Here is a 56,502-nt window from a genome sequence, read left to right as displayed (position 1 = left end):
CTCCACCGCCCGCGCCCGCACCGACATCACCACCGTGTGGGCCATCGTCGCCGCCGGAGCGCTCGCCGCCATGGCCGTCTGCACCGGCCTCGCCCTGCTCGTCAGCCGCTGGGTACTGCGACCTCTCGCCCGCCTGTCCGACGCCGTCGCCGCCCTCACCGCCACCCTGCCCAAACCGCGCAGCAGCGCGCCCATGACCCGCCGCTACGGCGGACCGCCCGAAGTCCGCGCCGTCGCCGAATCCGTCGACACCATGGCCCTCGCCGTCCGCGACTCCCTCGACGCCCAACAGCGCCTCATCGCCGACACCGCCCACGCCATGCGCAACCCCCTCGCCGCGTTGACCATTCGCCTCGACTCCCTCCAACCCGCCATCCCCGACACCGCCGCCACCACCTTCACCGGCGCCACCCGCGAGGTCGAACGCCTCACCGCCCTGCTCGATGACCTGCTCACCCTCGCCGTCGCCGAAGAAGCCGACTTCGACACCACCCCCACCGGGTGCGACGCCACCCACATCGCCCAGGACCGCGCCGACGCCTGGCACACCGCCTTCACCCACGCCGGACTCACCCTCACCACCACCGCCCCCACCCACGCCGACACCACCGTCCCCGCCACCACCCTCACCCAAATCCTCGACATCGCCCTGAGCAACTCCAGCCGCTACGCCGGACCTGGCGCACACACTCGGATCCTCGTCGAGCTCGTGGGGGAGCAGGCCGAGCGGCAACGCGGACAGCGGGGGAGAAGCGCGACCGCCGCCGCGCCGCCACCGTCGCGGCGCGCCACCGTCGCGCAGGACACGGGCGACAGTGTGGGGGAGCGGGTCGCCATCACAGTCGTCGACGACGGCGTCGGCGTCTCCGCCACTGAACTGGATCGCCTCACCACGCGCTTCTTCCGCGGCGAATCCGCTTCCGGCACAGGCGGATCCGGGCTCGGTCTGCCCATCGCGGCGGCGCTCACCAAAACCAACCACGGCACCCTGCGGGTTTCGGCGGTCGAACCGCACGGCCTCGCGGTCCGGGTCGAATTCCCGGCGGCGGCGCGCCCATGACCAGCCTCGGCCGAACTCCGCACCGCGGGACTCCCATGATCAATCGCCGCCAATTCCTCACCAGCACAGGCGCTGTCGCGGCTGTCGCGGCGATGAGCGCGTGTGCGAGCACCGCGCCGCCGACCATCCGGCTGGCGGCGGGGGAGACCGGCGGCTTCTATCACGCCTTCGCCCAACTGCTCGCCGCCACCGCCGCCCGCACCGACACCCTGCGCATCGAACCCGTCACCACCGCGGGCTCGCTGTCGAATCTGGAGTTGCTGACCCGCGGCGAGGTCGACACCGCACTCGCGTTGGCCGATTCGGTCGTCGCCGCCGCGCCGGGCCCCCTGGCCATCGGCCGCGTCTACGAGAACTACCTGCAACTCGTGGTCCGCGCCGACAGCCCGATCCAGCGCGTCGCCGACCTGCGCGGCACCCGTATCAACCTCGGCAATATCGGCTCCGGCGCCACCGCCATCGGCGAAAAACTGCTCCGCACCGTCGATCTCGACCCCGCCACCGCCGTCACCGCCACCCACCTCCCACTGCGCGACGCCGTCACCGCCCTGCTCGACCACCGCATCGACGCCCTGCTGTGGGCGGGCGGGGTCCCCACCGCCGCGCTCGACATCCCCGCCACCATGCGCCTGATCGACCTGGCCGACGTCACCGCCACCATGCGCACCCGCTTCGGCTACCTCTACGACCCCGTCCTCGTCCCCGCCGACGCCTACCCGCACACCCCCGCCGTACACACCATCGGCGTCGCCAACCTCCTCATCGCCACACCCACCCTCACCACCTCGACCGCCGCCGCCCTCACCGACCTGCTGGTAGCCCACCCCGACACCCTGATCCCCACCGAAGCCGCCGGAACCCAATTCCTCGACGTGCGTTCCCTCATCGACACCGCCACGGTGCCCCTGCACCCCGGCGCAGCCCAGGTGTACCGCCGCTGGCACGGCTGACCACCACGAACACGGTTGTGAAGGTCGACAGTGGCGGACGCCGCGCCGTTATGGGTTCCACGGGATCTCGCCCTCGATTCGGGAATTGTGCAGCGACCCAGTAATTTTCGGCCGTGGTTAGAGCCGCTACCAGAATTCTGGTCCTGTTGTTGTGCACCGTGTCGGTTTGTCTGCTGGCCTCGCCGGTCAGCGCCCAACCGCTGTATCCGACTCCCGATCCCGACCCCTTCTATCACCCACCCGCCGAGCTGGCCGAACTGAAACCCGGACAGGTGGTGCGGGTGCGCACGATCGACACCGGCCTGTACGTGGGCACCGACGGCTATCAGGTGGCGTTCCGCTCCACCAATTCCGGCGGCCACCCGATCATGGGCGTCACCACCGTGCTGATGCCGCGGGGTGTGAAGAATCCGCCGCTGGTCTCGTATCAGGCGCTGGTGAATTCACTGGGTTCGCAATGCAATCCGTCACGCTCACTGTTCAACGGCGAACTCCAGGACGCGGTGGGGGCCATGCTCCCCATCGGCCGCGGCTGGGCCATCTCACTGCCCGACTACCTGGGCCCCCATGTCGCCTACGGCGCGGCCAAACTCAGCGGCATGGTGACCCTCGACAGTGTGCGGGCCGTGCGACAGGTCGCCGAACTCGGCCTCGCCGAGGTGCCCGCCGTGCTGGCCGGATACTCCGGCGGCGGAATGGCCACCGCCTGGGCGGGCGCGCTCCAGCCGACGTACGCACCGGAATTGCGGCTCACCGCCGTGGTGGCGGGCGGTATCCCGGCCGACCTGAAGGAGATGGCCTTCGCCCTCGGCTTCGACCCGCACCCCGGTTTCGGGCTGGCCTTCGCGGCCGCCATGGGGTTGGAGCGCGAATACCCCGACCGACTACCGATCTCCGACCAGCTCAACGAGAACGGGCTCTGGTTCCGGGATTTCACCAAGGACGCCTGCCGCCGCTTCCTGCTCTTCCACGGCATCACACGCAATGCCGAACAATTGGCCGCCTCCAAGGACATGATGAACAGTCCCGAGGCGCACGCGGTGTTGCGCGAGAACAGCCTGCGCTTCCACGACGGCGTACCGACCGTGCCGACCTTCCTGTGGCAGGGCCGCTTCGACACCATGACCTTCTTCGGTCCGGTGCAGGAGGTGGTGAACCGATGGTGTGCGGCGGGCGCGCCGATCACCTTCCACCCCTACGACATCGCCGAACATCTCACCACGGCCGTGGTGGGCTTCCCCGATGCGTGGGCATACGTGGAGGCTCGATTCCGCGGTGACCCCCTGCCTGCCACCTGCTGACCGCGACCCCGGTGGCGGTCAGCTGAGCCGAACCCTGGACAGCGGGTCAGTGCACGCTCGTACACTGACCCTCGGGAGATCGCACAGTGAACTGCACAAACGGGGACCGCAGGAAGCTCACCACCGTGCACTCTTTTCGTGCTACCTTCCGTAACGTTAAGTTGTGGTTCGTGATGGAGGTCTGTGGTGCCCGACACCGTGCACGGGAATATCACCCGGCTCGCCCAAACCGGTAGCGAAGGCGGCGGCGCGGCCCTCGACCAGGTAGCGCTGATGTCCGGATCGGCAGGCGTGGTCGGCCTCATCCTGCTGTGGATCGGCTACCTACATCGCACCCGCCGCATCAGCTGGCTCGGGCGCGCCGCCGACAGCCTGGGGCGCTTGTTCAACCGTCCCGGCTGGGTGGCGCTACCGGTGGCGTTGTTCCTGGCCACCATCCTCACCGCACTGCTCGGCTTCATCTGGGACGTCAGCCTGCACATCGGCAACGGCCGCGACGAAGGGCCACTGGCCAATCCAGCGCACTACTTCATCCTCGTCGGACTGTTCTTCCTGTTCACCGCCGGAATGGCGGCGATCGTCCTACCCCTCGACGAGAAACCGGGCGCGGCGGCTGTGCGAATCACCCGCACCTGGTACGCACCCGTCGGCGGCATCCTCATCGCCGGGGCCGGACTCTACGCACTCATCGGATTCCCGCTCGACGACATCTGGCATCGCCTGTTCGGCCAAGACGTCACACTCTGGGGCCCCACGCATCTGATGCTCATCGGCGGCGCGGGACTGTCCCTCGTCGGAGTCCTGCTACTCGAGTTCGAAGGCCGCCGCAACCGACCCGACCCCAGCCGCCCCGAAGGCGGATGGCTGATCCGCGCGTTCGCCTTCGGCGGACTGCTGATCGGACTGTCGGTATTCCAGGTGGAGTTCGACTTCGGCGTCGAACAGTTCCGACTGGTCTTGCAGCCGATGCTGATCGTCGCGGCCGCCGCCATCGCCCTCACAGCGGCGCGAATGACGCTCGGGCCATTCAGCACCCTCGTGGTGGTGGCCTTCGCGGCACTCGTCCGCGGCATCGTCGCGTGGCTGGTGAGCGGACCGATCATCGACGCACCACGCACCGTATTTCCCCTCTACCTGGGCGCGGCGATCGTCGTCGAAGTCCTCGCGCTGCTGCCGTTGACGCGACGACACCCGATCTGGTGGGGCGCGATGGCCGGGCTCGGCATCGCCACCGTAGGGCTGCTGCTCGAATCGTGGTGGATCGACGCGATGTTCGTCGACGCCTGGCCCGCCGGGATGCGGCCCGAACTGCTCGCCATGGCGGTCCCCGTCGGGATCGCCGCAGGCGTGGTCGGCGCGTTGCTGGCGATCGTCCTACGCGGCGAACGACTTCCACGACCATCCCTGCGCCGTGGCCTCGTGACCGCGGCCGTACTGGTCGCCGCCGCCGCGACGGCCAATGGGCTGATCATCCAGGTCCCGCGGCACGCCGCGGCCGCGGTCACCTTGACCGAGTCCGAACCGGACAACGGGCGGATGGTGCACGCCGAAATCCGACTCACCCCAGCCGACCTCGCCGACGCGAATCCGGAATGGGTACAGATCCTCGCCTGGCAAGGCGGCGTCGGCAGCGACAGCCCCGGCCGCGGTCTGGTCGTCGACCACCTCGAACGACTGGGCCCGGGCCACTACCGCACCACCCGGCCGGTTCCGGTCCACGGCACCTGGAAGACGGTTCTGCGCGTCCAGGACGGGCGCGTACAAACCGCGCTGCCGATCTACATGGCCGCCGACCCGGGAATCGGCGCCGAGGAGGTACCCGCACTGGAATCGTTCCACAGGGACTTCGTCGCCGAAATCACCGTGCTACAGCGCGAACGCTCCTTCGACCACTCGACGTGGTTGTTCACCGCCGCCGCACTGGTCGTGCTGCTGTGCAGCCTCGCGCTCATCGCCGCCCTGTCGTGGGGAGCAGCCCGCATCAACGACCGATACCTCACGGCCCCGGCCCAAGCGCCCGACTCGGTGCGTTCGTCATGACAACCCGGCCCGGCGACCCCGACGTCGAGATCCTCGCCGATCACTCGGTCCTACTGGCGATCCCGGCCTTCGGTCCAGCGTTGATCATCGTCGCCGTCATCGTGTTCATCGCGGTACGCGACCGGCGCGCCGAACGCCACGACGACACTCACTCCGACAACTCAACTGACACCGACAAGGAGAACTGAATTGGCATCGGCACGAAGCGGATTCGCGCTCCTCCTGCTGAGTTGCTGCCTGACGACCCTCGGCTGCGCGGCACGCGAACACGACAACCACAGCTCCGCGACAACCACCACCACGGCACCGGAGACCGACGCGGCACTCGTCATCGACGTACGGATCGCCGGTGGCTCCGTCACACCCACGGACGCCCGCCTGGACGCACAGGTCAATACCCCGATCGACGTCGTCGTCGACAGCGACACCCACGACGAACTACACGTCCACGGCACCCCCGAGCACACCTTCGCGGTCGTGCCCGGCACCGGACAGCGCTTCCGGTTCACCATCGACGTCCCCGGCCGGGTCGAACTGGAACTGCACGAGGCCGGGCGAACCGTGGCGACCCTCCTCGTACGCTGATGGCCTGGCTCGCTCATGGCATCGGCGGTGCCACCGATCTACCGATACCGCTGTCCTACGCGCTCGTCGGCGCGGCCTGGGCCCTGACCTTCTCGTTCGCGCTCTTGGCTTTCGCGTGGAAGCACCCTCGACTCGATCCACTGTCGCCCGGGATCCCGCTCCCCGCCAGTCTCCGGGCGATCATCGACTGCCCCACACTGCGTGGGGGACTGGCCGCCCTGAGTGTGACCGCGACAGTAATCGTCACGGCCATAGCGCTTTTCGGTTCCCACGACCCGGCACGCAACCCCGCGCCCGGCGTCCTCTACGTATTCCTGTGGGTCGGCGTCATGGCCGCATCGCTACTGGTCGGGCCGGTGTGGAAGGTCCTGTCACCGGCACGCGCGATGCACCGCCTGCTCTGCCACCTGCGCCGCAGGCCGACGACGACGGGACCGATCGACTACCCCGAATCCTGGGGCTACTGGCCCGCGGCCGCCGCCTTGTTCTCGTTCGTCTGGCTCGAACTGGTCTACCCGAACCCGGGAGCGGTGGCCGCGGTGACCATCTGGTTCCTCGGCTATCTCACGATCACCACGACCGGACTCCTCCTATTCGGCACCGTCTGGGCAGAGCGCGCCGACCCGCTCGAGGTCTACAGCTCGCTACTGGGTCGACTCAGCCCACTCGGACGCTCCAAAACCGGTGCGCCAGTGCTGCGTTCACCACTGGCCAACCTCGCCGGAACCCCGAAACACACCGGATCGGTCGCGGTCGCCGCAACCCTGCTCGGCTCCACCGCATTCGACAGCTTCACCATGTTCCCGTCCTGGCGGGCCCTGCTGGCCAACGCCGCCACCACCTCGCAACTCTGGTCGACAACCCTGGCAACCCTCGGCCTACTCGGTTTCATCGGCATCGTCGGCGGCACCTTCTGGCTGGCGGCACGCGCCACCGGCGGCCTGACCCCCACAGCCCGAGCCCACCTACCAACCGAACTCGCCCACAGCATCACCCCGATCATCGCCGGTTACCTCATCGCCCACTACCTGACCTTCCTGGTGGAAAAAGGCCAAGCGACCATCATCCTGTTCGCCGACCCCTTCCAACGCGGCTGGAACCTAGCCGGACTGGCCGACCGCGACATCGCCTACCTCCTCTCCACCCACCCAGCCCTACTGGGAGCGATCAAAGTCCTCGCAGTCCTCCTAGGCCACATCCTCGGCGTCACAGCAGCACACGACCGCTGCCTCCGACTACTACCACCCGCCCACCGCCTCACCGGCCAACTCGCCTTGATGCTGACGATGGTCGGCTTCACCTTCACCGGCCTCTACCTATTGTTCGAGGCCTAACCAACACGGCAGCCCAACGACAACGAACCCCACCCCAATTCGTCACTGTGACAAAACAATTCGATAATCCGAGACCCAGCCAGGGGAGTAGCACCCGATCTACCAACCCCAACCAGCCCCGATCGGCATCACGAGCCCGATCAGGAAAATTTCCGCCCAATCCGCAAGCACACGAAAACTTTCCACAGCAGCGGTCAGCCATCGCCACGCAGCAACCGAACAACATCCGAGGAAGACCGCAGCCCACCGAGCGGACCCGACACGAACCGACGGCACAACACACGAAGACGCGTGCCACACAACGGATTCCACCGCAAAACCCCATGTCGTAATTACGCCGATAATCGACATTATGTAAACCTGTAGTTCGGTAGGCACTCCCCACCGGCCTCGCCTATCGTCGATCACATGACCCGGTACCGCCTCCGCAAGGTGCACAGTTGCGAGCACTGCGGTACCGAGGAACAGTCGCTCGACACCCACGCCACTGTCGATGACGCTCGAGCGGCGGCTGCGGCCGATGCTCACCGACCGCTGACTTGGGACCGCTTCTCCGTCGACGACCCGTGGCCTCTCGTCGCCGATCCCGAAGATGGCGTCTGGAGCTACATGATCGACCGTGTAGCGCAATAGCTGGTCCCCTGGACGATTCCCCAGCGATCGCCGAGTGGCCTCGCGGCTGAGTCGTAGGGACGCACAAAGGTTTGCTCGAACCGTGTTCCTTGCAGAGTGGAATGAGTAATACTTCTGAACAGGTCCAGGCCGTGGTGGCCGCTTGTCCACATCAGGGTCGTGATCGTCGTTGTACTCCCCCGAAAGGAAAACTGGCGTGGCAGAAGAACATCCGCCGATCGGTGAAGCCAATACCGAGCCCGCGCAGGGCGGTTGCCCGGTGGCGCACGGTCGCTTGAAGCCCCCGGTGCAGGGTGGCAGCAACCGGGATTGGTGGCCGAACCAGCTGAACTTGAAGATCCTGCAGAAGAATCCGGCTGAGATCAGCCCGTTCGGTGCGGACTTCGATTACGCGGCGGCGTTCAAGACGCTGGATCTGGCCGCGGTCAAGCGCGACATCGTCGAGGTGATGACCACCTCGCAGGAGTGGTGGCCCGCCGATTACGGCCATTACGGGCCGTTCTTCGTGCGCATGGCCTGGCATGCGGCCGGTACCTACCGCATCAGTGACGGCCGCGGCGGTGCGGGCGCGGGGATGCAGCGGTTCGCTCCCCTGAACTCCTGGCCCGACAATGCCAGCCTGGACAAGGCGCGGCGGCTGCTGTGGCCGGTGAAGCGCAAGTACGGCAACAAGCTGTCGTGGGCCGATCTGATCGTGTACGCGGGCAATGTGGCGCTCGAGGACATGGGTTTCGAGACCTTCGGGTTCGGTGGCGGACGCGAGGATCAGTGGGAGCCCGAGGAGGACGTGTACTGGGGTCCCGAGCAAACCTGGCTCGGCGGCGATGAGCGCTACTCCGGTGTCCGCGATCTGGAGAACCCGCTGGCCGCGGTGCAGATGGGTCTGATCTATGTGAATCCGGAAGGCCCCAACGGCAATCCGGATCCGCAGCTGGCCGCGATCGATATTCGTGAGACGTTCCATCGGATGGCGATGAACGATGTGGAGACCGCGGCGTTGATCGTGGGCGGCCACACCTTCGGCAAGACCCACGGTGCGGGCCCGGCCGATCATGTCGGCCCGGAGCCGGAAGCGGCCCCGCTCGAGGAGCAGGGTCTGGGTTGGCGTTCCAGCTTCGGCACCGGTGTCGGCAAGGACGCCATCACCTCCGGTCTGGAGGGTGCGTGGACGCCGACGCCGACCAAGTGGGACAACACCTTCCTGGAGACCCTGTACGGCTACGAGTGGGAGCTGACCAAGTCCCCCGCCGGTGCCCACCAGTGGATTCCGAAGGGCGGCGCGGGCCAGGGCACGGTCCCGGACGCGCACGAATCGGGTAAGACCCACACACCGGTCATGTTGACCACGGACCTGTCGATGCGCGTGGATCCGATCTACGCCGAGATCACCCGCCGCTGGCTCGATCACCCCGAGGAGTTGGCGCGCGAGTTCGCCAAGGCCTGGTACAAGCTGACCCACCGCGATATGGGTCCGATCGTGCGCTACCTGGGCCCGGAGGTGCCGAACGAGGTGCTGCTGTGGCAGGACCCGGTGCCCGCGGTGGATCACGAGCTCATCGACGCCGCTGATATCGCCGATCTGAAGGCGCGGCTGCTGAACTCGAATCTGTCCGTGGCGCAACTGGTGTCGACGGCGTGGGCGGCGGCGGCGTCGTTCCGCGGCTCGGACAAGCGCGGCGGCGCGAACGGCGGCCGTATTCGTTTGCAGCCGCAGGCCGGGTGGGAGGTGAACGAGCCCGACGCGCTCGCGCAGGTGATTCACGCCTTGGAGGCCATCCAGGAGTCGTTCAATGCCGCCCAGTCGGGCAACAAGCGGGTCTCCTTCGCCGATCTGGTGGTGTTGGCGGGGTCGTTCGCGGTCGAGAAGGCCGCCAAGGACGCCGGTTTCGAGGTGGAGGTGCCGTTCACGCCGGGCCGCACCGATGCCACGCAGGAGCAGACCGATGTGGAGTCCTTCGCCGCGTTGGAGCCGACCGCGGACGGGTTCCGCAACTATGTCGGCAAGGGTCTGCGGCTGCCCGCGGAGTTCGCGTTGATCGATCGCGCGAATCTGCTGACGTTGACCGCGCCGGAGATGACGGTGCTGGTGGGTGGCCTGCGCGTGTTGGGCGCCAATTACCAGCAGTCGTCGGTGGGCGCGTTCACCGCCACCCCGGGCGCGTTGACCACCGATTTCTTCGTGAACCTGCTCGATATGGGCACGGTGTGGGAGCCGTCGGCGGCCGAGGACGGCACCTATGTGGGCAAGGACCGCGCCACCGGTGAGGTGGTGTGGACCGGTAGCCGCGTGGATCTGGTGTTCGGTTCGAATTCGCAGTTGCGGGCGTTGGCCGAGGTGTACGCCCAAGACGACAACAAGGGCAAGTTCGTCGCGGACTTCGTGCGCGCCTGGACCAAGGTGATGAACCTGGACCGGTTCGAACTGGCCTGAGTGTGCTCGATCAGCGCCCCCGCGATCCCGTCGCGGGGGTGCTGTCGTTCTAGAAGACGAGGGTTTCGCCGCGGGCGCGCACTTTCCCGAAGAACCGTTTGTCGATGTCGGAGCCGTCGTGGTTGTAGGCGTTCATGATGTCGGTGAGTTCGTCGGCGAGCGCGCGCAGGGCGGGGCTGACGGTTTCGATGCCGTCCTCGCTGACCCACCCCCAGTCGTCGGGGATGCCGTCGATGCTGACGACGATGGTCCCGAAGTAGGGCGTTTCGACGCTGTAGGTGATGGAGTCGGGCGCGTCGGCGATGGGATGGCTGACCGCGACCTCCCCGGGGTGTCCGGCATTGGCGAACACGACACGGGCGAGGGCGATATCGGCGCGCACCATATCGGCGACGCTGTCGAGGGTGGCGTGTTTGCCGACCTGGTGGTAGCGCGAACCGTAGGACCGGTCGCCGACGGGTTCGGTCTGTCCCATTTTCTCGAGCAGCCGTTCCAGCATGCGTTGGGCGGCCGCCCGTTCGCTCTCGCCCGTCCGGGGATGCTCGATCAGGCTTCGTAGCCGAGAGATCCGCTTCGCATTGCTTGGCACCTTCGCAGACTATCGTTCCGCGGCGACAGTGCGTCCGACCGACGGTACCTCGAGTTTTCGGGGACACACTGGCGTCGGGGTGTGACGGTAGCCTGCTGGGATGACTCTCGATCACGGTGACCCCGGTGACGCGCCCTCGGTTCCTCCCCCGTTGACCGCGGTGGCGAACGCGGCGCGTCCGTCGGCGGCCGAGGAGGCCAGAACCGTTGCGGCGGCGACGAATACGGGCACGCTGGCGAGTTTGACGGCCGACGGCGCGCCGTGGGCGTCGTTCGTCACCTACGGGCTGCTGGAGGGGCAGCCGGTGCTGTGTGTGTCGCGGATGGCCGAGCACGGCCGCAATCTGCTCGCCGATCCGCGCGCGAGTATCGCGGTGGTGGCTCCGGATGCTCCGGCCGATCCGTTGGCGGGTGCGCGTGTCACGCTGGCGGGTGTGGTGGAGGCTCCGACGGGTGCGGAGGCCGAGGCGGCGCGGGAGGCGCATCTGGCGGCGGTGCCCGCGGCGAAGTACTACATCGATTACAGCGATTTCACGCTGTGGGTGTTGCGGGTGCGGCGGGTGCGCTGGGTCGGCGGGTACGGGCGCATGGATTCGGCGTCGGCGCAGGAGTACGCGGCGGCCGCGCCGGATCCGGTGATTCCGAACGCGCGGCGTGCGGTGGCGCATCTCAATGACGATCACGCCGACGCGCTGTTGGCGATGACGCGGGTGTTCGGCGGCTATCCGGATGCGACGGCCGCGACCTGTGAACGCGCCGACCGCTATGGCCTGGATCTGCGGGTCACGACGCCGCGCGGGATGGTGGTGACCCGGGTCGGCTACTTCTCCCCCATCGATTCGATCGGTGAATTGCGTTCGGCCACGGTCGAATTGACGCGCCGAGCCCGCGAGGCCTGAGCGTTAGTCGAGGACGGCGGTGGCTTCGACCTCCACGAGCAGGTCGGGTTCCCCCAGTGCCGCGACGCCGAGCAGGGTGATGGGTTTGACCGGGTCGATGCCGAGTTTCTCGGCGGCCCGCGTCACCCCTTCGCCCAGCAGCGGCATCTTCTCGGGACTCCAGTCGACGACGTAGATGGTCAGTTTGGCGACGTCGTCGAACGAGCCGCCGATCTCGGCCAGCGCGGTCGCGATGTTCAGGTACGCCTGTTCGACCTGCGCCGCGAAGTCCCCTTCGCCGACCTTGTTGCCGTCGGCGTCGCGCGCGACCTGTCCGGCGAGGAATACCAGCCGTGATCCGGTGGCGATGGACAGTTGCCGGTACACCTCGGGTTGGGGCAGTCCGGTGGGGTTCAGCAGGGTGACGGCCATGGCGGCTCCTTCGTGGCTCGATACGCGCCCGCTAACCATAACAGTGTTATATATTGTGGCGCTATGGTCCGGACGAAAGACCCCGCCGTGCGCGCGCTGCTCATCGACCGCGCCGCGCAGATGCTGCGCGCCCGCGAACCGATCACCCTGCGTGCCCTCGTCGCCGGAACCGGCGTGTCCACCATGGCGGTCTACACCTACTTCGGCGGCCTGGACGGCCTGTGGCGGGCCATGCGCCAGGAGGGCTTCACGCGCCTGGCCGCCGCACTCGCCCGCGTGCGCGCCACCGACGATCCGGTGCGGGATCTGGCGGCCCTCGGCGCGGCGTACGCCGCCAACGCGCTCGCCAACCCCGACCTCTACCGCGTCATGTTCGATACCGCCGCCGACCTCGAGGACCTCGCCGCCGCCGACCAGACCCTGCACGCTCTCGTCACCGCGATCGAACGAGCCAAGTCCGACAAGCGTTTTCGCGCCGACGTCGCGCCCGTGGAGTTGGCGACCCAGAGTTGGGCCATCGGCCACGGCTTGGTCTCGCTCGTGGCCACCGGCCCGCTGCCGCGCGAGCTGCTCGACCAGGCGGTACCGATGCTGACCGCCCTGTTCACCGCCGCGGGCGACGAGCCGCGACGCTGCCTCGCCTCGGTACGCCGGGGTTGGCGCGTGGACTGATCGCCGCGAGCACAGCCCCCGCATGTAACGAACTTTGCGGTTTCGTGATGTGCCTTACATGCCCGCCGATGACGCACTCACCGCCCAACTCGCCAGCGCCGCGCGACAATTCGGGACGGAAGAGACAAATCAGGCGAACAGGGTGCGTGTGCTGTACCCCGGCAGCGACGAACCCACCATGGCCGCCACCCACCCCGGCGGCGGCGACCCCCTCGACGAAATCACCGCCGGAACCACCATCGACGAATTCGACCTCGTCCTCCCCCTCGGCCACGGCGCCTTCGGCAAAGTCTTCCTCGCCCGCCAACACGCCATGCAACGCTACGTCGCCGTCAAGATCTCCCGCGACAACAGCCGCGAATCCCAAACCCTCGCCCAACTCGACCACGACAACATCGTCCGCATCTTCGACCAACGCCAACTCGGCGACTCCGGACTGCGGCTCATGTACATGCAATACGTCCCCGGCGGCACCCTCGACAACCTCCTCGGCCTCCTGCGCCGCATCCCCGTCGACAACCGCTCCGGCGCCGTCCTTCTCGACGCCGTCGCCGCCGCGGCCGTCGGCGGCGCCCTCGAAACCCACTCCGCCGCCACCCGCGCCGAACTCACCCGCCTCAGCTGGCCCGAAACCGTCGCCTGGCTCGGCAGCCGACTCGCCCGCGCCCTCGACTACGCCGACAGCTGCGGCGTCCTACACCGCGACATCAAACCCGCCAACATCCTGCTCGCCGCCGACGGCCAACCCAAACTCGCCGACTTCGGCATCAGCTTCAGCCGCGCCCTCCCCGGACACAGCCCCGCCGCCTACTTCGGCGGCTCCCTGCGCTACATGTCCCCCGAACAACTCGAAGCCTGCCACCCCGACCTCCACAAAAGCCCCGCCGACCTCGACACCCGCAGCGACCTCTACGCCCTCGCCGTCGTGCTGTGGGAACTGCTCACCGGACGCCTACCCTTCGACGACGACGACCACTTCGGCGAATCCGGCACCGCCCTCGACCGCATGATCGCGCTACGCCGCCGACCCATCAACACCCGCTTCGAAGCCGACCTCCCCCGCGACTGCCCACCCGTACTACGCCACGCCCTACTCACCTGCCTGTCCCCCGACCCCGCCGCCCGCTTCCGCCGCGGCGACGAATTCGCCCACCAACTCGACCTCGCCCTCGACCGCACCGCCCGCGACCTCGTCGACCCACCCGACAGCAGCATCCGCGCCCGCTTCCGCATGAAACCCATGCCCGTCGTGACCCTGTCCAGCGCCCTGGGCCAACTCCTCGCCGGGTACTACCTGCACGCACACAACACCAATGTCCTCGCCCACGACCTCACCCCCGCCCAACGCGACCAACTCACCGACCTCGCCTTCGCGCTCGCCCTCGTCGCCTACCCCGCCGGAATCGCGATCCTGCTCTACTGGTGTCGCCGCGTCATCCAAATCCCCTACGGCCTGCGCCGCGGCCGCCACTACGACGAAGACACCCTCGCCCGCGCCCGCGCCGACACCCTCGCCTGCGGCGACCGCATCGCCGTCGTCGCCTGCGGCGGCTGGACCGTCACCCTCGCCGTACTGCTGACCTACCTGATGACCGTCACCGAACTGTCCACCGGCGTACTCGTCAACATCATCGCGTCGAGTCTCGTCGCCGCCGCGCTGGCCGTGTCCTACACGTACTTCCCCGTCACCTTCTACGTACTGCGCTGGTACTACCCCGGGCTCCTGGAACGCGGACACACCGCCCGCCACGACCGCGCCCGGATACGCCGCGTAGCCCGCCGCAACCGCGCCTACCTCGCCGCCGCCACCACCGTCCCCCTGGTCGGCGCGGCCGCCGGACTCGCATTCCTGCCCGCCGCACAACAACAGGCCGCCATCGGCTCGGTCATCGCGCTGTGCCTGGGCGGATGCTTCGGAGTCGCGGTGTCGCTCTACATCTTCCACGCGCTCTCCGCGGACCTCGCCGCCTTCGAACGACTGCTCACACGGTCGGGCGAGAGGTAAACAGAACGGCCGTCGCCGAGCCCACACGGGTTCGGCGACGGCCCCTGGGTCAAAGCGCTACCGGCGCGCGAAAACCGCTTCGTCGCAAGCCTTCACCAGCGCCACCAACTCCGCGCCCTCGGCCGCGCTCAACACCGCGAACGCCGGATCGATGAGCTCACCGGTGATCTGCTCCGCCTGCTCCCACCGCCGCGTCAACTCCGGACCGACCTCCTCGAACGGCTCCGCCCACCCGAACAGAAGCGCCTGCTGCGCACCGGAATTCAACGGCGAACCCTTCACCAGCACCGCCTGCAACGGCGTCAAACCCGCCGACCGCACCGCCATCAGATGCAACCCGCCGCGCAACTCGCGCAGCGCGTGAATCAACTGCAACACCCGACCCGGCGCATCCGCCGCCAACGGCATCGCCCGCCACCCCGCGAACAAGGCGACACCGGCCGAATCCGCCGCCGCCACAACCGCTTCCAACAGCGCCGCCAATCGCTCCGACTGCTCGAACCCGGCCAGCTTGCGCCGCCCGAAATCCTGACACGCCCCCAAATAACCCTCCGCGCCCTTCGCCGCGGGCACCGACGCCGTCGCCTCCCACGCGGCCCGAATCGTCACCGGATTGAAGAACCCGAACGCCGCGCTCACCACATCGGCGTCCACATCGCCGAGCACCCCGCCCCGGCCCCGCGTGTACCCGCCCATGAAGCCGTCCACACCGGTACTCGCCGCGAACTCCCGCGCCTCCCGGGAGAACATGAATCCTCCACCGATGCGCTGAATCTCATCACTCACCGCGGCCGCGACCGACATATCCGAACCCTTCCCAACGACAGCACTGTCCCTCCGAGACTATTTCACCCTGCCGCGCGTACCGTCCACAGGTCCGCCCACACACCGGAAACCAGCGCTCCCGGATGCGAAAGATTCGCCGCCCCAGCATCTTTCGCCGCACCAGCCCTCGCCATATGCTGAACTATCGACGGAAACCCCTGTCGCCCAACGTGCCTGCCCTCACACGGCGACACGAACGCACTACCAATTAGATCGGCTAACCTTCTCGCGGTGCTAGGACATTCACACGCGACCAGCGGCGCACTAGCCTGGTCGGCCGCCGCCGCGGCGCTCCCCCTCACCCTCATCACCTACCCCGCCATGCAGACCGGCACCATCGGCGCCGTCGACCTCGTGATGGGCACCTTCCTCACCGCCGGAGCCGCCCTGCTCCCCGACGCCGACCACCCCAACGGCACCATCTCCCACGTACTCGGCCCCGTCTCGCACTACGCCTGCCGCCTCATCTCCTGGATCTCCGGCGGCCACCGCCACGGCACCCACTCCCTGCTCTTCGTCGCCGCCGTCACCTACGGCACCTGGGCCGGAGAACACTGGATCGGCCGCAACTTCACCCTCGCCCTCGTCTTCTTCCTGCTCGCCCTCGCCGTCCGCGCCCTCAACCTCGCACCCACCGGCGACAGCGTCAAAGCCTGGGGCACCGTCGTCGTCCTCGCCACCTGCGGCACCTTCGCCATCGACCACTGGATCAGCGACAAACCCGCCTGGCTACCCTTCTGCGTCGGCCTCGGCGCACTCGCCCACCTCGTCGGCGACTGCCTCACCGAACGCGGCTGCCGCCTGCTGTGGCCCCTCAAGGTGCGCACCCGCTTCCCGATCATCGACCGCACCGGCAACAAGATGGAAACCCTTGTCGTAGTGCCACTTTTCGTCCTCGGCACGCTCGCCCTGCTCTGGTACACCATCACCCACCAGCCCTAGCGAAAACGGCATCTCGCCACCGCGACCACACCCCCGTGCCATATCGTTGGCACCGCAACCCCACGGCGACAACAGGAAAGGCGACCACGCATGGCGGAGCGCGAAGAACTCACCTGGCAGCTGTTCGGCGACGCCAGCCGCGACCTGGCCCACACCATCGCCGACGACGGCTTCGAACCCGACCTCATCCTGTCCATCGCCCGCGGCGGACTCTTCGTCGCCGGAGCCCTCGGCTACGCCCTCGACGTCAAGAACCTGCACGTCATGAACGTCGAGTTCTACACCGGCGTCGACCAGCGCCTGGACATGCCCGTCATGCTCCCGCCCGTCCCCGCCCCCATCGACCTCGCGGGCGCGACCGTCCTGGTCGCCGACGACGTCGCCGACACCGGCAAAACCCTCAAACTGGTCCGCGACTTCTGCGCCGACCACGTCGCCGAGGTGCGCTGCGCGGTCATCTACCAGAAACCGCACTCCGAGGTCGACTGCGAATACGTGTGGAAGCGCACCGACAAGTGGATCAACTTCCCCTGGTCGGTGCTGCCGCCCGTCATCACCCGCGAAAAGCAGGTCCTCGACGCCTGAGCGCGCCGAAAGCCAAGGGGCCCGGAACCATTCGGTTCCGGGCCCCTCGCATCAGGTTCGCGGGCCCGAGCGGGCCCTCGACGGAAAACTCAGACCAGCTCGGCCGACAGGATCGTCACGGCCTCGACCGGCACATCCTGATGCCCGGCCTTGGAACCGGTCCGCACACCCTCGATGGCATCCACCACGTCGGTGCCCTCGACCACGCGACCGAAGGACGCGTAACCCCAGCCGTCCTGGCCCGGGTAGTTCAAGAAGTCGTTGTTACCGGTATTGATGAAGAACTGGGCGCTGGCCGAATGCGGATCCATGGTCCGCGCCATCGCCACCGTGTACTTGTCGTTCTTGAGACCGTTGTTCGCCTCGTTCTCGACACGATTCGGCGCGGGCTTCTGCGCCATGTCGGCGGTCATCCCGCCACCCTGGATCATGAAGCCCCGGATCACCCGGTGGAACACGGTGTCCGTGTAGTGGCCCGCCTTGACGTAGTCGACGAAATTCGCGACGGTCTTGGGCGCCTTGGCCTCATCGAGTTCCAGGGTGATATCCCCGGCGGAGGTCTTCAGGAGCACTTTGGTCATGCGAGCCATCCTATGGGAGGGTCCACTCCCCTCTTCTCGGGGCCGAATAGTGATGGGCTGGAACGCTGGTTTGTCGAGGTGGTGACCCCAGGATCGGTCTTGCATGGAATACATGTCTAGATGCGCATATTCCCATTTTCTAATCACATCTCATACAACTCCAATGGCAGCCCGTCAGGGTCGGCGAAGAACGCGAACCGCTTGCCCGTGTACTCGTCGACGCGGATCTCCTCGGTGCGAATTCCCCGCTCCCCCAGCTCCTTCAGGGCCGCGGCCACATCCGGTACGAGGAAGGCCAAGTGCCGTAGGCCCGCCGCCTCGGGCCGTGAGGGCCGAGGCGGCGGATCCGGGAAGGAGAACAGCTCCAGCTGGCCACCGTCGGGCAGCGCCAAATCCAGCTTGTACGAGCGCCTTTCGGCACGATAGTGCTCGGCAAGGACCCGCAGGCCGAGCACCTCGGTGTAGAACGCCTTCGACTTCTCGTAATCCGACGCGATGAGCGCCACGTGATGGATCCGCCGCAGTTCCATACGCGCGACGCTATCCCACTCCCCTCCCCCACCGGGGTCAGGACACATTGCCGCCGATACTGAATTGCGCACCCGTCGGATCCGCGACGGCCACCATGCGCCCGAACGGCGTATCCATCATCGGCGCGACCACCGAACCGCCGAGCTCCACCACCCGCTGGGCCGCCTTCTCGACATCGTCGGCACCGAAGTAGACCCGCCAACATCCGTGCGCGCCCTCCGGCAGGAAGGTGTGCGCGTCGAGCACCCCACCCAGCATCGGCGTCTCGGAATGGATTGTGGTGTAACCGATATCACCCTCCCCCGGGATCGCCATCCGGAACGGGTCCTGCCAGTCGAACACATCCGTGTAGAAGGTGAGCGCGGCATCGTAATCGGGGGTGTGCAGCTCGAACCAGGTCGGCACGCCCGCGTGGCCGGTCCAGTGCCCGCCCGAAGCGATCCCGATCGTCTCGAAACCGCGGTGCGCACCGGACTGCCACAGCCCGACGCCCGCACCGGTGACATCACCGATCACCGCCATCGCACCCAGATTCCCGACATCCATCGCGGGCACCTCGATCGTGCCGCCTTCGGTCACCGCCTTCGCCGCGGTCGCCCGGGCGTCGTCGACCGACAGATACACCGTCCACTGATCGGGCGCCGCGTCATCGCCTTCGGCCTTCCCCATCCCACCGGCTACGGCCTTACCGTCCTTGCGGAAGGTGATGTAGCCACCGAACTCCTCCCCCGCACGCTCGGCCGTCCACCCGAACAGCTCGCCGTAGAAGGCGATACTGCGCTCCGGATCAGCGGTGTACAGGTCGATCCAGATCGGATCCCCGTGCTTGAAAGTAGGCAGGTCAGTGGTCATAGCGAGCTCCTGAAGGGCAGGGAAAGACAGACACTGTGTAGACGAACCCGGCCGACGGAACTCATCGGCCGACCGCACCCCTCCTCTCCTCATTGCGCTCTTTGTTCCAGTATCGATCGGGACCGCCCCCGTGACATGAGGCGGACACATAGTTAGATGCGCATATTTCCATGTAGGTATTTTAGAAACTTGCTTGTGCCTGTCCACTGCGGAAGTCACCCCGGCCTTAACGGCTCAGCACCGCCGATGCCGCTGCCAACGTCATTGCCGTGTAGGAGCTCCCGAAGAGGACGACGTGGACGAGGAGCGGGTGCAGTTGGTGGAGCGGAATGCGTTGGGGCCAGCCCGCTTTCAGCGGGGAGCACTCCTGGTACGCGTCGAGGATGCGGTCCAGGTGGGGCGCGCCGAAGAGGGCGAGCATGGCCAGATCGGTTTCGCGGTGGCCGCCGTGGGCGGCCGGGTCGATGAGCATGGCGCGACCGTCGGTCCAGTGCAGATTGCCCGACCAGAGGTCGCCGTGGATGCGGCTGGGTGGTTCCGACGGGCCCGCGAGGTCGTCGATGCGGTGCATTACCGATTCGATGAGACGGACGCCGTCGTCGCCGAGGTGTGGCGCGGCGGCGGGCAAGTACGGTGCCAGGCGGCGTTCGGCGTACCAGGTCCCCCACTCCCCCGTCGACGGCGAATTGTCCAGGGGCAGTGTGGCTATGCGGCCGGGCCAGGGCGCGCCGAAGTATTCCGCTCCCGCGCTGTGCAGTGTCGCGAGATCACGCCCGAAGCGTTCGGCGGCGGCGGGCGAGGCGGAACCTGGGGGCAGCCAGGGCAGGACGAGCATGCGGTCGTCGGCCGCGACGACCCGTGGCACCAGCTCGCCGGGATCGGCTTCGGCGAGCCAGCGCAGACCGGCGACTTCCGCGTCGAAGACACCACTCCCCTCCCCCACGGCCGATTCGTCCAGGGCTTTGACGAAAACCGCTCGGCCGTCGGCGAGTTCCGCGTGGTGAAGTGTCCAGGCGTGGCTGTGTCCGGTCGCGCGGAGCCGGACGGCCGGGGTTCCTACCAACTTCTCCACGTGGGCGGCGACGTCCATGAACGACATTCTGCCGTTTGTCCGATCAGGTGGTCGGCACGGTGATTCGTTCGCGGAGCAGAGTGGCGGTGGCCGGGTCGGCGGGGAAGAAGGCTTCGATGGCGAGTTCCGCGACGGTGACGTTCATCGGCGTGCCGAAGACGGTGGTGATGCTGATGAAGGCGAGGTCGTGGCCGTCGAGGCGCAGGCGCAGCGGTACGACGGCCTGGTCGGGATCGGGCAGGCCGGGGTGGTCTTCGCCGCCCGGGTAGGCGCGGAGTTCGTCGCGCAGGTCGGCGAGTTCGGGTGAGCCGCTGACGTCGATCTGGCGTTGTAGGCGTTCGAGGATGTGGCCGCGCCATTCGGGGAGGTTGGTGATTCGTGGGGCGAGGCCCTTGGGGTGCAGGCTGAGGCGCAGCGCGTTGACGGGTTCGGCGAGCAGGCTCGGGTCGACGCCATCGAGGAAGAGCGCGATTCCGGCGTTGGCGTCGACCATGTTCCAGTTGGCGTCGACGGCGAGGGCGGGGTGGGGCTCGTGGCCGGTGAGTATTTGGCGCAGGGCGGTCCGAATGGGTTCCATGGCCGGGGTGTCCAGTGCGGGTTCGGTGTAGACGGGGGCGTATCCGGCGGCGAGGAGCATGCGGTTGCGTTCGCGCAGCGGGATGTCGAGTTCCTCGGCGAGGTGCAGGATCATGGCGCGGCTGGGGGTGGCGCGTCCGGTTTCGATGAAACTGAGGTGCCGCGTAGAGGTTTCGGCGCGACCGGCCAGTTCGAGCTGGCTGAGGCGCCGGGTCGTGCGCCACTGTCGAAGAAGATCACCTGCGGTCTGCGTTGCCATGCCCCTGATCGTACGAATTCCGAAGCACCACAACCATTACCCGCGAGGTTATGCCCGCCTCCCGCACCGGGCCGCGGGTCTGGACAGCCGATCAGGGGGAACTGGTGGCGGCTACGTGCGAGAGCGGAACGCCACCAGTTCCCCCTCGTGGGTTGCGGCGCGACCCCCGTCGTGGGTTAGTGGGCTGGGGTGCGGTGGGTGGCGAAGGCTTCGAGGGTGGTGGGTGGGTGGCCGCCGTACTGTTCGATGGTGGGGGTGGTTTGGTAGCGGTTTGTGCCTTCGCCGAGGAGGCGGAAGATCTCCCAGAGTTTGGTGAGGTGGTCGGCGGCGTGGGGGCTGCGGTAGAAGTCGAGGGCCCAGCGGTGCCAGGTGGCGGGGTCGGTGTCGCGGTAGGTGCGGCCGAGGGCGCGGGCGGCGTCGCCGATGGTTTGGACGTCGCCGGTGAGGAGGAGGACGGGGTCGCAGGGGCGCTGGGGGTCGGCGAGGAGTCCGGCGGCCACGCGGGCGACGTCGGCGGCGGCGACGAGGGGTAGTTCGGTGTGTTCGGGGCCCATGGGGAGAGTGAGGAGTTCGCCGTCGCCGGTGTCGGCGATGCGGGCGAGGTTTTCGTGGAAGACGGCGGCGCGTAGGTGGATCGCGCCGATATCGGCCCAGTCGAGGATTTGTTCGGCGGCCCAGTGTTGGCGCATGCGCGGGGTGAGGGCTTGGGGTCCGGCGGCGAGTTGGGAGATGGCGACGACGCGTTCGACTCCGGCTTCGTGGGCGGCGACGGCGAAGGCTCCGGTGGCTTCGAGGAAGCCGTCGATGACGGGGTAGGTGAAGTAGGCGCGTTGGATGCCGTGCAGGGCGTCGCGGGTGGTGTCGAGGTCGCGCAGGTCGCCGACGACGACGTCGGCGCCGAGGGCGCGCAGGGTGGTGGCGCGTTCGTCGTTGGTGTGGACGAGGGCGCGGACGGGGATGCCGCGGCCGAGGAGTTGGGCGGTGAGGTGTCTGCCGGTGGATCCTTGGCGTCCTCCGGCGGCTCCGGTGACGAGTACTGGCTCCATTGTTCAACGGTACGGCCGTGGGTCTTGGGGCACAGGACGATTCGGGCAATGTGCCGGTCGGTCGGCATGGCGGGCGATCGGGTCGGCTGCTTGGGTGGTGTCGCCACCGCGTTGCGCAGACCCCTACTCGGCATCGTGTGCGTGTTCGCTGTGGGGGTTAGGGCGTTGTCGGACAGCAGGTTTCGTGTGGCCGCGATGGTGAAAATGCTACCGAGGTAGGACGACAACGCCGCTGGGCTGTGGAAGGGTGGACGGGCATGAAGACGATCCTGATCACGGGGGCGACGTCAGGAATCGGTTTGGCGGCCGCGCGGCAGCTCGGCGCGCAGGGGCATCATCTGATTCTGGTCGGTCGCAATCCGGAGAAGTTGGCCGCCACCGCCGAGGCGGTGCGGGCGGCGGGTGCGGGCGGGGTGGACACGCTCGAATGCGATATGAGTTCGCAGGCCCAGGTGCGTCGGCTGGCGAAGACGGTGCAGGCGAACTATTCCCGGCTCGATGTGCTGGCCAACAACGCGGGCGCGTTCCATATGCGCCGCACCGAGACCGAGGACGGTGTGGAGGCGACGTTCGCGGTGAATCATCTCGCGGGGTTCCTGCTCACCGAGTCGCTGTTGGATCTGTTGCTGCACTCCTCCCCCGCGCGCATTCTGTTCACCTCGTCGGTGATGCATTTCGGGTCGCGGCTGGATTTCGACGATCTGGGGTTGCGCGAGGGGTACAGCCCGCAGCGGGCCTACGGGGCGTCGAAGTTGGCGAACATCCTGTATGTGCGGGAGCTTTCGCGGCGGTTGGAGGGTACGGGCGTGACCGCGAATGCCTTCCATCCGGGCGCGGTGGCGACGAATATCTGGGACAACGCGCCGGTGATCGTGCGTCCGGCGATGGCGTTGCTGAAGCGGATTTTCATGATCACGCCGGAGCAGGGCGGTGAGACGCTCACGTATTTGGCGACCGACCCGCTGGTGGTGGCGGTGTCGGGGTGTTATTTCCAGCGCAATCGGGTGAAGACGCCCGGCCGCGCCGCGCAGGACGACGAGGCCGCGCGGCGGTTGCAGCGAGCGTGTGAGGAACTGGTCGGGTTGTCGTGAGGGGCGTCAGAGTTCGCGGATGACGCGGCAGGGGTTGCCCGCGGCGAAGACCTTCGCGGGGATGTCGCGGGTGACGACGCTGCCCGCGCCGATCACGGTATTCGCGCCGATGGTGATGCCCGGGCAGACGATGACGCCGCCGCCGAACCACACGTTGTCGCCAATGGTGATGGGGGCGGCCGATTCCCAGCGTTGCCGTCGCCGTTCGTGGTCTTCCATGGGGTGCAGCGCGGTGAGGAGTTGGACGCGGGGTCCGATGGAGACGTCGTCGCCGATGGTGACGGGTGCGCAGTCGAGGATGATGGCGTCGTAGTTGAGGAAGCTGTTCGCGCCGATCCGGATGTGTGAGCCGTAGTCGCATTGGAAGCGCGGCATGATCCAGGAGCCTTCGCCGATCGCGCCGAGCAGGTCTTCGAGGACGGCGCGGCGTTGCTGGTCCTGCCCCGCGCCGGTGGCGTTGAACGTGTCGAGGAGGCGTTGGCAGCGCTGGCGTTCGGCGACGAGTTCGGGGTCGTTGTCTCGGTAGAGCTCGCCGCTGAGCATGCGCTGTTTGTGATCACCCATGGGTCCATCCTGGCGGGTGGCGCGGATCTTCCGGATTCGGGTGGTGTATCGGCTGGTCGCGGCGCTGGAGTCGCGGGCGGCGGGGTGGGTTTGCCGGGCGGTGGCCGACCCTTGCACTTGCGCGCGGCGGGCGAGCCCGTCAGAGTGCGGGTTTGGTCGGGTCGTGGGTTTCAGGGAGTGCCCGGCCGCGAGACGAGGTGAGTGATGTTCGAGGAAGCCGCCCGCAAGACCGGGGCGTGGCGTGGGAAAAAGTATGTGGCGCTGGGGAGTTCGTTCGCCGCCGGTCCGGGTATCGCGCCGCGGGTGCCGGGGTCGCCGCGGCGGGCGGGGCGCTCGCGCGGGAACTATCCGCATTTGGTGGCGGCGGCGGCCGGGTTGGAGTTGACCGATGTGACGTGCAGTGGGGCGACGTGTGCACATCTGCTGCGTGAATCGCTGTTCGGGTTGCCGCCGCAGTTGTCGGCGGTGGGGGCGGATACCGATCTGGTGACGGTCACCATCGGCGGCAATGACATCGGGCTGACGCCGTATCTGTTGGCGCGGCGGGCTCCCGCGCCGGTGCGGTTGTTGCCCGCGGTCGCGCGGGCCGCTGACGCGGAGGCGGCGTTGGGGCGGTTGGCGGGTGTGGAGGATCGGCTCGTGGAGGTGTTGGAGGCCGCGCAGGCGCGGGCTCCGTGGGCGCGGGTGCTGGTGGTGAACTATCTGTCGGTGCTGGGTCCGCCCGGTCCGCGTGACGGCGCGGTGGATCGCACGTATCGGGCGTTGGCGGAAGGTCTTGCGGCGCGGACCGTCTCGGCGGTGGAACGCACCGGCACGGAGTTGATCGATGTGCGCACCCCTAGTCTGGCGCATCCGCCGGGTAGTGCGGAGGCGTGGACGTTGGACTTCTTCGTGCCGATTCCGGGTCGCCGGTACCAGGGTGCGCCGTGTCATCCGACGGAGTCGGGGATGGCGGCGACGGCGGCTTTGGTTCTGGACCGGTTGATCACCGTGCCGCCGGTGCGTTGAATCGCGGGTGATCGCGCGGTGATGGATCGGTGATGGCGTGGCGGCGGTGTGGCAGTGGCGTTCTGGTATCACGGAATGGTGAAAATCGGGTTCTCTCTTCCGCAGCACGGCGCGCAGGCGCATCAGGCGACCGAGGTGGCGCGGTTCGCCGCCGAGGCCGAGCAGGCGGGGGCGGACAGTCTCTGGGTGGGTGAGCGGCTGCTCGCGGCGACGAATCCGAAGGTCGGCTACGCGGGCAAGGACACCATTCCCGACGAATTCAATGCGGTGCTGGACCCTTTCGTGCTGCTCGGTATCGCGGGCGCGGTGACCGAGCGGGTGCGGTTGGGTACGAATGTGCTGATCGCGCCGCTGTATTCGCCCACCGTGCTGGCGCGTTCGCTGACCACGATCGATGTGACCAGTGGCGGGCGGCTGGTGCCGGGCTTCGGAATCGGTTGGTCGCCCGAGGAGTACGAGGCGGCGGGGGTGCCGTTCGCGCGGCGCGGGGCGCGGTTGGACGAGATTCTCGATGCGTTGGAGGTCATCTGGACCAGTGACCCGGCGAGCTATCGGGGCGAGTTGGTGACGGTGCCGGAGCATCGCAGTGAGTTGAAGCCGGTGCGGCGGCCGCGGGTGCATCTCGGGGCGTTCGGTGCGGCGGGGTTGGCGCGAATCGGGCGGCGCGCGGACGGGTGGTTGCCGGTGGTGCCGGTGCCGGGGCCGCCCGCGTGGGGACAGCAGTTGTTGAAGATGCGGGCGGTGGTCGATCGGGCGGCCGAGCAGGCGGGGCGCGATCCCGGCACGATCGATACCGTGGTGCGGGTGAATGTGGCGGCGGGGACGGAGCCGGAGCTCATCGCGAAGGCCATCGAGCAGGTGGCGGGCGAGACCGGGTTCGATGATTTCTTCGTCGACATGATGTACATCGCGGATTCGGTGGACGGCATGCTCGATACCGCGATCGGGCTGTTGGATCGGTTGCGCGGCTGAGCGAGTCGTGGCGGTCGAGCGCTGCGGAGGAGCCCGTCTGCTCGGCTCTCCGCGCGGCGGGGTTGCGCGTCTACCGGCGCGCTGCCGAGCGGGACATGTTCCAGCCCCGCCACGGATCGTCCTCGAGGTCGGCGAGGATCGGGTTCACCACCTTCGAGCGCAGCGGTTCGGGCAGGCGCTCGGCGGCCGGGAGCACATCGGCGGAGAGCTGACTCAGATACCAGGTGTCGAGCCGCTCACCCGCCTCCCAGCTGTCGATATTGCGTTCGGCGACAAAGCGTTCCGGGTTGAGGATGGCCAGCACCAGCAGTGTCGCCGCGCCCGCGCCGACAGCGGCGCGCGGCAGCCAGTGGTGGCGCAGACGCACCAGGCTGGCCAGCAGCAGCAGGTACAGCAGCGCGATCCACAGCTCGAACACCTCGACCAGCAGTCGCATGACGGTGAAGCCGTAGGCCTGCTGATAGAGCCACATGCGTGAGAGCGCCGACGCCACGATCACCAGGGTCAGCAGGCTCACGGCGGTGAGGGCGATCCGCAGCCAGGTGCGGTCGGCGGTGGACTCCTGCGCGGCCAGCCGCTGCACCACCGCGATGACCGCGAGGGTCAGGATGCTGACGATCGACAGCTGCCAGAAGCCGCTGCGCGCGTACTCCGCGTAGGTCAGATCCGAGGTGCGCTGCACATAGCCGTCGCCGCCGAACAGCACCGCCAGCTGGGTGGCGACGAACACCGCGAACAGCGCCGTCAACGCGCCGACCGGCAGACCCCACTCCACGCGCGACAGGCGACGCGACACCGACGCTGCGCCAGGGGATTTCGCCGGAAGCGGCGGACCCGCGAGCAGATACAGCGCACCCGCCACGCCGAGCGCCCCGAACGGGAACAGCACCGCCCAGCGCCGCACCTCGTCCATATCCAGCGCGGGAACGACACTGTCGACCAAGGTCGCGAACACCGCGTCGGCACCGGCCAGCAGCGGAACGAAGACCACCAGCAGCAGCACGGTCACGCCGAGCGACCACCACACCCGCTGATTCGACGACATCCGCGTCTGCCGCACCCGCTCCACCCCTCGGTAGAGCCACGGTATGGCGGTCAGGGCGGCCACTGGCACCGCACACATATCGAAGAACACGCCGTGCACCGAACGCCGCACCACCGCGAGCGATCCGGCCACCATCGCCGTCAGCAGACAGCAGACGAACAGCCACTCCGCCGCCCGGAACGTGCCGACCGCGAGCAGCGCCAGCGCCAACGCCGACCACCCGATGCGCGCCCAATCGCGGGTGAATGGAGAGGGATTGGCGGAAGGTACGGACTCCGCCTGCTGCGGAGTCGTGGCAGGCGCGGACTCCGCAGCGGACATCGACTCCGCTCCGGAAGTCGTCGACTGCGCTGCGGGGTCCGCCGATGTCGCAAGGCTTGGCGACGTCGTTGCCTCGGCCTCTTGATCCGCAGGGTTCGCGGGCTCAGCGATTGCCGATGCCTCGCTCAAGGCCTGGTCGGAAGAGTCAGCACCGGAGGTGGATTCGGCGGAGATCTCCGCCGGGGTTGTCGAGGTTTCGTCATCGGTCTGCGCCGAGTCGGATGTGACGGCGGGAACCGTCGCACCGTCGTCGGCGGCCGATGGTGACTCGGCGGCTGGCTGGTCGGATGTGTCGGCCTGTGCGGTGGGGTCGCTCGGACGATCGTTTGTAGCGGAAGCGGAAGCAGCAGCCGTCGCGGCGGGAGCGGCCAGAGGCTCCGCCTCCTCTTCTGTCGTCTTGGCTTGCGCGGTGGACATATTCGCGTCGGGCGTCGGCTGGTGCGCGACTGGTGTGCGCCCTGCCCGGTAGTGCACGGCCACAATGGCGGCCGCGGCGACCAGACCGAAGAGGAACCAGCCGATACCGGGGCGGTCGGCGGGAATCAGGAGCGCGGCGGCGATACCCGACGCGGCGGTGGCCGCGAGGACACCATTCGGGAAGGCCACGCGCATCGAGCGGGGCGGCTGGCGGACCGGCTGGGACCCCTTGGCTATGAGCAGACCGCCCGCGACCTGGGTTGGTGCGGGAGTGGGTGGTGTTGCGGGAGGCGGGGTTACCGCCTCGGTGAGTGAGGTTTCGGGCATGGAATCGGCTCCATCAGGGTGTGCGGGATCCGCCCGGTACGCGGGCTGAACCGTTATGGGGCGAAATGGTCGGTGCTCGGTGTGGTCGGAGATGGCGGCTGTCGCGGTGAGGTCAGTGGCCCGGCAAGGTGATTCGGATGCGCGAGCCGGGGTCGGCGACGGTGATCGAGCCGCCGTGTAGTTCGACGATCCAGCGGGCGATGGCGAGGCCGAGGCCGGTGCCGCCGCCGGTGGTGCCGCCTCGGGTGAATCGTTCGAAGATGCGGGAACGTTCCGGGGCGGGGATGCCGGGGCCGTCGTCGTGGACCTCGAGGACGCAGGTGTCGCGGACGGCGCGGGCGCGGGCGCGGACCTCGCCGCCGACGGGGCCGTGGCGAATCGCGTTGTCGCACAGGTTGATCAGGACCTGGTGTAGGCGGGCGCGGTCGGCGGGGACGGTGAGGTGGGCGGGGACGTCGACGGTGAAGCGGGCGTCGCGGTCGAGGGCGGCGGCGATCACCTCGGCTTCGGCGACGACCTCTTTGACCAGGGGTGCGAGTGGGACGGGTTCGATATCGAGGCGGACCGCGCCCGCTTCGATACTGGACAGGGCGAGCAGTTCGGAGACCAGCAGGCTCAAGCGTTCGGTCTGCGCGAGCGCGGTGCGCAGGGTCGCCGGATCCGGTTCGGCGACACCGTCGACGAGGTTCTCCAGCACCGCGCCCAATGCCGTGACGGGGGTGCGCAGTTCGTGGGAGACATTGGCGATGAAGTCGCGGCGCTGCTGATCGGCGGCGGCGAGGTCGGCGGCCATCTGGTTGAACGCCTCCGCCAACTGCCCCACCTCGTCGCGGGAGGTGGCGCGCACCCGCCGCGAATAGTCGCCGTGGGCCATGTGTTTGGCGGCAGCGGTCATCTCCCGCAGCGGCCGGGTCATACCGTGCGCCAGGATCTGCGAGAGCGCCAAGGCGCTGAGGGTGGCGGCGATGGTGGTGCGCGGTGGCAGCCAGCCGATGCGGACGGCGAAGAATCCGAAGGCCACCGCGCCCGATCCCACCATGAGGATCGCGAGTTTGAGTTTGATCGACCGCACCCGGTCGAGCGGGCGTGGCAGGCGTTCGCCGATCCGGTCGGCGGCGGCGCGCAGTGCGGGTGAGATCTTCACGCGCTCCTCCGTCCCCGCCGCGGCCGTGCGCACACCGGCGGTCCGATCGAGGTGTCGGCGTCGAGTACCTGCGCGTCCGCGTGCTCGGGGCGCGCGAGTCGCCGGCGCCTCAGGTCGGCGGCCCACCCTCCCGTACAGCTTTGGGCCCATCGATTCATCGCCGTCTCTCCTCCCCTGGTGAACGCGGCATGTGTTCGCCCGAATCAGCCCGGTCCGACGCTGTGCCCGGAGGTGTCCGGCCGCACGGGCCACCGTCGGTGGACAGGACGCGCCGCGCGGGTCGCCGATACCGGACGACCACCCGGCGGGTCAGCCGCGTCGATTCCGACGTCGTGCTCTCAGTGTTCATCGCGCCTCCAGGGCGTAGCCGACGCCGTGCACGGTGCGAATGAGATCCGCGCCGAGTTTGCGGCGCAGCGCTTTGACGTGGCTGTCCACGGCGCGGGTGCCGGAGGCGTCGGCCCACCCCCACACCTCGCTGAGCAGGCGTTCGCGCGGGTGCACGGCGCGCGGGCGGCGGGCCAGATGCACGAGGAGTTCGAATTCCAGTGGCGTGAGCTGGGTTTCGCTACCCGCGCGCCAGACGCGGCGTTGGTCGATATCGATGCGCAGGTCGCCGACGAGGATGGCATCGCCGCGGTCGGCGGTGCGTTCCACGCGGCGCAGCAGCGCGTGCACGCGGGCGGTGAGCACGCGCATGGAGAACGGTTTCGTCAGGTAGTCGTCGGCGCCGACGCCCAGGCCGATGAGCATATCGGTCTCGTCGGTGCGGGCGGTGAGCATGAGCACCGGCACCGGACGGTGGGCCTGGACGCGGCGGCACACCTCGAGGCCGTCGAAACCGGGCAGCATGACATCGAGGACGATGAGGTCCGGGTCGCTGGTCTCGGCGGCGCGCACCGCGGTCGGGCCGTCGTGGGCGAGGTCGACGGTGAATCCCTCGGCGCGCAGGCGCGCGGCAATGGATTCGGCGATCGTCGGTTCGTCCTCCACCACGAGGATGCGCCGTCCGCCGCGCTGCTGCTGTTCCATGCAGGTGACCTTATGAGGTGGGCGTGGAGATGGAACGCGCCGATTGTGTAGATCTTGTGGAGACGCGTCACCCGCTGTTTCCCACTCGCCCGTATCCTGTGTCCGCACCTGCGTCCGAAGGAACGACGATGGCTTCGAATCTCCGCGCGGCACAACCGTTCACCCGCTTCGTGGCACTCGGCGACAGCCAGACCGAGGGGATCGGCGACCCCGACGGTACGGGCGGGCACCGCGGCTGGGCGGATCGGCTCGCCGAGCGACTCGCCGCGGCCGACGCGCGGGTGCAATACGCCAATCTGGCCGTGCGCGGTCGCCTGGCCGCCCAGATTCGGTCCGAACAGCTCGCGCCCGCAGTGGCGTTGCGGCCCGATCTGGCGACGGTCATGGCGGGTATGAACGATCTGGTGCGGCCGGTGTTCGATATGGCGGCGACGCTCACCGATATCGAGGCCATGGTCACCGGGCTGCGGGCGACCGGCGCCGAGGTGGTGACCTTCACCTATCCGGATATCGGCGCGATCACGCCCATCGCCCGGCCGTTGTCGGGCCGGATCCGCGCCATGAACGCCGCCATGCGGGTGCTCGCCGCCCGTCACGGGGTCACCCTGGTCGATTTCGAGCCGGTCGCCGCGACCACGCATCGCCTGGTGTGGGCCGAAGACCGGCTGCACCTGAGTCCGCTGGGGCATGAGCTGGTGGCCAGGGCGGTCGCCGACACGCTCGGGATTCCGGGCGCGGACGCGAGCTGGCGGCAGCCGCTGCCCGTCGCGAACCTCGGTCTCGACGCCCTGATCGCCACCGAATGGCGGTGGGCGGCTCACCATTTCGCGCCCTGGGTGGTGCGTCGGGTGCGCGGCAGGTCGCGCGGCGAACAGGTCTACGCCAAGCGGCCGACGCTGCTGCCGGTCCACCCGCAGCGCGAGTCCGCGGCACAGCGCCAGGGTGGCGAGCACTGACGTGCTCGGTGCGCCAGTGTGGACCACAACCAAGCGCTCTACCAACTGAGCTACACCCACCGCGGCCGGTGTTCCCACCGGCACCCGAGCACGGTACGAGATGGCGCGGCGCTCGCGCCACGGGTTTTCGTGCCGTCGGTCACCGCTACGAGCCAGCGGTTGCGAGGGCGAGGGCTCGAGCGGGTCTGCGCGTCGGTGGCGGCCGTGCCTCTCCCGCCCCGACCTGCCCGCCTGTCCTACTACACCGCGTAGGTAACATGTCCGGGTGCGGTCACCGACGGATCCAGCTGCTCGCCTGCGGGGCGCTGCCGTCGGCACGGCGTCGGGGGCGGTCGCCGTGGCGGCGCACGCGCTCGGGGGCGGGACCGCGTTTCCCGAGGCGTCGTTGGCGTTGCTGTTGGCGACCTGTGCGCTGATCGGCGTCGTGGTGGCCACGGTGCGGCCGCGCTCCGGGGTGCTGTCGACCATGGTCATGTTGGCGGTGGGGCAGGGCGTCGGACACGAGGCGCTGTCGATCGCGCCGCACCATCACCGGCATGGGCTGACCGCGGCCATGGTGGCGGCGCATCTGGTGGCGATTCCGGTGGGCGCGATGGTCATTCGCGCGGCAGAGACCGGACTGCGGCGGGCCGTGACGAGTGTGCGGCGCTTCATCGTCGCGCTCGGATTCACGTCCACGCCGCCGGGTCGGCCGCTCGCGGCACTGCCCGCACCGCGCAACGTTGCCCTGCGCTTGCTCGTGAGTTCGGGGATCGGGCGGCGTGGGCCGCCGACCGGACGGAACCTCTCTCCTCTCGCTTTCGCGTAGAACACACGCCGCGTCGCGGACCGATTCTGGTTGCGGCACGCGGGATTCCGGCAGCGCACGCGATCATGCACTGCCTGCCATGCGGCGACACGGCTCGCCAGCACCGCGGCGCCTCGATTGCCACGAATACGCTGGCCGGGCTCCGCGGCGGTTCTCGCCGAAGCGATCACACCTCCCTTCGACCATCGGAGTTCCGTCATGTCCCAATACCCGTCCTCCCATCGTCTGCGCACGACCGCGGTGCGTCGCTTCGGCGCGGTCGCGGCCGTCTCCACCCTCGCCCTGCTGCCGCTGGCCTGCTCCTCGTCCTCCGACAGCGGCGCGGCCAAATCCGCCGACGAGGTGACCGTCGCGGACCAGTGGATCAAGGCCGCCGACACCGGTGTGTCCGCGGCGTTCGGCGTCCTCGAGAACACCGGCGATCAGCCGGTGACTCTCGTCGCGGCGTCCAGTCCCGCCTCGGCGAAGGTGGAGATCCACGAGGTCGTCGCCGACGCGTCCGGCGACAAGACCATGCGCGAGAAGCAAGGCGGCCTCACCATTCCCGCGCACGGCTCGACCACGCTGAAGCCCGGCGGGGAGCATCTGATGTTCATCGATCTGAAGGAACCGCTGCGCACCGGCGCGGAAACCCCGATCACGCTCACCTTCGCCGATGGCTCCAGCACCACCATCACCGCGCAGGTGCGTGACTTCGTGGGCGGCAAGGAGAACTACAACCCCTCCGGCGCCCCCGAGACCCCCGCCCACGGTGGCTGAGCGGTCCCGGTCCCGGCTGTCGCGGCGGCTCCTGCTCGGCGGCGGCGCGGCCGCGGCCGGAGCCGGGGTCGCCGGAATCGGATGGGGCGCGGCCACTCTCGCCCACGACGAACAGCACACCGATCCGGCGACCCGGACGGTGCCGTTCTACGGGACGCATCAGGCGGGTATCGAGACCGAGCCGCAGGATCAGGCGGCGTTCGTCGGTTTCGACCTCGCGCCGGGCACCGGCCGCGAGGACCTCATCGGACTGTTGAAGATCTGGACCGATGACGCCGCGCGTCTCACCCAGGGGCGGCCCGCGCTGGCCGATACCGAGGCGGAACTGGCGGCCCGGCCCGCGCGCCTGACCATCACGGTCGGTTTCGGGCCGGGCATGTTCGCCGCGGCGGGACTCGACCATGCCCGCCCGCACTGGTTGAAGCCGTTGCCGCCGTTCACCATCGACCGTTTGGAGCAGGCCTACACCGGCGCGGACCTGATGCTGCAGATCTGCTCCGACGAGGCGACCACGGTGTCGCACGCGGTGCGGGTGCTGTGCAAGAACGTCACCTCCCTGGTGCGGGTGCGGTGGGTGCAGCGCGGATTCCGCAACGCGTCCCGAGGCCAGACCATGCGCAATCTGATGGGGTCGGTGGACGGCACCGTCAATGTCGCGCCCGGCGTCGACGCCGACCGTCTGGTGTGGGACGACGGGTCGCGGCGGCCGTGGCTGGCGGGCGGCACCTCGATGGTGTTGCGGCGCATCGCCATGAACCTCGACACCTGGGACGAGCTCGACGACGACGGGCGCGAACTCACCGTCGGCCGCCGCGTCGGCAACGGCGCACCGCTGACGGGCACCCGCGAATTCGACGATCCGGATTTCGAGGCCGTCGACGACACCGGTATTCCGATCATTCCGAAGTCGTCGCATATCGCCCGGGCCCATCACACTCACGACGGGGAGCGGTTCCTGCGGCGCGGCTACAACTACGACGACGCGCCACCACCCGGCGCGGTGTCGAATTCGGGGTTGCTGTTCGCGTGTTTCCAGCGTGATATCGACGCCCAGTATCTGCCGGTGCAGCAGCGGCTGGCCGAATTCGACGCGCTCAACCAGTGGACGACGCCGATCGGGTCGGCGGTGTTCGCGATTCCGCCGGGGGTGCCGACACCGGGCGGCTATCTGGGGCAGCCGCTGTTCGAGGCGTGATCGGGTTCGCCGCACGAAGTGCCACAACGCGTTTCGTGCGGCGAACGCCGGGACCGGGGCGGGCGCGCGAGCGCCGTCTGGCCGCCGGTACTGTCGCTAGTCATGACCGTGCTGCGTTCGATCCCGCTGTTCGCGCTGGCCGCCGTCGCGGAGATCGGTGGCGCGTGGCTGATCTGGCAGGGTGTGCGGGAGCATCGCGGCTGGGCGTGGATGGGGGCCGGTGTGGTGGCCCTCGGGCTCTACGGGTTCGTCGCCACGCTGCAACCCGACGCGCATTTCGGTCGTATCCTCGCCGCCTACGGTGGGGTGTTCGTGGCGGGTTCGCTGGCGTGGGGCATGGTCGCCGACGGGTATCGCCCCGACCGCTGGGATATCGCGGGCGCGCTCGTCTGTCTGCTGGGTGTCGCCCTCATCATGTACGCGCCCCGCGGCGTCTAGTGGCGGCGCGGCGCGATCCAGCCAGCGGGTGACGGCGAATACGACGACGCGGTAGGCGAGCACGGCGGGCACGACGACGATCAGCACCAGACGCAGGACCGCGGTGGTACCGGTGACGATCAGATAGCCCACGCTCAGCCCGTCGGGCGACCCGTAGCCGTGCCGCGCCGATACCGCCGCCAACAGCGGGCGCAGGGCGAGGTACAGCACGATCAGCAGCACCGGGACGCGGACGAGTCGCCATCCGGTGCGCACGGCGGGGCTCATCGGGCCAGCTCCGGTCCGGAGGTGAGGAAGGCGAGCAGCAGGGCATTGCCGATCACTCCGCCCGAGGCGAACCGCGTCCGGGCTCCGCTCTGTACGGGCAGCCCGAACAGGTCGGTGGTGCGGAACAGGCGCGTGAACATGTCGCGGTGCCCGAAGGCGCGGGCCGGGGCGAGCGCGAAACCGGTGGCCGAGATCGATATGCCGAGCACCAACGGACCGCTGTCCATATCTCCCGCACCGTCGTAGCCGTCGCCGTATTCGTGAATGGCGCTGAACCCCAGGATATTTCGCTCCTGAGCGAACAACGACGCCGCGAGCTCCCGCGCGAGGGCTTGGTCCGCGAACCCGGCGAAGTAGGCGGCCAAACCCGTTCCCGATGCGCGCGGGGCGTCCTGCGCCGTCCCGTCGACGCCCATGCGCTGCACCACCAATCCGGTGTCGTGGTCGATCTGCACCGCGCGCACCTGACGCGCCCAGTGCGCGAGCACCGCCGAGTGATCGACACCGGTGACGCGGCCGTGCACCGCGATCGCCGCGGCCACGGCCGCCACATCGGTCGGATAGGCGCGCCCGGGAAAGGTGTCCAACAGCGCGGTCGGCGAGGCCAGCAGTCGCCGCTCGTAGGAGGCGATCAGCGCATCGTGGCTCGCCGCGAGATCGGGCGGGAACGCCGGGTCCACCCACCGCGCCATGCCCAGGGCGAGCGCCGGATAGGACAGGTACGCGTGCCCGTCCGGACTGTCGAGTTCCGCCATCCCGTCCCGGCCGTACCACGCGGACGTGAACTCGCTACGCATCTCGGGCAGCAGGCTTTTCGCGGCCGCGCGGGTCGCGATCGGTGCGTACCGTTCGCGCCAGTCCGGGTGGTCCACGCAGATCTGCGCCAGGCCCAGCGCGGTCATCTGATGCGCCAGCAGCCCCCACATCTCGGCCAATCCCCCACCGGTCCCCGAGGCCCGCCGCTCATCGTCCGCGGCTTCGAAGGCGACCAACTCCTCGGCGAGTCCCCGTACCCGCCCCGCCTCCCCGCGATACCACTCGTCGGCGTCGCGCCCACACCACCATCTCGGCAGTACTGCCACGACGGCAAGCGCCGCGACGACGCCGAGCGTGATCGCGATCAGACGACGATGCCGATACATCCGACGCGGCGCGCCGGGAGAACTCCCCATGCTTCGAAGCTACACAGCAACCGTGACACGCCTCGCCCACACGGCGCTCGGACCACACGGAAGCGGCCCTGGCGCAGGCTCTTTCGGTCGTGGGCGAGACCGGAGCGTGCGCGGTCGGGTCACGTCACGGGAGCGCTCAGGCGTCGAGGAGCCTGTCGATGATGGCGCGGGCCGTGGGAATCGCGGTGTCGTCGCCGAAGCGCGCGGCGGTGTTGGCGGCGCTGATCAGGGCATCGAGGTGGAAGGCGACGGCATGCGGGTCGAGGTCCGCGGCGTGGCCCTGCTCCTGGGCGCGGCGAATCTCCTGTTCCAGGAGGGCGAACCAGTCGTCGTGGTCGGCCTTGAGCGCGTCGCGGACCGGGCCTGGGCGGGAATCGAATTCGACCATCCCCGCGGTGCGGAAGCAGCCACCGGGGAAAACCGGTTCGTCGATGTAGGCCAACCAGTTGTCGATCAGCGCGCGCAGTCGCGGCCAGCCGCGCGGGTGGGTCAGAGCCGGGCGCACGACATGGTCGACGAAGACCTCGCGGGCCGCGTCGACGGCGGCGAGTTGCAGCTTCTCCTTGCTGCCGAACAGGGTGGCGACACCGCTCTTGCTGATGCCGAGGTCGCTGGCGAGCCGACCAAGGCTCAGACCGGTGAGTCCTTCCGCGGAGGCCACATCGGCGGCGTGCCGGGCGATGCTCGCGCGGGCGCGCGCGCCTTTCAGCAAGCGCTGGTCGGAGATATCGGTCGGTTCGGCCACGGTCCCATCCTTCCACCCCACCCTTGCCAAAACGCACGATCGGTCGTACTTTTCAAGTATACGAACGATCGTACGTACAGTTTCCTCCTTCGCACTGGAAAGTCCGCGATCATGACCGATCAGCCCACCGTCCACACCGAGGCCGACGACCCCCTGCTGCTCTCCGCCGACGCCGCCCGTGACCTCCTCGCCCCCGTGCCGTGGCGGCGATTCGCGGTGATCGGCGATTCCACCGCCGCGGGCGTCGGCGACCCCTGGCCCGGCTACGAAACCCTGCCCTGGCCCGATCGCGTGGTGCGCACGCTGCGGACGGCGCATCCGGAGGTCGAGTACCTGCGCACCGCGGTGCTGGGCGCGACCATCGCGCGAGTGCGCGACACCCAGCTGGCGCGCGTCCTGGAATTCCAGCCCGATCTGGTGCATGTGAGCTGCGGCGGCAATGACCTGTTCCTGCCCGACGCGGATCTCGCCACCGTGGAGCGCGAACTCGACGAGCTGTGCGCCGCGCTCACCGCCTCCGGTGCGCAGCTGTCGATGTTCACCCTCTCCGATGCCTTCACCGGCCGATTGCGTTCGCTGCGACCGCGTTTCGTCGCCTTCGCCGAACTCACCCGACGGCTCGCGCACCGCCACCACGCCGTCCTCACCGACCTGTGGGAGCATCCGGCGCGGCTGCGCCGGGACTGGCTCAGCGCCGACCGGATTCACCTGACCATGGCCGGACAGGCGGTGGTGGCGACGGAAGTGACGAAATCCCTCGCCCGGCACGCACATTCGCGGCCCGCCCAAACCTCGCACTGACCGGGGCGCGGTGTGCCGAACCCCACGGATTCGGCACACCGCGCAACCATGCACCTTGTGCAGCAATGCCTTTCACGCGCACTGGCATGACGTCGGCTCCACGTGAAACCACGTCACAGCGCGGGCGCGCACTGCCCTCATCCCACGGCGGTCCCCTCGAGCTCGACCAGCTGGCCCGGAATCGCCAGCCGCGTCACCCCGAGCATGGTGGTGGCCGGTGCCACCCGCGCCGCGCCCAACCGCCCCGCCAGCACGCCGTAATGCGTGAACAGCACATCGACATCGGTGGTGTAGACGTTGAGCCGCACCAGATTCGCCAGCGACATCCCGGCCTCGGCGAGCACCGCCTCCAGGTTGTCGAGGCTCAGCGCCAATTGCGCCGCCATATCGCCGTCGTGCTGCGGCTTGCCGTCGGCGTCCATGGCGGTCTGCCCGGAGCAGTACAGGGTGCGGGTCTGCCCGGAGACCAGCTCGCCCTGATTGAATCCCAGCTCCGCCGACCAGGTCACCGGGTTGATCGCCGTTCGTTGCACTGCCACGTCCGCTCCATTCGTCGAGAATTCCTACGCGTTCGAGCTTGGCAACAAATCACGACATCCTTGGTCATGTATTCCGGGTAGATTTTCTCCATGCGCGCTGACCGGTTGGTCTCGCTCGTGCTGCTGTTGCGTCAGCGCGGACGGATGACCGCGGAGACCCTCGCCCGCGAGCTGGAAGTATCCACCCGGACCGTGCTGCGCGATATCGAAGCCCTCTCGGCGGCGGGCGTGCCCGTCTACGCCGAACGCGGTCGCCACGGCGGTTTCGCGCTGCTGCCCGGATTCCAGACCGAACTCACCGGGCTCAACCACGACGAGGCGCTCGCCCTGCTGGTCGCCGGATCACGGCGCGGCGCACAGGCTTTCGGCCTGAACGCGGCCCTCGCGTCGGCCATGCGCAAGGTGGTCGACGCACTGCCCGAGAGCTATCGCGCCACCGCCAGCGATGTCGCGCAACGCCTGCTCATCGAGCCGGAGACCGACCTGCTCACCCGACGGTTGATCGCCGAGGAACTGCCCGACGCCGTGGTCGCCGCCGTGCGGGGCGCGGTATTCGCCGGACACAAGCTGCGCATTCACTACGCGGCCGTGGACCAGGCCGCGCAGTGGCGCACGGTGGACCCGATCGGCCTGGTCACCGTGCGTGGACAGGGTTATCTACTGGCCACCAGGGAGGGCGCCGACCGCACCTACCGGCTGTCGCGCATTCTGGCCGCCGAGGAGCTGTCCGAACCGGCGCAGCGACCCGAGCGCGTCGATCTGCATCGCGCCTGGCAGGAACGCGGTACGCGCTTTCGGACCGGCGGCGACCAGATCATCGTGCATTGCCGAGTACATCCGGCGCAGCGAGAGGACGTGGTGGGCACCGCGCTCGCCGTGCGCGCCGAAGCGCCCGACACCGACGGATGGTTGCGCCTGGAGGTGAGTTTTCAAGATGCGCGACATGCCGAATGGGCGCTGTGGCAGGCCGCGACGAACGCGGAAGTCCTTGCCCCGCAATGGTTGCGCGTCGCCCTGCGAGACCGCGCCGCCGCCATCGCCGCGCGCTACACCGATCGAGAGGACTAGAGTTCGGCCCCCGCCGCGCGGCGCTCCCGGCGACGGCGCAGGTAGCGGCGGATGCGGCTGGCCAGGAAGATCACCAGGAAAATGCCGATCACCAGCAGCGCGCCCGCGCCGATGGCCGCCGCGAGCGGGTGATAGATGGCGAGGGTGACCAGCGCGGCGACGGTGAGATCCTCGGCCGTGCTCATGACGATATTGCTCGCGGGCTCGGGAGAGGTATTGATGGCCATGCGAGTTCCGGCCTTGACCAGGTGGCTGACCAGCGCCGTCGTGCCGCCGACCGCACCCGCGGCGAGCTGCGGAATCGACCCGTCCTGATCGGCCAGCAGACCCGCGACCACCGCCCCGGAGGCCGGGCGCACCACCGTGTGGACGGCGTCCCAGAACGAATCCAGGTACGGAATCTTGTCCGCGACCGCCTCGATGACGAAGAGCACCCCGGCCACGATCAGCACATCGGTGCGTTGCAGCGCCGCCGGAACATCATCGGACAATCCGGTTACACCGAAGAGGCCCAGGAGCAGGACCACGGCATAGGCGTTGACCCCGCTCGCCCAGCTCGCGGTGAAGATCAACGGCAGTGCGGTCATGACGTAATCCTATGGCGCGCAACGGGGTGAGCGCGCTTGACGACACCCACCCCGTGAGAGATAGTGGCAGAAATTCTCTCATCCTCAATGTGGAGGTGGCTCATGAGCACGGACACACCGCGCTTCGGACCCGGTTCGCTGCTCTACGAAACCTACGGTGACCGGCGCGGATACCTGCTCGCACCGATGGAGGGGCTGCTCCAGCTCATGTACCCGTCGCTGGGACGCGGCGTGGAAGAGCACTCGGATTTCTTCAATGAGCCGTGGGAGCGGCTGTTCCGGTCGGTCCCACAGATCCAGGGCATGATCTACGACGGCCCGCAGGCGATGCACACCGCCGCGCAGGTGCGCGACTTCCACAAGCACATCAAGGGCGAGATGCCCTCCGGCGAGCGCTATCACGCGCTGGACCCGCACACCTACTTCTGGGCGCACGCCACCTTCATCGACACCGCGTGGCGGGCCCGCGACCTGTTCGCGCAGCGGCCCTACACCCGCGAGGAGAAGGCCGCCGTCTACGCCGAGGGCGTGCGCTGGTGGAACATGTACGGCATGTCGCAGCGCATCGTGCCGCCCAGCTACGACGAATTCCTCGAGTACTGGGACCACACGCTGCACCACGTCCTGGAACCGACACCGGCGGCGCGGGGACTCATCGACTACTTCGACCATGCCGGTGATATGCCGCAGCCGTGGATTCCCAAGGCGCTCTGGCGAATTCTCGCACCCAGCGCCAGCGAGGCGTGGCGACACCTGCTCGTCGGCACGCTGCCGCCGCATATTCGCGAGATGTACGGCTACCGCTGGACGCGCGCCAACCAGGTCGCCTTCGACACCTTCCGCCAGGCCGTCATGCGCACCTGGCCGCTGCTGCCGGAGTCCGTGCGGATCATGCCGAGGGCGCGGGCGGCGTATCGGCGCGAGGGGCGCACCGGCATTCGGGTGGCGCTCGAACGCGCGGCCGTCGCGCCGGAGCGTTTGCGCACGGCTGTATAGAACAGACGCGACGGGAACGAGGCTCGGCGATCACCGCCTCGTCTCGGAGCGCGGACAGCAGCGTCGCGGCACCGAGCTCGGTGCCGCGACGCTGTCCTTCGGTAGGAGGTGTCGGCTAGGTCCAGAGGGTCGCGACGAAGACGTTCACGATGGCCAGCCAACCCGCGGCATGCGTCATCCACGGCAGGGCCTTGCCGCGTTTGGCGTCCGCGCGGCCGATCTCGGCGAAGGCCGCCACCGCCACCGAGATCACCAATTTCACGATGATCTTGGTCATGTTGGGATCCTTGCCGAGCGAGTCGATCGACTCGGCCATGCCGACCAGGATCACCCCGGTGACCAGCTGCGCGCGGGCGCCCCACACCATCAATTCGGACACTCGCGGCTGACTCGCCGCGTATCCGCCGACCACCGCGGCCATGCCGAGCAGATGGGCGACGACCAGGAGGTTGTAGACGAAATCCATGAATCCACACGGTAGTTCATGAACACCCGTCAACGACAGCCGGTAGTACCGAAAATCGCTGATCCCGCCATCATCACAAGTTTCGCGCCGACGCGCGCCGGGTAGTCCACTCCAAGTGGCTCACACGGTCCGTGCGCGGCGGGGGTGTGGCCGGACCGCTATGGGCAACAGCGTGGCTAGGAGAAGAGGGTGGCGGTTGTACTCGTGCTACGCGCACGCGGACTGGGTGATCTGCTCACCGCCGTCCCGGCGCTGCGCGCGCTCCGCCGGGCCAGGCCCGGGGACCACATCGCACTCGCCGCACCGCACCGCCTGAAACCCATCGTCGACCTCGTCGCCTCCGTGGACGAGATGATCCCCACCGCCGGACCGGCCGGAATGCGCTGGGACGGCCCCTCTCCCGCACTCGCGGTCAATCTGCACGGCTCCGGCCCCGAAGGGCTCGTCGAGCTGACCCGCACCCGCCCCGACCGCATCCTCACCTACCGCAATCACGCCTTTCCCGAACTACCCGGGCCCGAATGGGAACCGGATATGCACGACGTGGATCGCTGGTGCCATCTGCTCGAGACCGACGGCATCACCGCCGACCGTCGCAATCTCGGCCTGGTGCCGCCCGTGGCCACGACGAGCCACAAGGATTGCGTGGCAGTGCACATCGGTGCGGGCGCGCCCGCACGGCGTTGGCCGCCCGACCGGTTCGCCGCGGTCATCCGGCATCTGCTGGTCCAGGGTCGCGAGGTGGTGCTCACCGGCGACGAATTCGAACGCGATCTCGCCCTCGGCATCGCCGCGCGCGCGGGTCTGCCGGTCTCGCGGGTGCTCGCCGGGGAGCAGAACCTCATCGAACTCGCCGCCACCGTCGCCGAGGCCGCGCTCGTCGTCTCCGGCGATACCGGCGTCGCGCATCTGGCCACCGCGTTCGGCACCCGCACCGTCCTGCTGTTCGGCCCCAATCCCCCCTCGCGCAGCGGCCCGCCGCCGCATCTGCTGGGCCGCCACGTGGTGCTGTGGGCCGGACAGCTCGGCGATCCCGACGCCGCCACCCCCGACCCCGGACTGCTGAAGATCGGCGTCACCGAGGTGGTGAACGCCGTGGACAAGCAGCTGAGCAAGCGGCCCTGGCAGGGCACCGGAATGGACCGGCGCGGGCAACAGTACCGCCGCGTGGGCTAGGACGCGATCGCGTCCTGGCACGAAAATTGGCCTCCCACACCGGAATCGCACACGGGTGACCGATAGCCACCCCCTCGCGCGACCCGACTCGACGCGTCCTGACGACACGAACCGCTCGACCAAACCGGATCCCCAGCACAGACCCGCGCTCCCGCCGGAGCGTCGCCACGAAGTCACGGCTGGGCGCGCGGCCGCGGCGCGTCAGCGGATTGGCGGGCCGCCCGGCGGCGGTGGCTGGGCCTCCCCTATATCCGCGTGAGCACTGGAGACCGCCGCCGAGTACGCGGCGATGGCGCTCGGCCAGAACTGTTCGAGATAATCGCGGGCGTCGGCCAGGCCGCGGGGGTCCAAGGAATACAGTCGGCGATTGCCCGCCGGTTGCGCCATGACGAGGCGGGCCTCGCGCAGGACCTTGAGATGCTGCGATACCGCCGAGCTGGTGACGCCCGTGATGGCCGCGAGTTCACCGACCGAGCGCGGGCCCTGCGGCAAGGCCTCGAACACAGCACGGCGGGTCGGGTCCGCGAGCGCCACCAACACCCGAACTCCATTAGTCGGCACTTAAACAGGGTGTCATGACGACGGCGTGTCGTTCAAGATCGCGATAATCCACATTTCCCCAGGTCGCATAGAAACTTACGGCGTGTCGTTACCTAGTCGTGATGTATCAACTGGGGTTTTGCGGCGATGTGACGGTAACGACAAGGTTTCGGTTATGCGGTTTAGCTCCCGTACGTTCTAGCCATGCCCGTAACCGTTCCGTTATCTACCGGTCGCGTCATTCGCCGGTACCGGGCCGCAGCGACTCGTGCCGTGGCCGTCACCGCCATTGCCGGATGCTCGCTGTCCGTGCTCGCCGCCGCCGACCAGCAGACCGAGAGCAACCCCACCGACACGCTGGCCGCCGCACCCGTCCAGGCCGCGCCGGTCGCCAATGCCGCCCCGGTCGCCGTGCAGGTGCCCGAATTCGTTCCGCCGCAGGTCACCGATCTGCTCAACAGCTTCGCCCAGGACCACCGTCCGCGCACCGTGCGCCCGGTCGCCGGACCGCTGAGCTCCGGCTTCGGTATGCGCTGGGGCGCTATGCACGCCGGTCTGGACTTCGCCGACGGCTTCGGCGCGCCGATCGCCGCCGTCACCGACGGCACCGTCATCGAGGCGGGCCCGGCCTCGGGCTTCGGCCTGTGGGTGCGGGTGCAGCAGGATGACGGCACCATCGGCGTGTACGGCCATATGCAGGACATCCTGGTGCACGTCGGCCAGCAGCTGCGTGCCGGTGACGTGATCGCCACCGTCGGCAGCCGCGGCTACTCCACCGGACCGCATCTGCACTACGAGGTGCACACCGATGCCGGTCCGATCGATCCGCATCCGTGGCTCGCGGGCCGCGGCTTGGATGTCGGCTACTCGCAGGACTGACCTCACGCCGATCGACAACCGATGAGGGGTTGCCGATCACCGCACACGACATGACGCAGGCCCCCGGATCCCGGGGGCCTGCGTCGTGGGCGCGCCCTGGTATCCAAAAGGTGTCGGAGCACGCGAGCCCCGCGGTGCGCGAGAACCTTTGGTGCACCGTGGTTTCCGCGTCTAGTACCGGAGTACTAGACGCGAACGGCTCTGCCGGGGGACCCGGCGCGCGGCGGCGCGTACATAACGTCAGCGCCATGATCACCGACTCGCCCGCCCCGGTCCGAGCGTCCACCGCCCCACGCCTGCACCGCCCGCTGATGGTCGCCGCCTCGGTCATGTCCGCACTGGTCATGGCCTCGCTGTTCGGCATGGTGGTCGACGACCGGATGCTGCTCGGCGAGTCGATCTGGTTCAAGCCGTTCAAGTTCGGCCTCTCCTTCGCGCTCTACACCGCGACACTGGCCTGGCTGCTGTCGTTTCCGCATCGCGGCAGCCGGATCACCTGGTGGATGGGGACGGCCTTCGCCGTAACCGGCATCGTCGATGTCGGATTCATCGTGACGCAGGCCTCGCGCGGCACCTTCAGCCACTTCAACACCGAGACCGACGCGGTGAACACCATCGGCCAGAACGTCTTCATGTCCGGCGTGATCGGGCTGTTCGTGGCGAATGTCGTGATCGCCGTGGTGCTTTCGTGGCAACGCATCACCGACCGCCCGACCGGCCTGGCGATTCGCGCGGGATTGTTCATCGCGGCGCTCGGTATGGCCATGGCGTATCTGGTGGGCTGGACCGGCAGGCAGCAGAGCACCGACGCCTACGGCAAGCCCGTGGAGTTGGCCGCCGGGCACACCGTCATGCCCGATCAGCCGCTCGTGCGCGATGGCGTGGGCGCGATGCCCGTCACGCATTGGAGCACCGTCGGCGGCGACCTGCGCATTCCGCACTTTCTGGGCATGCACGGGATTCAGCTGCTGATCATCGCCGCGCTCGCGCTGGCCTGGTTCGCCCCGCGAGTGCCGTGGCTGCGCGGTGAGCGCGCCCGTGCCCAGGTCATCGCGGTGCTGTCGCTGGCCTACACGGCGCTGATGGCGGTGCTGCTGTGGCAGGCGCTGCGCGGACAGCCGATCACCCGACCCGATGCCGCCACCCTGACGGCGTTCGGTGTCCTGGTCGCGGCGACCGCGGCCGGGGTGGCGCTGGTGCGCTACCGGGCGGGTCGCGTCGAGGAGGTCAGCGCAGGCGCTCCGCGTCCCGAGCCAGTGCGACCAGCGTCGCGGTGAGCTCTTTGAGTTCGGTCGCGTCCGCGCCCTCGGCGACGGCGGTGGCCACATCCTCGGCGGCACAGCGCGCGGCGAACCAGCGGTCGGACAGATCCGCGACCTCCTGCGCCGACAGCACCACGGCGTCCTCCGGAATTCCGGTGCCCTTCACGCTGTTTCGGTGTTCGTAGGCGCGTTGGCGGCAGGATTGGCGGCAGTATCGTCGGCGTCGCCCGATCTCGGATTCGCCAATCTCTCTTCCGCACCACGAGCACGTCCCCAGGCGTCGCGACGACATGAGTCGAGACAGTAGCGGTTCCCGGTCGGGAGCGGGAGCGGGGCACGCCGGTCGAAGGCGGTATCGGCGTCGGCGTAGAATGGCAGGGTTCTCCCCACGGGAACCGAATCGTGCACCGATGCGTTGACGTACAGGTAAGGCGTCGACACCGAAAGTTGCCGACAGGCGAGAAGGGACCGCACCCATGGCAGATCGCGTACTCCGAGGCAGTCGGCTCGGAGCGGTGAGCTACGAGACCGACCGCGACCACGACTTGGCGCCGCGGCGAGTGGCGCGGTACCGCACCGACAATGGCGAAGAGTTCGATGTGCCCTTCGCCGATGATGCGGAGATTCCCCCGACCTGGCTGTGCCGCAATGGCCAGGAGGGCATTCTGATCGAGGGCACCACCCAGGAGCCCAAGAAGGTCAAGCCGCCGCGCACCCACTGGGACATGCTGCTGGAGCGCCGCTCCAAGGAGGAGCTCGAGGAGCTGCTCCAGGAGCGCATGGACCTCATCAAGAGCCGCCGTCGCGGCTAGCCGTCACGGCATTTCGACATCGAGGCCCCCGCACTACGGTGCGGGGGCCTCGGTCGTTTCGAACCGGAGTCATTTCACCCGAAACGAATGAGGCCGTGGCGCAACGCGATTCCCACCGATGAAGGAGGGCACCATGGCCGCGACGTTGACCGTGTGGAAGTTCCCCACCACGACGGGGGCCGATACGGCGGCGCAGACTCTGAAGGACGTGCAGACCGAGGGGCTGATCACCGTGCACGACGCGGCGGTGGTGAGCTGGCCCGAGGGCGCGAAGAAGCCGAAAACCGCTCAGCTGCACAGCCTTACCGGCGCGGGCGCGTTGGGCGGCGCGTTCTGGGGTCTACTGTTCGGCATTCTGTTCTTCATTCCGCTGCTCGGCGCGGTGCTGGGCGCGGGCATCGGCGCGCTGACCGGTTCGCTCACCGATGTCGGCATCGACGACAAGTTCATCGACCGATTGAAGTCCGAGATCACGCCGGGCACCTCGGCGCTGTTCGTCCTCACCTCGGACGCCACCCTGGATCGTGTGCGCGAGCACTTCGACGGCCAGCACGCCGAACTGCTCTCGACCAACCTGTCCCGCGAGCAGGAGGCCGCCCTGCGCGAGGTCTTCGCGGACTGAGCGCGGCCCACAGCCCCCGGCCGCGGTGCGGCCGGGGGCTGTGTCGTATGTCGGGGTCGTATCTCGGACTAGTGACTGGCGACCTTGCGGTATTGGAGCAAGGCCAAGGGGACGGCGACCGCGAGGATGGCGAGGGAGCACAGGACGGCGTACTCGATGCAGTGGTCGGCGGGCCAGCCGTCGGCGGGGAGGAAGGTGGGCGGGGAGCCGTTGTCGAAGAGTTTTCGGCCCGCGGCGGAGACGGCGGTGATGGGGTTCCATTCGGCGATGGTGCGCAGCGGGCCGGGGAGGGTTTCGCCGGAGATGAAGGCCGAGGAGATGAAGGTGAGCGGGAAAAGCCAGATGAGACCGGCGCTTTGGGCCACCTCGACGCTCGGGGACATGAGACCGGTGAGCGCGCCGACCCAGGACATGGCGAAGGCGAACAGCAGGATGACCGCGAAAGCCAGTACGGCGTCGGCGATTCCGCCGTTGATGCGCCAGCCGACGGCGTAACCGCAGCCGACCATGACGGTCAGGGCGAGGATGTTCACCACCAGATCCGACAGGGTGCGGCCCATGAGCACCGCCAGGCGGGACATGGGCAGCGTGCGCATCCGGTCGATAATGCCTTTTTGCAGATCGTTGGCGAGGCCGACGGTGGTGAAGGCCGCGTTGAACGCCACTGTCTGCGTGAAGATTCCGGCGAGCAGGAACTCACGGTACTGACTGCCGCCCAGGGACGCGCCGAAGATGTAGGCGAACAGGAACACGAACATCAGCGGCTGGATGGTGGCGGTCACCAACAGCGTGGGGACGCGCAGGATGGTCAGCAGATTGCGGTAGGCGACGATGGCGCTGTCGCGGACGACGCGCGGAACCCACCCGGGGGCAACCGGTTCCGGGGGTTTGCGGTCGCCCTTCGAATTGGCGGGAGCGTCACCGCTCGAGGCTGGCTCGGCTGCTACATCGACACTCACGAGAGGATCTCCTCCTGCACCTCGGTGCTGCGCGGTAACGACTTCTTGTTCGCGGATTTGCCGGTAAGGGAAAGGAATACGTCGTCGAGGCTGGGGCGGTGCACGCTGGCGTCGACCACGTGCACGCTGGCGTCGTCGAGGCGACGCAGCGCCTCGACCATGGTGCGGGTGCCGTCGCCCACGACCACCACGACCTGGTCGGACCCGGCGTCGTAGGTGGGTTCGCCGATACCGACCTCGGCGAGCACCTTCATGGCCGGTTTGGGATCCTGTCCGGCGGCGAGGGTGACGGTGAGCTTGTCGCCGCCGATGGAGGTCTTGAGCTCGTCGGCCGAACCGCGCGCGATGACCCGCCCTCGGTCGATGACGGTGATGCGGTCGGCGAGCAGATCGGCCTCCTCGAGGTACTGCGTGGTGAGCAGCACCGTGGTGCCGTCGTCGACGAGTTCGCCGATGACGCGCCACATATCGAGGCGGGCGCGCGGATCGAGCCCGGTGGTGGGTTCGTCGAGCACCACCACCGGCGGGCGCGACACCAGCGCTCCCGCGAGGTCGAGCCGTCGCGCCATACCGCCGGAGTAGGTTCCGGCGCGCCGCCCGGCCGCGTACTCGAGCCCGAGCGCGCCGAGCAGTTCGGCGGCGCGCCCGGCGGCCTGGCGGTGGCCCATGCCGTAGAGCCGCGCCACCATCCGCAGGTTCTCGAAGCCGGAGAGGTTGGCGTCCACCGCCGCGTACTGCCCGGACAGGCCGAGCCTGGTGCGCACGCGCGCCGGATCCTTCAACGCGTCGATTCCGGTGACCTTGACGGTGCCGGAGCTCGGGCGTAGCAGGGTGGTGACAATGCGCACGGTGGTGGTTTTCCCGGCCCCGTTGGGGCCGAGCAGTCCCATCACCGTGCCGGTCGGGATTTCCAGATCGATCCCGTCGAGCACCCGGACCTTGCCGTAGTACTTGACCAGTCCGGAGACCTCCACCGCGAGGCTCATCGGGTCTCCTCTCGCTCGGTTGTCTTACCGCTCAGGTGTTCTCGCAGCACCGGGCCGATGACCGACAGCGATTCCGGCGTGGTCATCCCGGAGTGGCGGCATCGCACCAGGTGGTCGTGCACCGTGCCGGTGGTGTAGGGCTGCCACGCGGTGGCGCAGCGGTCCGGGTGGGCGCGGTTGATCTCGTCGTCAGCGGCGGTGAAGAACAGCAGGTCGCCGTCGAAGACGCGGGGCCGGAATCCGTGCGCGAGGGTGACGCCGTTGGTGCAGCCGACGTAGAGCCGTTCCAGGTGCTCCACGGTGAGCGCCGCGAACGGTCCGGGCCGGTTGCGCAGCAGCTCCGCCGCCTCCTGCAGGTTCATCCTCGGATCGATATCGGTGTCCCCGCCCAGCAGGTCGCTGCCGAATTCGCCGATGATGTCGGCGATGGAGGGGATACCGCGTTCGAGCAGTTCGTCGGAGAGCTGGAAGCTGTCCATCATCCCCAGCACCGCCACCTTCTCGCCGTCGTCCTGCAACTGCACCGCCATCTCGTGGGCTATGAGACCGCCGAGCGACCAGCCGAGCAGGTGGTAGGGCCCTTCGGGCTGCACGGTCTTCATGTGCGCCACATATTGTTTCGCCGCCTCGGCGACCGAGCTGTGGCTCTCGGCCCCGTTGACGTGCGGCGCCTGCAACCCGTACAGCGGCCGGTCGCCGGGCAGGTGCGCGAGCAGTCCGGCGAAGCACCAGGCCAGGCCGATGGCCGGATGCACGCACCACAGCGGCTGTTCGGACGAGGATCCGGCGGTGCGAATCGGCAGCACCGGTTCCAGGGCCGCCGCGAGGACGGCGTCCAGATCTCCGTGCGCCTCTTCGAGTTTCCGTGCGATGGCGGCGGGGCTGGATTCGCCGAACATGGCCTGCACCGGCAGCGCGATGCCGTCGGCGCGCAGGTGCGCGACCACCTTGGTGGCGAGCAGCGAGTTGCCGCCGAGTTCGAAGAAGCCGTCGTCCACGCCGACCTTGTCGAGCCCGAGCACATCCGCGAAGGCCGCGCACAGGGCCGCCTCGGTGGGTGTGGACGGCGCCCGGTAGCCCTCGCGGGCGGTGAACACCGGCTCCGGCAGCGCCTTGCGGTCGAGCTTGCCGACGGGTGAGAGCGGCACCCGGTCCAGCAGCATGATCGATTGCGGCACCATGTAATTCGGCACCCGATCGGCCAGGAAGGTGGTCAGCTCCATCACGGTCGGCGCGGTGCCGGTGCGTGGTTTCACATACGACACCAGCGCGGTGACGCCCGCCGGGGTGCGGTGTCCGATGGTGTGCGCGAACTCCACCGCCGGATGTTTGGCCAGTGCCGAGTCGATCTCGCCGAGTTCGATGCGGAAGCCGCGGATCTTCACCTGGTGGTCGGTGCGGCCGACGTATTCGAGGTCGCGGACGCGCCCCTCGGTGGCGCACCACCGCACCAGGTCGCCGGTGCGGTACATGCGCTCGCCGGGCTTGCCGAACGGGTTGGCCACGAACCGCTGGGCGGTGAGGCCCGGCCGGTGCAGGTAGCCGCGTGCCAAAGCGCTTCCGGCCAGCTGCAATTCGCCGGTGACGCCGACGGGGGTGGGGTGCAGTCGGCCGTCGAGCACGGTGGCGTTCACGCCGCGGATGGGCCCGCCGATGGTGATGGGCACGCCCTCCCCCATCGGTTCGGACATGAGCGTGACGATGGTGGTCTCGGTCGGCCCGTACACATTGTGCAGGTGCCGTCCGGCCGGTCCGTTGGACCAGCGGCTCACCACGTCCGGCGGCAGCGCCTCACCGCCGACCAGGATGTGCCGCATGTCGGTGACGGCGGTCGGGTCGACGGTGCCCAGCGCCGAGGTGGTGATGAACGCGTGGGTGATGCGTTCGTCGGCGAGCACCTGCCCCAGTTCGTCGCCGCCCACCACGCCGGGCGGCGTGATGACCAGGGTCGCGGCCCCGCCGAGCGCGAAGAGGATATCGAGCATGGCGGCGTCGAAACTCGGTGTGGCGAAGTGCAGGATGCGGCACCCGGGTCGCACCTCGAACCGCGTGGCGCATTCGGCGGCGAAGTTGGAGATGCCGCCGTGGGTGACCACCACGCCCTTCGGGGTGCCGGTGGAGCCGGATGTGTAGATCACGTAGGCCGGATTGTCCATGCGCAGCGGCAGGATTCGGTCCAGATCGGTGATCGGCGCATCCGAGGTGCCCAGCACCTTGCGCCGGAACGACGGCGCGTCCAGCACGGTCCAGCTGGCCCCGTCGGGCATGCGCTGCCGGTGCGCGGCGAGCGTGATACCCAGGGCCGCACCGGAATCGGTGAGCATATGGCTGATGCGGTGTTCGGGGTAGTTGGGGTCGACGGGTACGAACGCGGCACCGGCCTTGGCGATGGCCAACATGACGGCCACCGATTCGGCGGAGCGCGGAATACCCATGGCGACCAAGGTTTCCGGCCCGATCCCCTGTGAGATGAGCACGCGGGCGAGCCGGTTGGTCCACCGGTCGAGCGCGTCGTAGGAGATCTGGGTCCCGGCCGCGCGCACGGCCACGGCCTGCCGGTCCACATTGGCGGCCGCCTCGAACACCTGCGGGAAGGTGATGGGCCGTCCCGGTTCGATACCGCGCACCGGCGCCAGCGCCGACCATTCGTCGGCGTCGAGCAACTCCAGATCGCCCACGGGCGTGGCCGGATTCGCGGCGGCCGCGGTGAGCAGCCGGATGAAGCGCTGCGCCAGCCGGGTCGCGGTCTCCGGATCGAACAGGTCCGCCGCGTAGTTCACATTGACGGTGATACCGCCGGGTTCGCGCTGCGGCGTCCACGATTCGGTGAGCGTGAACTGCAGGTCGAACTTGGCGATGCCCGGGTCGGCGTCGTCGGCCTCGATGCGCAGGCCGGGCAGTTCGAGCACGCGCAGCGGTTGGTTCTGCACCGACAGCATGACCTGGAACATCGGGTGGTGTGCCTGCGAGCGCACCGGGTTGAGCACCTCGACGAGCCGCTCGAACGGCACGTCGGCGTGCGCGAACGCCTCCAGGTCGGTGTCGCGCACCGCGCGCAGCAGATCCGCGAAGGTGTCGCCGCCGCCGATCCGGCTGCGCAGCACCAGGGTTCCGACGAACATGCCGACCATCCGGTCGAGCGCCGGATGTCCGCGTCCGGCGATGGGGGTGCCGACGGTGATGTCGTCACCGGCGGTGAGCCGGTGCAGCAGCGTCACCAGCGCGGCGTGCAGCACCATGAACATGGTGACGCCGTGTTCGGCTGCCACGGACCGCAATTCGCCGTGCGTGAAGGCGTCGAGGGTGCACTCCACGGTGCCGCCGCGATAGGACGGCACCGGCGGGCGCGGCCGGTCGGCGGGCACCTGGAGCAGCTCCGGGATGCCGTCGAGGGCGTTGCGCCAGTAGTCGAGCTGGCGGCTGATGACCGATTCCGGATCCTCTTCGCGGCCGAGCACATCCTGTTGCCACAGTGTGTAATCCGCGTACTGCACCGGCAGGTCCGGCCAGGCCGGGCTCTGACCGGTGGCGTGCGCCCGGTAGGCGGCGGCCACGTCGGCGGCGAGCGGACCCAGCGACCAGCCGTCCATGGCGATGTGGTGGACCACCAGGACGAGGACGTGGTCGTCGGCGGCCAACCGCAGCAGCTCCGCGCGCAGCGGGGCCGTGGTGCCGAGGTCGAATCCGGCGGCGGCGATGCGCTGGATCTCCCCGGGTACCGCCTCGGCCGTCACGGTCCGAATGGGCAGGGTGATGGCCGCGTCCTCGGGGGCGAGGACGAACTGGCTGGGTTCGCCGTCGACATCGGGGAAGACGGTGCGCAGCGTCTCGTGACGGCGCTGCACCGCGTGCACGGCGGCGCGCAGCGCGGCCACATCCAGATCGCCCCGCATGTTCAGGGCCACCGGAATGTTGTACGCGCCACGGGTTTCCGCGTCCCCGGAGGCGTTGAACCGCTCCAGGAACCACAGCCGCCGCTGCGCCGCGGACAGTGGAATCCGTTCCGGCCGTGTGCGTTTGCGCGGTTCGGGCCGCAGATCGCCGGAGCTGACGCCCGCGTCGAGCTGGGCGGCCAGTCCGGCCACGGTCGGACTGGCGAAGACCGTGCGCACCTCGAGCCGAACCCCGGTGGCGGCGGCCAGGCGCGCCACCAGCTGGGTGGCGAGCAGCGAGTTGCCGCCGATCTCGAAGAACGAGTCGTCGGCCCCGATGTTCTCGGCCCCGACCAGATCGGCCATGACCTCGGCGACCATTCGCTCGGTCTCGGTCTCCGGCGCCCGCGATTCGGCGGCGACGACGGCCCGGGGTTCGGGCAGCGCGTCGCGGTCGAGTTTGCCGACCGGGGTGAGCGGCAGGTGGTCGAGCGGGGTGAGGCTGCTGGGCACCATGTGCGAGGGCAGGTGTCCGGCGGCGTGGGCGCGCAAGGCGTCCAGGTCGAGTCCGCCGCCGTCGGTGGGCAGTACGAACGACACGATGCGCGGGGTTCCGGCGATCTCGCGAACCTCGGTGTGCGCGAACCGAACTCCCGGATGGGTGGTGAGCACGGCGTCGATCTCGCCGAGTTCGATGCGGAAGCCGCGCACCTTCACCTGATGGTCGCTGCGGCCCAGGTACACCAGTTCCCCGGCGCTGGTCCAGCGCACCACATCGCCGGTGCGGTACATGCGGGCGCCCTCGGGCCCGTGCGGGTCGGCCACGAAACGCGTGGCGGTGAGCCCGAAGCGGTCGAAGTAGCCGCGGGCTACGCCCATGCCGCCGAGGTAGAGCTCGCCGGGCACGCCCACCGGGACGGGCCGCAGTCGCTCGTCGAGGACGAGCGCGCGGGCCCCGCGCACCAGGGTGCCGATGGTCACCGGTTCACCGGGCGCCATGGGTCCGGCCGTGGTGATGACGACGGTGGTCTCGGTGGGGCCGTAGCCGTTGAACAGCATGCGCCCCGGTGCCCAGCGGGTTACCAGTTCCGGTCCGCAGGCCTCGCCGCCGAGGCAGATGGCCCGCAGGTCCGGCAGTTCCCACCGGTCGCGGTCGATGGTGGTGAGCGCGGCCGGGGTGAGGAAGGTGTGGCTGACCCGTTCCCGCTCGATGAGGGCGGCGAGTTCGTCGCCGCCGTAGATATCGGGCGGGCAGATGATCATGGTGGCTCCGGAGCCGACCGCGAGCAGCAGATCGAAGACGGCGGCGTCGAAGCTCGGCGAGGAGAAGTGCATGGTGCGCGAATCGCGGTCCACGCACATCCGCTCGCGGATCTCGTCGGCGAAATTGGACAGGCCGCCATGGGTGACGGCCACGCCCTTGGGTTTTCCGGTGGACCCGGAGGTGTAGATGACATACGCCAGGTCGGCGGTCCACAGCGTGGTGACCCGGTCGGCGTCGGTGACGGTGCCGCCGTCGATGGCCTCGAGTTCGGCGATCAGCCCGGGATCGTCGAGCAGCAGCCATTCGATGGTGTGGCCGGTGGCGGCCGCCTCGAGTCCGGTGGCGTGGTCGGACATGCTCACCCCGACCCGGCAGCCGGAGTCGGTGAGCATGTGCGCGATGCGGTCGGCCGGGTAGTTCGGGTCGATCGGGACGAACGCGGCTCCGGCCTTGGCGACCGCGAGCACCGTGAGCACCGATTCGATGGATCGGGTGAGGCCCAGGGCGACGCGGTCCCCGGGTCCGAGTCGACGCTGGATGAGGGCGCGCGCCAGGCGATTCGAGTAGGCGTCGGCCTCGGCGTAGGTGAGTTCGGTGTCGTCGGCGCGCACGAACACCCGGTCGGGGTTGAGGTGCGCGGTGGCCGCGAAGTAGGCGGCCAGACTGCACTGCGGTTCGGGGACCGGCCCCCACGCGGGGGTGAGCAGTTCGCGTTCGGTGTCGGTGCGGGCGTCGATATCGCGAATGCGCACCCTCGGGTCCGCGCCGATGGCCTCGAAGACCCGGACCAGGCGTTCGGCCAGGGTTTCGACGGTCTGCTGGTCGAAAAGCTCGGCGGCGTAGACGAATTCGAATTCGCGCTGTTCGGCGTCCGCGCCGGGCAGCACCCGCAGTTCGAGATCGAATTTGGCGAGCGCGATATCGAGTTCCTCGGCCGTGAGCGCCAGCCCGGGCAGTTGCAGCGGGGGCGGCGGGGTGTCCTGCACGGTGAGCGCCACCTGCAGCAGCGGCCGGGTGCCGCCCACGCCGAGCTCCTCCACCACCCGTTCGAACGGCACCTCGGCGTGGGCCATGGCGGCGAGTTCGGTATCGCGATCGGCCTGCAGCAGTTCGGCGAAGTGCCGGTCCGGATCCACGTCCGAGCGCAGGATGAGCGTGTTCACGAACATGCCGACCAGGTCGTCGAGTCGGGTGTCGGTGCGCCCGGCCACCGGGGTGCCGATGACGATATCGCGGCCGCCGGTGACGACGCGCAACAGCACCGCGAGTGCGGAGCGCACCATCATGAAGGTCGAAACCCCGTGTGCCCGTGCGATATCGGCGATTCGGTGTTGCAGCGCGGCCGGGACCTCGAAGCGGACGGCTCCGGCGAGCTGGGTGGGTTCGGCCGGTCGCGGCCGGTCGTAGGGCAGCGGCAGTTCCTCGGGCAGGTCGGCCAGGGCATGCCGCCAGTAGGCGAGCTGGGTGGCGGCGGCGCTGTCCGGGTCGGAGTCGACGCCCAGGCAGGCGCGCTGCCACAGGCTGAAGTCGGCGTACTGGACGGGCAGCGGAGCCCATACCGGCGCCGCTCCCCCGCGTCGCGCCGTATAGGCGTTGGCGAGGTCGCGGGTGAGCGGTCCGAGCGACCAGCCGTCGGCGGCGATGTGGTGCAGCACGATACCGAGCACATGACGCTGGGATGCGGTGCGCAGCAGGCTGATCCGCAGCGGAATCTCGCTGGTCAGATCGAAGCTGCGCCGCGCGAGCTCGTGCAGCGCGACCGCGAGCCCCGCGTCGTCGGTGTCGACCGCCTCGAGCACGGGCAGGCACCGCTCGGTGTCGAGTACCACCTGGTGCGCGCCGTCGCCGTCCTCGGGGAATACGGTGCGCAGCACCTCGTGCCGGTCGGCCACGTCGGCCAGCGCCGCCCGCAGCGCGGCGATATCCAGATCGCCGCTGATCCGCAGCGCGAAAGCGATGTTGTAGGCGCTGGATTCGGGAGAATATCTATTCAGGAACCACACTCGCTGCTGCGGCAGCGAGAGGGGAACGCGCTCCGGACGCGGGGTTTGCACCGCCAGCGCCGCCCTGTGCGTCCGGGGCGCTTCCACCAGACGCGCGGCCACACCCGCCACGGTCGGGGCCTCGAAGATGGCCCGGACCGGCAGCTCCACCCCGAATTCGGCGTGCAGGGCGGCGGTGAGCCGGGTGGCGAGCAGCGAATTGCCGCCCACGTCGAAGAAATTGTCGTCGGCGCCGCGCACCGGGATGCCCAGCACCGTGCCGAACACCTGCGCGACCTGCTGCTCCATCTCGGTCTCCGGCGCGCGCGACGGCGCGACGGCGGTGAAATCGGGTGCGGGCAGCGCCTTTCGGTCGAGTTTGCCCGACGGCGTCACCGGCAGCGCGTCGAGCACCAGGACCGCGGCGGGCACCATGTAGCCGGGCAGGCGGCCGCGCGCGGTCTCGAGCAGGGCGGCGGTGTCGAGGTCCCCGTCGGCGGTGACATAGCTGACCAGGCGCGGGGTGCCGCGCTCGTCGTCGTGCACGACGGTGAGCGCGAACGCGACTCCGGAATGCGCGCGCAGCACGTGGTCGATCTCGCGCAGTTCGATACGGAAGCCGCGAATCTTGATCTGGTCGTCGGCGCGGCCCAGGAAGCGCAGCTGACCGGTGCCGTCGGCGACCACGAGATCGCCGGTGCGGTACATGCGTTCGCCGCGGCGGCCGTGCGGATTGGCCGGGAACCGCTGCGCGGTGAGGCCGAGGCGGCCGAGGTAGCCGCGCGCCAGGCCCGGGCCGGACAGGTACAGCTCGCCCGCCACACCGGGCGGCACCGGATGCAGTCGCCCGTCGAGGACGAACAGCCGCATACCGCGCACCGGCAGGCCGATGGGCACCGGTTGGCCCGCCACCATGGGTCCCGTGGCGGTGGCGGCGACGGTGGCCTCGGAGGGGCCGTACATATTGTGCATGCGACGCCCGGATCCGTTGCGCGCCTGGGGATCTGTCCACACGCGCACGAGATCCTCGGGGCACGCCTCGCCGCCGACGATGACGGCTTCGAGATCGTCGAGGTCCTCGGGCGGCACGGTGCCGAGCGCGGCGGGGGTGATGAAGGCGTGGGTCACGCGTTCCTCGCGCAGCAGCCGCGCGAGTTCCGCGCCGCCGAACATGCCCGCCGGGGCGACCACGATGGTGGCCCCGGCCGCGAAGCCGAGCAGCAGTTCGAGCACCGACGCGTCGAAGCTGGGT

53 protein-coding genes (2 of these 53 running past the window's edge) are annotated in these 56,502 nt (G+C 68.9%); 30 read left to right on the top strand and 23 right to left on the bottom strand.

Annotated elements, in window-relative coordinates:
• From ACIBH2_RS01975 to katG, 9 genes are all read left to right on the top strand, one after another.
• A protein-coding gene (locus tag ACIBH2_RS01975) for a sensor histidine kinase (protein WP_397112406.1) crosses the window boundary here: on the top strand, positions 1–1,060 show its 3' portion. 440 nt of this gene lie to the left of the window's left edge; only the last 1,060 of its 1,500 coding nucleotides appear in the window; its start codon lies beyond the left edge, outside the window; its stop codon occupies positions 1,058–1,060.
• Positions 1,061–1,095: 35 nt separating this feature from the next.
• Positions 1,096–2,010, top strand: a complete 915-nt coding sequence (locus tag ACIBH2_RS01970; protein WP_397112404.1) for a TAXI family TRAP transporter solute-binding subunit — start codon at positions 1,096–1,098, stop codon at positions 2,008–2,010.
• 146 nt (positions 2,011–2,156) lie between these two features.
• Positions 2,157–3,311 (top strand): lipase family protein, encoded by a 1,155-nt coding sequence (locus tag ACIBH2_RS01965; protein ID WP_397116772.1) that lies wholly within the window; start codon positions 2,157–2,159, stop codon positions 3,309–3,311.
• Positions 3,312–3,584: 273 nt separating this feature from the next.
• Complete coding sequence (locus ACIBH2_RS01960) at positions 3,585–5,351, top strand: hypothetical protein (RefSeq protein WP_397116770.1); 1,767 nt, start codon at positions 3,585–3,587, stop codon at positions 5,349–5,351.
• Positions 5,348–5,539 (top strand): hypothetical protein, encoded by a 192-nt coding sequence (locus ACIBH2_RS01955; protein WP_397112402.1) that lies wholly within the window; start codon positions 5,348–5,350, stop codon positions 5,537–5,539. The genes ACIBH2_RS01960 and ACIBH2_RS01955 overlap by 4 nt, the downstream gene beginning before the upstream one ends.
• Positions 5,540–5,573: 34 nt before the next feature.
• Entirely contained in the window at positions 5,574–5,936 is a 363-nt protein-coding gene (locus ACIBH2_RS01950) for a hypothetical protein (RefSeq protein WP_397116768.1), read from the top strand.
• A complete protein-coding gene (locus ACIBH2_RS01945) occupies positions 5,936–7,270 on the top strand; it encodes a hypothetical protein (protein ID WP_397112399.1) in 1,335 nt (444 codons plus the stop codon). Before ACIBH2_RS01950 ends, ACIBH2_RS01945 begins: the two co-directional genes overlap by 1 nt.
• Positions 7,271–7,678: 408 nt before the next feature.
• Positions 7,679–7,903: a hypothetical protein gene (locus tag ACIBH2_RS01940; RefSeq protein ID WP_397112397.1), complete on the top strand. Its 225-nt coding sequence runs from the start codon at positions 7,679–7,681 to the stop codon at positions 7,901–7,903.
• Between the two features lie 196 nt (positions 7,904–8,099).
• Positions 8,100–10,334 carry a catalase/peroxidase HPI gene (gene katG, locus ACIBH2_RS01935; RefSeq protein ID WP_397112395.1) on the top strand — a complete coding sequence of 745 codons (2,235 nt, stop codon included), beginning with the start codon at positions 8,100–8,102 and terminating at the stop codon, positions 10,332–10,334.
• A 49-nt stretch (positions 10,335–10,383) separates the two neighbouring features.
• Here the strand turns inward: katG and ACIBH2_RS01930 are convergent, their stop codons facing one another.
• Positions 10,384–10,923: a hypothetical protein gene (locus ACIBH2_RS01930; RefSeq protein WP_397112393.1), complete on the bottom strand. Its 540-nt coding sequence runs from the start codon at positions 10,921–10,923 to the stop codon at positions 10,384–10,386.
• Between the two features lie 100 nt (positions 10,924–11,023).
• Between ACIBH2_RS01930 and ACIBH2_RS01925 the strand changes: the two genes are divergently transcribed.
• Positions 11,024–11,821: a HugZ family protein gene (locus ACIBH2_RS01925; RefSeq protein WP_397112391.1), complete on the top strand. Its 798-nt coding sequence runs from the start codon at positions 11,024–11,026 to the stop codon at positions 11,819–11,821.
• 3 nt (positions 11,822–11,824) lie between these two features.
• On the opposite strand, the gene ACIBH2_RS01920 is transcribed toward ACIBH2_RS01925, so the two are convergent.
• Entirely contained in the window at positions 11,825–12,232 is a 408-nt protein-coding gene (locus ACIBH2_RS01920) for a RidA family protein (protein WP_397112389.1), read from the bottom strand.
• Between the two features lie 63 nt (positions 12,233–12,295).
• Between ACIBH2_RS01920 and ACIBH2_RS01915 the strand changes: the two genes are divergently transcribed.
• Both ACIBH2_RS01915 and ACIBH2_RS01910 read left to right on the top strand, forming a co-directional pair.
• Positions 12,296–12,904, top strand: a complete 609-nt coding sequence (locus ACIBH2_RS01915; protein ID WP_397112387.1) for a TetR/AcrR family transcriptional regulator — start codon at positions 12,296–12,298, stop codon at positions 12,902–12,904.
• Between the two features lie 142 nt (positions 12,905–13,046).
• Positions 13,047–14,909 carry a serine/threonine-protein kinase gene (locus ACIBH2_RS01910; protein WP_397112385.1) on the top strand — a complete coding sequence of 621 codons (1,863 nt, stop codon included), beginning with the start codon at positions 13,047–13,049 and terminating at the stop codon, positions 14,907–14,909.
• Positions 14,910–14,966: 57 nt separating this feature from the next.
• Here ACIBH2_RS01910 and ACIBH2_RS01905 read toward each other — a convergent pair whose 3' ends face one another.
• A complete protein-coding gene (locus tag ACIBH2_RS01905; RefSeq protein WP_397112383.1) occupies positions 14,967–15,713 on the bottom strand; it encodes a hypothetical protein in 747 nt (248 codons plus the stop codon).
• Positions 15,714–15,965: 252 nt separating this feature from the next.
• On the opposite strand from ACIBH2_RS01905, the gene ACIBH2_RS01900 reads away from it, so the two are divergent.
• Both ACIBH2_RS01900 and ACIBH2_RS01895 read left to right on the top strand, forming a co-directional pair.
• Positions 15,966–16,676: a metal-dependent hydrolase gene (locus ACIBH2_RS01900; RefSeq protein WP_397112381.1), complete on the top strand. Its 711-nt coding sequence runs from the start codon at positions 15,966–15,968 to the stop codon at positions 16,674–16,676.
• Between the two features lie 90 nt (positions 16,677–16,766).
• Entirely contained in the window at positions 16,767–17,261 is a 495-nt protein-coding gene (locus ACIBH2_RS01895) for a phosphoribosyltransferase (RefSeq protein ID WP_397112379.1), read from the top strand.
• 89 nt (positions 17,262–17,350) lie between these two features.
• On the opposite strand, the gene ACIBH2_RS01890 is transcribed toward ACIBH2_RS01895, so the two are convergent.
• The 6 genes from ACIBH2_RS01890 to ACIBH2_RS01865 all read right to left on the bottom strand — a co-directional run bounded on the left by ACIBH2_RS01890 (position 17,351) and on the right by ACIBH2_RS01865 (position 22,178).
• On the bottom strand, positions 17,351–17,842 hold the full coding sequence (locus ACIBH2_RS01890) for a peptidylprolyl isomerase (protein ID WP_397112377.1): 492 nt from the start codon (positions 17,840–17,842) through the stop codon (positions 17,351–17,353).
• Between the two features lie 143 nt (positions 17,843–17,985).
• Positions 17,986–18,372: a VOC family protein gene (locus ACIBH2_RS01885; protein ID WP_397112375.1), complete on the bottom strand. Its 387-nt coding sequence runs from the start codon at positions 18,370–18,372 to the stop codon at positions 17,986–17,988.
• A gap of 37 nt (positions 18,373–18,409) precedes the next feature.
• Positions 18,410–19,225: a VOC family protein gene (locus tag ACIBH2_RS01880; protein WP_397112373.1), complete on the bottom strand. Its 816-nt coding sequence runs from the start codon at positions 19,223–19,225 to the stop codon at positions 18,410–18,412.
• A gap of 226 nt (positions 19,226–19,451) precedes the next feature.
• Complete coding sequence (locus tag ACIBH2_RS01875) at positions 19,452–20,315, bottom strand: fructosamine kinase family protein (protein WP_397112370.1); 864 nt, start codon at positions 20,313–20,315, stop codon at positions 19,452–19,454.
• Positions 20,316–20,340: 25 nt separating this feature from the next.
• Positions 20,341–21,132: a helix-turn-helix domain-containing protein gene (locus ACIBH2_RS01870; RefSeq protein WP_397112368.1), complete on the bottom strand. Its 792-nt coding sequence runs from the start codon at positions 21,130–21,132 to the stop codon at positions 20,341–20,343.
• A gap of 176 nt (positions 21,133–21,308) precedes the next feature.
• Positions 21,309–22,178 carry an NAD(P)H-binding protein gene (locus ACIBH2_RS01865; RefSeq protein WP_397112365.1) on the bottom strand — a complete coding sequence of 290 codons (870 nt, stop codon included), beginning with the start codon at positions 22,176–22,178 and terminating at the stop codon, positions 21,309–21,311.
• Between the two features lie 257 nt (positions 22,179–22,435).
• Here ACIBH2_RS01865 and ACIBH2_RS01860 point away from each other — a divergent pair, with 257 nt between their 5' ends.
• Complete coding sequence (locus ACIBH2_RS01860) at positions 22,436–23,269, top strand: SDR family NAD(P)-dependent oxidoreductase (RefSeq protein WP_397112362.1); 834 nt, start codon at positions 22,436–22,438, stop codon at positions 23,267–23,269.
• 6 nt (positions 23,270–23,275) lie between these two features.
• On the opposite strand, the gene ACIBH2_RS01855 is transcribed toward ACIBH2_RS01860, so the two are convergent.
• A complete protein-coding gene (locus ACIBH2_RS01855; RefSeq protein ID WP_397112360.1) occupies positions 23,276–23,833 on the bottom strand; it encodes a sugar O-acetyltransferase in 558 nt (185 codons plus the stop codon).
• A 204-nt stretch (positions 23,834–24,037) separates the two neighbouring features.
• On the opposite strand from ACIBH2_RS01855, the gene ACIBH2_RS01850 reads away from it, so the two are divergent.
• Together ACIBH2_RS01850 and ACIBH2_RS01845 are read left to right on the top strand one after the other, a co-directional pair.
• Positions 24,038–24,841, top strand: coding sequence for an SGNH/GDSL hydrolase family protein (locus ACIBH2_RS01850; RefSeq protein WP_397112357.1), 804 nt, complete (start codon positions 24,038–24,040; stop codon positions 24,839–24,841).
• A gap of 75 nt (positions 24,842–24,916) precedes the next feature.
• Positions 24,917–25,813, top strand: coding sequence for a TIGR03619 family F420-dependent LLM class oxidoreductase (locus tag ACIBH2_RS01845; protein WP_397112355.1), 897 nt, complete (start codon positions 24,917–24,919; stop codon positions 25,811–25,813).
• Positions 25,814–25,883: 70 nt separating this feature from the next.
• On the opposite strand, the gene ACIBH2_RS01840 is transcribed toward ACIBH2_RS01845, so the two are convergent.
• From ACIBH2_RS01840 to ACIBH2_RS01830, 3 genes are all read right to left on the bottom strand, one after another.
• On the bottom strand, positions 25,884–27,923 hold the full coding sequence (locus ACIBH2_RS01840) for a DUF4153 domain-containing protein (RefSeq protein WP_397112353.1): 2,040 nt from the start codon (positions 27,921–27,923) through the stop codon (positions 25,884–25,886).
• A 112-nt stretch (positions 27,924–28,035) separates the two neighbouring features.
• Positions 28,036–28,962, bottom strand: a complete 927-nt coding sequence (locus ACIBH2_RS01835; RefSeq protein ID WP_397116766.1) for an ATP-binding protein — start codon at positions 28,960–28,962, stop codon at positions 28,036–28,038.
• Between the two features lie 450 nt (positions 28,963–29,412).
• On the bottom strand, positions 29,413–30,099 hold the full coding sequence (locus ACIBH2_RS01830; RefSeq protein WP_397112351.1) for a response regulator: 687 nt from the start codon (positions 30,097–30,099) through the stop codon (positions 29,413–29,415).
• Positions 30,100–30,227: 128 nt separating this feature from the next.
• Between ACIBH2_RS01830 and ACIBH2_RS01825 the strand changes: the two genes are divergently transcribed.
• The 5 genes from ACIBH2_RS01825 to ACIBH2_RS01805 all read left to right on the top strand — a co-directional run bounded on the left by ACIBH2_RS01825 (position 30,228) and on the right by ACIBH2_RS01805 (position 34,255).
• Positions 30,228–31,055 (top strand): SGNH/GDSL hydrolase family protein, encoded by an 828-nt coding sequence (locus ACIBH2_RS01825; RefSeq protein ID WP_397112349.1) that lies wholly within the window; start codon positions 30,228–30,230, stop codon positions 31,053–31,055.
• Positions 31,056–31,320: 265 nt separating this feature from the next.
• The gene (locus ACIBH2_RS01820) at positions 31,321–31,863 is read left to right on the top strand and encodes a hypothetical protein (protein WP_397112347.1); all 543 of its coding nucleotides are present in this window, start codon (positions 31,321–31,323) and stop codon (positions 31,861–31,863) included.
• Positions 31,864–32,061: 198 nt separating this feature from the next.
• The gene (locus ACIBH2_RS01815; protein ID WP_397112345.1) at positions 32,062–32,622 is read left to right on the top strand and encodes a copper chaperone PCu(A)C; all 561 of its coding nucleotides are present in this window, start codon (positions 32,062–32,064) and stop codon (positions 32,620–32,622) included.
• Complete coding sequence (locus ACIBH2_RS01810) at positions 32,615–33,817, top strand: Dyp-type peroxidase (RefSeq protein WP_397112343.1); 1,203 nt, start codon at positions 32,615–32,617, stop codon at positions 33,815–33,817. The genes ACIBH2_RS01815 and ACIBH2_RS01810 overlap by 8 nt, the downstream gene beginning before the upstream one ends.
• A 102-nt stretch (positions 33,818–33,919) precedes the next feature.
• Positions 33,920–34,255, top strand: a complete 336-nt coding sequence (locus ACIBH2_RS01805) for a YnfA family protein (protein WP_397112341.1) — start codon at positions 33,920–33,922, stop codon at positions 34,253–34,255.
• 263 nt (positions 34,256–34,518) lie between these two features.
• Here ACIBH2_RS01805 and ACIBH2_RS01800 read toward each other — a convergent pair whose 3' ends face one another.
• Positions 34,519–35,694 (bottom strand): hypothetical protein, encoded by a 1,176-nt coding sequence (locus ACIBH2_RS01800; RefSeq protein WP_397112339.1) that lies wholly within the window; start codon positions 35,692–35,694, stop codon positions 34,519–34,521.
• A gap of 136 nt (positions 35,695–35,830) precedes the next feature.
• A complete protein-coding gene (locus ACIBH2_RS01795) occupies positions 35,831–36,439 on the bottom strand; it encodes a TetR/AcrR family transcriptional regulator (RefSeq protein ID WP_397112337.1) in 609 nt (202 codons plus the stop codon).
• Between the two features lie 111 nt (positions 36,440–36,550).
• On the opposite strand from ACIBH2_RS01795, the gene ACIBH2_RS01790 reads away from it, so the two are divergent.
• On the top strand, positions 36,551–37,240 hold the full coding sequence (locus tag ACIBH2_RS01790; RefSeq protein WP_397112335.1) for an SGNH/GDSL hydrolase family protein: 690 nt from the start codon (positions 36,551–36,553) through the stop codon (positions 37,238–37,240).
• Between the two features lie 137 nt (positions 37,241–37,377).
• Here ACIBH2_RS01790 and ACIBH2_RS01785 read toward each other — a convergent pair whose 3' ends face one another.
• A complete protein-coding gene (locus ACIBH2_RS01785) occupies positions 37,378–37,773 on the bottom strand; it encodes a RidA family protein (protein WP_397116763.1) in 396 nt (131 codons plus the stop codon).
• Positions 37,774–37,869: 96 nt separating this feature from the next.
• Between ACIBH2_RS01785 and ACIBH2_RS01780 the strand changes: the two genes are divergently transcribed.
• Positions 37,870–38,847 carry a helix-turn-helix transcriptional regulator gene (locus ACIBH2_RS01780; protein ID WP_397112333.1) on the top strand — a complete coding sequence of 326 codons (978 nt, stop codon included), beginning with the start codon at positions 37,870–37,872 and terminating at the stop codon, positions 38,845–38,847.
• On the opposite strand, the gene ACIBH2_RS01775 is transcribed toward ACIBH2_RS01780, so the two are convergent.
• On the bottom strand, positions 38,844–39,434 hold the full coding sequence (locus ACIBH2_RS01775) for a DUF4126 domain-containing protein (protein WP_397112331.1): 591 nt from the start codon (positions 39,432–39,434) through the stop codon (positions 38,844–38,846). The genes ACIBH2_RS01780 and ACIBH2_RS01775 overlap by 4 nt on opposite strands.
• A 102-nt stretch (positions 39,435–39,536) precedes the next feature.
• On the opposite strand from ACIBH2_RS01775, the gene ACIBH2_RS01770 reads away from it, so the two are divergent.
• The gene (locus ACIBH2_RS01770; RefSeq protein ID WP_397112329.1) at positions 39,537–40,430 is read left to right on the top strand and encodes an oxygenase MpaB family protein; all 894 of its coding nucleotides are present in this window, start codon (positions 39,537–39,539) and stop codon (positions 40,428–40,430) included.
• Positions 40,431–40,545: 115 nt separating this feature from the next.
• On the opposite strand, the gene ACIBH2_RS01765 is transcribed toward ACIBH2_RS01770, so the two are convergent.
• Positions 40,546–40,896: a hypothetical protein gene (locus tag ACIBH2_RS01765; RefSeq protein ID WP_397112327.1), complete on the bottom strand. Its 351-nt coding sequence runs from the start codon at positions 40,894–40,896 to the stop codon at positions 40,546–40,548.
• Positions 40,897–41,085: 189 nt separating this feature from the next.
• On the opposite strand from ACIBH2_RS01765, the gene ACIBH2_RS01760 reads away from it, so the two are divergent.
• Positions 41,086–42,072, top strand: a complete 987-nt coding sequence (locus ACIBH2_RS01760; RefSeq protein ID WP_397112325.1) for a glycosyltransferase family 9 protein — start codon at positions 41,086–41,088, stop codon at positions 42,070–42,072.
• Between the two features lie 201 nt (positions 42,073–42,273).
• On the opposite strand, the gene ACIBH2_RS01755 is transcribed toward ACIBH2_RS01760, so the two are convergent.
• Positions 42,274–42,633: an ArsR/SmtB family transcription factor gene (locus ACIBH2_RS01755; protein ID WP_397112323.1), complete on the bottom strand. Its 360-nt coding sequence runs from the start codon at positions 42,631–42,633 to the stop codon at positions 42,274–42,276.
• A 183-nt stretch (positions 42,634–42,816) separates the two neighbouring features.
• On the opposite strand from ACIBH2_RS01755, the gene ACIBH2_RS01750 reads away from it, so the two are divergent.
• Together ACIBH2_RS01750 and ACIBH2_RS01745 are read left to right on the top strand one after the other, a co-directional pair.
• Positions 42,817–43,491, top strand: a complete 675-nt coding sequence (locus ACIBH2_RS01750) for a M23 family metallopeptidase (RefSeq protein WP_397112321.1) — start codon at positions 42,817–42,819, stop codon at positions 43,489–43,491.
• Between the two features lie 248 nt (positions 43,492–43,739).
• Complete coding sequence (locus ACIBH2_RS01745; protein ID WP_397112319.1) at positions 43,740–44,768, top strand: hypothetical protein; 1,029 nt, start codon at positions 43,740–43,742, stop codon at positions 44,766–44,768.
• On the opposite strand, the gene ACIBH2_RS01740 is transcribed toward ACIBH2_RS01745, so the two are convergent.
• Positions 44,719–45,045: a hypothetical protein gene (locus ACIBH2_RS01740; protein ID WP_397112317.1), complete on the bottom strand. Its 327-nt coding sequence runs from the start codon at positions 45,043–45,045 to the stop codon at positions 44,719–44,721. The genes ACIBH2_RS01745 and ACIBH2_RS01740 overlap by 50 nt on opposite strands.
• A 184-nt stretch (positions 45,046–45,229) precedes the next feature.
• Between ACIBH2_RS01740 and ACIBH2_RS01735 the strand changes: the two genes are divergently transcribed.
• Both ACIBH2_RS01735 and ACIBH2_RS01730 read left to right on the top strand, forming a co-directional pair.
• Positions 45,230–45,565: an RNA polymerase-binding protein RbpA gene (locus ACIBH2_RS01735; RefSeq protein WP_397112315.1), complete on the top strand. Its 336-nt coding sequence runs from the start codon at positions 45,230–45,232 to the stop codon at positions 45,563–45,565.
• 133 nt (positions 45,566–45,698) lie between these two features.
• Entirely contained in the window at positions 45,699–46,187 is a 489-nt protein-coding gene (locus tag ACIBH2_RS01730) for a DUF1269 domain-containing protein (RefSeq protein ID WP_397112313.1), read from the top strand.
• A 68-nt stretch (positions 46,188–46,255) separates the two neighbouring features.
• On the opposite strand, the gene ACIBH2_RS01725 is transcribed toward ACIBH2_RS01730, so the two are convergent.
• From ACIBH2_RS01725 to ACIBH2_RS01715, 3 genes are all read right to left on the bottom strand, one after another.
• Positions 46,256–47,020, bottom strand: coding sequence for an ABC transporter permease (locus ACIBH2_RS01725; RefSeq protein WP_397116761.1), 765 nt, complete (start codon positions 47,018–47,020; stop codon positions 46,256–46,258).
• 122 nt (positions 47,021–47,142) lie between these two features.
• Positions 47,143–48,132, bottom strand: coding sequence for an ATP-binding cassette domain-containing protein (locus ACIBH2_RS01720; RefSeq protein ID WP_397112311.1), 990 nt, complete (start codon positions 48,130–48,132; stop codon positions 47,143–47,145).
• Positions 48,129–56,502 carry the 3' portion of an amino acid adenylation domain-containing protein gene (locus ACIBH2_RS01715; RefSeq protein WP_397112309.1) on the bottom strand. The gene runs 5,261 nt beyond the window's last position, so the window shows 8,374 of its 13,635 coding nt (coding positions 5,262–13,635); the start codon falls outside the window, past its right edge — the gene reads right to left on this strand; the stop codon is at positions 48,129–48,131. The genes ACIBH2_RS01720 and ACIBH2_RS01715 overlap by 4 nt, the downstream gene beginning before the upstream one ends.

This window comes from Nocardia sp. NPDC050406 (genome assembly GCF_044459025.1).
GTDB lineage: Bacteria > Actinomycetota > Actinomycetes > Mycobacteriales > Mycobacteriaceae > Nocardia.
The sequence above is the reverse complement of the archived record's forward strand: the minus strand, read 5'-3'. Positions and strand labels throughout refer to the sequence as shown.

What these genes read in the sequence shown, in the direction of transcription:
- ACIBH2_RS01775 (WP_397112331.1), bottom strand. Translation starts at nt 39,434, where the DNA reads ATGACCGCACTGCCGTTGATCTTCACCGCGAGCTGGGCGAGCGGGGTC.
- ACIBH2_RS01920 (WP_397112389.1), bottom strand. Translation starts at nt 12,232, where the DNA reads ATGGCCGTCACCCTGCTGAACCCCACCGGACTGCCCCAACCCGAGGTG.
- ACIBH2_RS01915 (WP_397112387.1), top strand. Translation starts at nt 12,296, where the DNA reads ATGGTCCGGACGAAAGACCCCGCCGTGCGCGCGCTGCTCATCGACCGC.
- ACIBH2_RS01840 (WP_397112353.1), bottom strand. Translation starts at nt 27,923, where the DNA reads ATGCCCGAAACCTCACTCACCGAGGCGGTAACCCCGCCTCCCGCAACA.
- ACIBH2_RS01800 (WP_397112339.1), bottom strand. Translation starts at nt 35,694, where the DNA reads ATGGGGAGTTCTCCCGGCGCGCCGCGTCGGATGTATCGGCATCGTCGT.
- ACIBH2_RS01740 (WP_397112317.1), bottom strand. Translation starts at nt 45,045, where the DNA reads ATGTCGTCGCGACGCCTGGGGACGTGCTCGTGGTGCGGAAGAGAGATT.
- ACIBH2_RS01955 (WP_397112402.1), top strand. Translation starts at nt 5,348, where the DNA reads ATGACAACCCGGCCCGGCGACCCCGACGTCGAGATCCTCGCCGATCAC.
- ACIBH2_RS01940 (WP_397112397.1), top strand. Translation starts at nt 7,679, where the DNA reads ATGACCCGGTACCGCCTCCGCAAGGTGCACAGTTGCGAGCACTGCGGT.
- ACIBH2_RS01875 (WP_397112370.1), bottom strand. Translation starts at nt 20,315, where the DNA reads ATGGACGTCGCCGCCCACGTGGAGAAGTTGGTAGGAACCCCGGCCGTC.
- ACIBH2_RS01730 (WP_397112313.1), top strand. Translation starts at nt 45,699, where the DNA reads ATGGCCGCGACGTTGACCGTGTGGAAGTTCCCCACCACGACGGGGGCC.
- ACIBH2_RS01825 (WP_397112349.1), top strand. Translation starts at nt 30,228, where the DNA reads ATGGCTTCGAATCTCCGCGCGGCACAACCGTTCACCCGCTTCGTGGCA.
- ACIBH2_RS01735 (WP_397112315.1), top strand. Translation starts at nt 45,230, where the DNA reads ATGGCAGATCGCGTACTCCGAGGCAGTCGGCTCGGAGCGGTGAGCTAC.
- ACIBH2_RS01970 (WP_397112404.1), top strand. Translation starts at nt 1,096, where the DNA reads ATGATCAATCGCCGCCAATTCCTCACCAGCACAGGCGCTGTCGCGGCT.
- ACIBH2_RS01860 (WP_397112362.1), top strand. Translation starts at nt 22,436, where the DNA reads ATGAAGACGATCCTGATCACGGGGGCGACGTCAGGAATCGGTTTGGCG.
- ACIBH2_RS01945 (WP_397112399.1), top strand. Translation starts at nt 5,936, where the DNA reads ATGGCCTGGCTCGCTCATGGCATCGGCGGTGCCACCGATCTACCGATA.
- ACIBH2_RS01870 (WP_397112368.1), bottom strand. Translation starts at nt 21,132, where the DNA reads ATGGCAACGCAGACCGCAGGTGATCTTCTTCGACAGTGGCGCACGACC.
- ACIBH2_RS01905 (WP_397112383.1), bottom strand. Translation starts at nt 15,713, where the DNA reads ATGTCGGTCGCGGCCGCGGTGAGTGATGAGATTCAGCGCATCGGTGGA.
- ACIBH2_RS01815 (WP_397112345.1), top strand. Translation starts at nt 32,062, where the DNA reads ATGTCCCAATACCCGTCCTCCCATCGTCTGCGCACGACCGCGGTGCGT.
- ACIBH2_RS01925 (WP_397112391.1), top strand. Translation starts at nt 11,024, where the DNA reads ATGACTCTCGATCACGGTGACCCCGGTGACGCGCCCTCGGTTCCTCCC.
- ACIBH2_RS01880 (WP_397112373.1), bottom strand. Translation starts at nt 19,225, where the DNA reads ATGACCACTGACCTGCCTACTTTCAAGCACGGGGATCCGATCTGGATC.
- ACIBH2_RS01780 (WP_397112333.1), top strand. Translation starts at nt 37,870, where the DNA reads ATGCGCGCTGACCGGTTGGTCTCGCTCGTGCTGCTGTTGCGTCAGCGC.
- ACIBH2_RS01885 (WP_397112375.1), bottom strand. Translation starts at nt 18,372, where the DNA reads ATGGAACTGCGGCGGATCCATCACGTGGCGCTCATCGCGTCGGATTAC.
- ACIBH2_RS01720 (WP_397112311.1), bottom strand. Translation starts at nt 48,132, where the DNA reads ATGAGCCTCGCGGTGGAGGTCTCCGGACTGGTCAAGTACTACGGCAAG.
- ACIBH2_RS01855 (WP_397112360.1), bottom strand. Translation starts at nt 23,833, where the DNA reads ATGGGTGATCACAAACAGCGCATGCTCAGCGGCGAGCTCTACCGAGAC.
- ACIBH2_RS01830 (WP_397112351.1), bottom strand. Translation starts at nt 30,099, where the DNA reads ATGGAACAGCAGCAGCGCGGCGGACGGCGCATCCTCGTGGTGGAGGAC.
- ACIBH2_RS01750 (WP_397112321.1), top strand. Translation starts at nt 42,817, where the DNA reads ATGCCCGTAACCGTTCCGTTATCTACCGGTCGCGTCATTCGCCGGTAC.
- ACIBH2_RS01790 (WP_397112335.1), top strand. Translation starts at nt 36,551, where the DNA reads ATGACCGATCAGCCCACCGTCCACACCGAGGCCGACGACCCCCTGCTG.
- ACIBH2_RS01895 (WP_397112379.1), top strand. Translation starts at nt 16,767, where the DNA reads ATGGCGGAGCGCGAAGAACTCACCTGGCAGCTGTTCGGCGACGCCAGC.
- ACIBH2_RS01865 (WP_397112365.1), bottom strand. Translation starts at nt 22,178, where the DNA reads ATGGAGCCAGTACTCGTCACCGGAGCCGCCGGAGGACGCCAAGGATCC.
- ACIBH2_RS01805 (WP_397112341.1), top strand. Translation starts at nt 33,920, where the DNA reads ATGACCGTGCTGCGTTCGATCCCGCTGTTCGCGCTGGCCGCCGTCGCG.
- ACIBH2_RS01850 (WP_397112357.1), top strand. Translation starts at nt 24,038, where the DNA reads ATGTTCGAGGAAGCCGCCCGCAAGACCGGGGCGTGGCGTGGGAAAAAG.
- ACIBH2_RS01845 (WP_397112355.1), top strand. Translation starts at nt 24,917, where the DNA reads ATGGTGAAAATCGGGTTCTCTCTTCCGCAGCACGGCGCGCAGGCGCAT.
- ACIBH2_RS01960 (WP_397116770.1), top strand. Translation starts at nt 3,585, where the DNA reads ATGTCCGGATCGGCAGGCGTGGTCGGCCTCATCCTGCTGTGGATCGGC.
- ACIBH2_RS01835 (WP_397116766.1), bottom strand. Translation starts at nt 28,962, where the DNA reads ATGGTGGGATCGGGCGCGGTGGCCTTCGGATTCTTCGCCGTCCGCATC.
- ACIBH2_RS01745 (WP_397112319.1), top strand. Translation starts at nt 43,740, where the DNA reads ATGATCACCGACTCGCCCGCCCCGGTCCGAGCGTCCACCGCCCCACGC.
- ACIBH2_RS01770 (WP_397112329.1), top strand. Translation starts at nt 39,537, where the DNA reads ATGAGCACGGACACACCGCGCTTCGGACCCGGTTCGCTGCTCTACGAA.
- ACIBH2_RS01890 (WP_397112377.1), bottom strand. Translation starts at nt 17,842, where the DNA reads ATGACCAAAGTGCTCCTGAAGACCTCCGCCGGGGATATCACCCTGGAA.
- ACIBH2_RS01765 (WP_397112327.1), bottom strand. Translation starts at nt 40,896, where the DNA reads ATGGATTTCGTCTACAACCTCCTGGTCGTCGCCCATCTGCTCGGCATG.